This is a genomic window from Actinacidiphila guanduensis, assembly GCF_900103985.1.
GTDB lineage: Bacteria > Actinomycetota > Actinomycetes > Streptomycetales > Streptomycetaceae > Actinacidiphila > Actinacidiphila guanduensis.
On record NZ_FNIE01000001.1, the window covers coordinates 110755 to 167155 of the forward strand.

A 56401-nucleotide genomic window follows, 5' to 3' on the forward strand; every position below is an offset into this window, starting at 1 on the left:
GCCCGAGCCGTCGGTGGCCGACACCCTGGAGATCCTGCGCGGGCTGCGCGACCGCTACGAGGCCCACCACCAGGTCCGCTACACCGACGAGGCGCTGGCGGCGGCCGTGGAGCTGTCCGACCGCTACCTGACCGACCGCCGGCTGCCCGACAAGGCGATCGACCTGATCGACTAGGCCGGCGCCCGGGTGAAGCTGCAGGCCCGTACCAAGGGCACCGATGTGCGCGCCTTGGAGCGCGAGGCGAAGCAGCTGTCGGTCGACAAGGACCAGGCCGTCGCCGACGAGCGGTACGAGCAGGCCACGCAGCTGCGCGACCGCGTCGCCGAGCTGCGGCGGCGCATCGCCGAGGCGGGCGGGGACGGCGAGGCCGACGAGGGGCAGCACCTGGAGGTCACCGCCGAGGCGATCGCCGAGGTGGTCTCGCGGCAGACCGGCATCCCCGTCAGCAGCCTGACCCAGGAGGAGCGCGAGCGGCTGCTCGGCCTGGAGGAGCACCTGCACCAGCGGGTGGTGGGGCAGGACGAGGCGGTGTCGGTGGTCGCCGACGCGGTGCTGCGCTCGCGGGCGGGGCTGGCCAGCCCGGACCGGCCGATCGGCAGCTTCCTGTTCCTCGGCCCGACCGGCGTGGGCAAGACGGAGCTGGCCCGCGCGCTGGCCGAGGCGCTGTTTGGCAGCGAGGACCGCATGGTCCGCCTCGACATGAGCGAGTACCAGGAGCGGCACACCGTCAGCCGCCTGGTGGGCGCGCCGCCCGGGTACGTCGGGCACGAGGAGGCCGGCCAGCTCACCGAGGTGGTGCGCAGGCACCCGTACTCGCTGCTGCTGCTCGACGAGGTGGAAAAGGCGCACCCCGACGTCTTCAACATCCTGCTGCAGGTGCTGGACGACGGGCGGCTGACGGACTCCCAGGGCCGCACGGTGGACTTCACCAACGCGGTCGTGGTGATGACCAGCAACCTCGGCTCGGAGGCGATCACCCGGCGCGGGGCCGGCATCGGCTTCGGTTCGGGCGGCGCGGAGGCGGACGAGGAGGCGCGGCGCGAGCAGATCCTGCGGCCGCTGCGCGAGCACTTCCGGCCGGAGTTCCTCAACCGCATCGACGAGGTCGTGGTGTTCCGGCAGCTCAGCACCGAGCAGCTGCGGCAGATCACCGACCTGCTGCTGGAGCAGACCCGGCGGCTGCTGCACGCCCAGGGCGTGGCCGTGGAGTTCACCGAGGCGGCGGTGGACTGGCTCGCGCAGCGCGGCTACCAGCCGGAGTACGGCGCCCGGCCGCTGCGCCGCACCATCCAGCGCGAGGTGGACAACCAGCTGTCCCGGATGCTGCTGGACGGTCAGGTCGGCGAGGGCAGCCGGGTGACGGTGGACGTCGCCGACGGGCAGCTGGCGTTCCTGCGCGGCGGCGGGCAGCCGGCGCCCGCGGAGTGACAGGCGGGAGCCGAACCGGCCCGGCGCGGGCCCCGGGCGGGCACGCGCCGGCGGCCGGGCGGGAGGCCGCGGGGTGACGGGCCGGGGCCGAACGGGCCGCGCGCGGGCCCGGGTCGGGCCCGGACGGGAGGCCGCGGTGCCCGCCGACGGGCCCGGTTCCTTCGGCAGGATTGCGGGCGTGTGTCGTTTGTGACGGCCTCATGTCACGTTGCGTATCGGGCTGTTCGCGCCCTGTCCGGCTGTGCTTACCTCGTCGCACGTCAGCGCGCCGCCCTCCCGCACGAGGAGCACCATGAGCAGCCAGCCCGTCGACTCCGTCACCGCCGGTCACACCCCAGAGGAGCCGGCCGCGGGGCCGGACACCTCGGCGTGGTCGTTCGAGACCAAGCAGATCCACGCCGGGGCCGCACCGGACCCCGTGACCGGGGCCCGGGCCACACCGATCTACCAGACCACCTCCTTCGTCTTCCGCGACACCCAGCACGCGGCCGACCTGTTCTCGCTGGCCGAGCCGGGCAACATTTACACCCGCATCCACAACCCGACCCAGGACGTCTTCGAGCAGCGGATCGCCGCGCTGGAGGGCGGGGTCGCGGCGGTGGCGCTCTCCTCGGGGCAGGCAGCCGAGACGCTGGCGATCCTGACCCTGGCGGGCGCCGGCGACCACATCGTCTCCAGCACCTCGCTGTACGGCGGCACGTACAACCTGTTCCGGCACACGCTGCCGCGCCTGGGCATCGAGGTGTCCTTCGTCGACGACCCCGACGACGCCGAGGCATGGCGGGTGGCGATCCGGCCGACGACCAAGGCGCTGTTCGCCGAGACGCTGGGCAACCCGCGGGGCAACGTGCTCGACGTGCGGGCCGTGGCCGACGTGGCCCACGCGGCGGGCGTGCCGCTGATCGTGGACAACACGGTGCCGACCCCGTACCTGCTGCGACCGCTGGAGCACGGCGCGGACATCGTGGTGCACTCGGCGACGAAGTTCCTCGGCGGGCACGGCACCGCGATCGCGGGCGTGGTCGTGGACGGCGGCACCTTCGACTTCGGGGCGCACGCCGAGCGGTTCCCGGACTTCACCGCGCCCGACCCGAGCTACCACGGGCTGCAGTACTGGCCCGCGCTCGGCCCGGGCGCCTTCGCGGTGAAGCTGCGGGTGCAGCTGCTGCGCGACCTCGGGCCCGCGCTCTCGCCGCACTCGGCCTTCCTGCTGCTGCAGGGCGTGGAGACCCTGAGCCTGCGGATCGAGCGGCACACGGCCAACGCGCAGGCCCTGGCCGAGTGGCTGGAGCAGCGCGACGAGGTTGCGGCCGTGCACTACCCGGGGCTGGAGTCCAGCCGCTGGTACGCGGCAGGGCAGCGGTACCTGCCGCGCGGCGCAGGCGCGATCGTCTCCTTCGAGCTGCGCGGAGGTGTCGAGGCGGGCAAGCGGTTCGTGGACGCCGTGGAGCTGTTCAGCCACCTGGCCAACATCGGCGACGTGCGCAGCCTGATCATCCACCCGGCGTCCACCACGCACAGCCAGCTGGACGAGGCGCAGCTTGCCGCCACTGGCACCGCGCCCGGTCTGGTGCGGCTGTCCGTGGGCATCGAGAACCTGGCCGACCTCAAGGCGGACCTGGAGGCCGGCTTCCGCGCGGCGAAGGGCGCGTAGGTGAGCGCGGCCGCCGCCGCAGAGGTCCCCCTCCCCCGGGCCGGCGGGGCCTGGCGGGAGGGGGACCCGCCCGGGCGGCGCCGCTGGTATGCCGCGCCGGAGCCGCTGGCGCTGGAGGGCGGGGGGCACCTGCCGGGGGTGCGGCTGGCCTTCGAGACCTGGGGGCGGCTCGCGCCCGACGCGTCCAACGCGGTGCTGGTGCTGCACGCGCTCACCGGTGACAGCCACCTCAGCGGCCCGGCAGGGCCCGGGCACCCGACGCCGGGCTGGTGGGACGCGCTGGTGGGGCCGGGCCGGGCGCTGGACACCGACCGGTGGTTCGTCGTGGCGCCCAATGTCCTCGGCGGCTGCCAGGGCAGCACGGGACCGTCCTCCCCGCGCCCCGGCGGCCGCCGGGCCTGGGGCGGCGCTTTCCCGTTCCTGACCCAGCGCGACCAGGTGGCGGCCGAGGCCGGGCTCGCCGACGCCCTCGGCATCGGGCGGTGGGCGCTGGTCGTCGGCGGGTCGATGGGCGGGATGCGGGCGCTGGAGTGGGCGGTGACGCACCCGGCGCGCATCGGCGCGCTGCTGCTGCTCGCCACCACCGCGGCCGCGAGCGCCGAGCAGATCGCGTGGGCGGCGGTGCAGGTGGGGGCGATCCGGGCGGACCCGCACTGGCAGGGCGGCGACTACCACGGCACCGGGCGGGTCCCCTCGGCCGGGCTGGGCCTGGCCCGGCGGCTGGCCCACATCACCTACCGCAGCGAGCCGGAGCTGGACGCCCGCTTCGGCCGGCTCGCACAAGGGGCGGAGGACCCGTGGCACGGCGGCCGCTACCAGGTGGAGTCCTATCTCGACCACCACGCCGGCAAGCTGGCCGGCCGGTTCGACGCGGGCAGCTACGTCACGCTGACACAGGCGATGAACGCGCACGAGGTGGGCCGCGGCCGCGGCGGCACCCGGGCCGCCCTCGCCCGGGTGACGGCTCCCGCGCTGGTCGCGGGTGTGGACTCCGACCGTCTCTACCCGCTCGCCCAGCAGGCCGAGTTGGCGGCGCTGATCCCGCACGCGGACCGCGTGCGCGTGGTCGAATCGCGTCACGGCCACGACGGTTTCCTGATCGAGACGGACCAGGTGGCCGCCCTCGTAAGGGAATTGCTGCCCTGAGCGGTGGGCGGCCGCGCCGGTTCAACGGCGGTGCTGGATCAGGTCCCAGCGGTTGCCGTACAGGTCGTGGAAGACGGCGACGGTGCCGTACGGCTCCTCCCGGGGCTGCTCCTCGAACGCGACGCCTGCTGCCCGCATCCGCGCGAGGTCCCGGGCGAAGTCCTCGGTGACCAGGAACCATCCGACCCGCCCGCCGGTCTGGTCCCCGACGCGCGCCTGCTGCCGCCCGGTCGCGGCCCGCGCGAGCAGCAGCCCGCTCTCCGCCGCGCCGGGCGGCGCGACCACCACCCACCGCTTCCCGCCGCCCACGGGGGTGTCCTCCCGCAGCTCGAACCCGAGCGCACCCGTGTAGTACGCGATCGCCTCGTCGTAGTCCCGCACGACCACGGTCGCCAACCCGAGATACGCCATCCGCCGAGCCTGCCGGGCGGGCGCCGCGGACACCACCGGATTTCGGCCGTGGCCGACCCGGTTCCCGGGCGACCGCGAGCACACGGACCCGTTCACCAACACCGTCGCGGTCACCGTCGGCCGGCTGCGCCGCAAGCTGGGCGCCCCGCCGGTCATCACCACCGTGCCGACGGTCGGCTACCGGATCGCCGGGCCGGAGCGGTGAGCCGAGCCGTGAGCCGAAGCGTGAGCCGCGGCCGTGAGCCGCACTGGCGGCCAGAGTCCGTGAGCAGCACCGGCGGCCGGGACCCGTGAGCGGAACCGGAAGGCGGGACCGCCGACGGCCGGCTCTCCGGCTGGGAGAACGGAACTCCGGCGCTGCGCACGCTGATTGCATGCAACATCGTTGTCCGAAACGGCACAAGATCCCCGAAATCCGCGCCCGCTCTTAAAGGTCCGTTTAAGGAACGCTGCATCCGTTCCCTTTTCGATCACTTGGCGTGCACACTGCAGCAGGGTGCCCCCACCGCCCGTCGCACGGTTCGTCCCTTCCGTACGCACGCACATGGGAGTCGTCATCTCCGAGATACTCCGTTCCCCCGCCTGCGCGGCAATCGCCCGAAATCCCCTCGCCCACAGCCCCGTGAAGAGCCCGGAGAGCGGCGCGCAGACGGGCGGGGGCCGATGAGACGCACCCGGCTCGCCCTCGCCGCGACAGCGTTCGCCGCCGGCCTCTCGCTCACCGTCGCCGGCGGTGCGGGCGCCTACGCCGCCCCGGCGCCCGCGGCCTCCCTGGCCCCGGCGGAGTACGGCGCCGACGCGGGCGGCGCCGTCATCGTGGTCCTGGCCGACCAGCACAGCGACCTGAAGCTCAAGGCCCAGGGAGCCGCCCGTACCTCGGCCACCCGGGCCGACCAGCGCTCGATCGTCGCCGACATCAAGGCCCAAGGCGGCTCCGACATCCGGCAGTTGGTGAGCGTCAACGCGGTGGCCGCCCACCTGTCGGCCGCCGCGGTGAAGCAACTGCGGGCCGACCCCGCCGTGTCGGAGATCCTGCCCGACGCGACGATCACGGTGCAGCCCGGCTCCACCACCCCCAAGGCGAAGCCGGCCAAGCTCGACCCGGCGCTGTGCCCGGCCGATCCGGCCAAGCCGTTCACCGAGCCGGAGGCGCTGTCGGTCGTGCGCGCCTCCTCCGACGACCCGAAGGCGGGCCCGGAGGGCAACGACATCGCCACCGGCAAGGGCGTCATCGTCGCCAACGACGGCATCAACGAACTGGCGGGCAACCCGAACTTCATCCGCAAGGACGGCACGCCCGTCGTCCTGGACGCCCCCGACCCGACCGCGGACGACAGCGACGGCGAGTACTACGGCGACGCCTCCTCGATCGCCGGGCAGGGCACGGTCGTCTACGACTACTCCAAGGAACTCCCGTACTCCGGGCTGCCGTCGGGCTGCACCTTCACCATCAAGGGCGTGGCTCCGGACGCCTCGCTGGTGGACAGCTCGGTGATCGACACCCCGCCGAGCGGCTCGGCCGGCGCCGTGCAGCAGTCGGAGTCCGAGGTCGTCGCGGGGATCGACAACGCTGTCGTGAACGAGCACGCCGACATCATTTCCGAGTCCTACGGCTACACCCCGCGGCCGGGCCGCTACGCGGTCTTCTACGCCGCCAACGACGCGGCGATCGCCGCGGGCGTGACCGTCGTGGTCTCCTCCGGCGACAGCGGCGTGTCCGGTACGGTCTCCTCACCGGCCACCGACCCGCTGGCCATCGCGGTGGGCGCCACCAACACGCTGCGGCTGAACGCCCAGGCCACCGGCTACACGAAGTGGACCAACAACAACATCACCCCGCTGTCCTCGGGCGGCACCGCGCCGAACAACCGGGTGGTCGACCTGGTCGCCCCGGGCTACGGCGGCGAGGCCGCGTGCAACCCCAACGGCAGCGACTGCCCGGCGAACACCCAGACCGAGGCGTTCGGCGGCACCAGCGAGTCCTGCCCGATCGTGGCGGGCGCCGCGGCCGACGTGATCCAGGCCTACGCCGACAGCCACCACGGCACCAAGCCGACGCCGGCGCTGGTCAAGCAGATCCTCACCAGCACCGCCACCGACATCGGCGCCCCTGCCGACGAGCAGGGCGCGGGGCTGCTGAACGTCGCCGCGGCCGTGCGGGCCGCGCAGCAGGAGCCCGGCACCACGGCCGTCCAGCACGGCAAGGGCAAGCCGGCCGACGCCCGCAGCCTGGTCGTCCACTCCCCGACCCAGTTGGACGTGACCGCTCCGGCGGGCACCAGCGCGCAGTCGGTGACGCTGTTCAACACCAGCGCCAAGGACACCGAGGTCAGCGCCGCCTACCGGTCGCTGAGCACGCCGGCGCAGTTCGGCCGGACCGTCACCGAGCCGGTGAGCGCCCCCGACCCGAGCCTGCCGGTCCCGGCACAGGGCGCCCAGGCGGCGGCCCCGATCAGCTTCACCGTGCCCAAGGGGCTGGACCGGCTCGACGCCGACATGCTCATCCCGGACCCGGCGAACTCCACGATCCTGTCGTTCACCCTGGTCGACCCCAAGGGCGCTCTGACGCAGATCTCCTACGACTACGGCACCCCGCCGACCCGGGCCGGCCGCACCGGCACCGTGTCGAACATCCAGCACGTCGAGGTCACCGCCCCGGTGCCGGGCCGCTGGAAGGCGCTGGTGCTGTGGGCCAACGGCCGCGCCCACCTGCAGGAGCCGCCGAACGTGCCGGGCACCTTCACCGGTGACATCTCCTTCCGCACCACCGGCCAGCACTACGTCACCTCGCCGGCCGCGCACCCGGTGCGGATCAAGGCGCACTCCAGCGCCGTGGTCCCGCTGAAGGTCGCCATGCCGGCGGCCCCGGGCGACCACCCGGAGTCCGTGCAGTTCACCGCGGCGAACGGGGCGAGCACCTCGCTGCCGGTGGCCCGCCGGACCCTGATCCCCTCCCAGGGCGGCCCGTTCGACACCACGATCACCAGCAGCGTCGGCCGGCAGGTCGGCCAGATCAGCACGTACGACCTGGACGTGCCGGCCGGCAAGCAGGACCTGGACGTCGACTTCACGACGCCGGACGCCAGCCCCGACAACCCGATGACGTTCTGGCTGCTCGACCCGAGCGGCACCGTCGTGCAGCAGGTGGCGGCGACCCCGGCCACCGACGCCTCGGGCGCCACGATCGCCGCGGCGCACCTCGTCGCGCCGAGCCCGGCCGCGGGCCGCTGGGAGATCGACGTGGAGCTCAACCTGACGACGAGCGGCAAGGAGTTCACCCAACTGGTGCACGGCGTGGTCGGCTACGACCGGCCACCGGCCGGCTGAGGCTCCCCCCGTCCCTCGTACGTCCCGGTGCCCGGGGAGCCTCGCGCTCCCCGGGCACCGCCCGTCCGGCCGCCGCACACCCGCCGCCGGGCCCGCCACCGGAAAGCGGCCGTCGCGGTGAATGCGCTCGGCTCCCGGTAATTGCGCCCCGGGAATTACCGGGGAGGGCCGCAAAGTCAGGCGACGCATAAACGCTCAATATTTCCCCCCGGACGCATCCTGCCTGCTCGCGGAGGAAATCCGCTCCGATTCTTCGCGGCCCACCCCGGGTACTAGGCTTATGTGGGGGAATGGATTGCCGCCAGTCAGGAGCCCGTTCTCGTGAGCACTGGATGTGAGGGGCCGGGCGACCAGGGCTTCGTCTTTCCCGCCCTGGGTGCTGCCGTGGTGGACGGCCGCGGCACGGTCACCGCGTGGTCCCCGGCCGCCGAGCGGCTGACGGGGGTGGCGGGGGATGCCGCGTGCGGGCGACCGTTCGCCGAGCTTTTCCCGGGAACGGGCGGCGGTCCGGCGCCGTCGGGCCGGACGGTTCCCGCGGGGGGCCGGACGCTGGATGTGCACGCCCTGCCCCTGACCGGGGCCGGCGGCCACAGCGTCGTGCTGTTCGCGGACGAGCGGCAGGCGCGGACGTGGGGCTACGGGGTGTCCCTGCTGGAGGCGTTCCTGCGGCAGCACCGGATGGGTTTGGTGCTGCACGGCGGCAACCTGGACGTGGCGCTGACGAACTTCACCCCCGGAATGTTCGGCGGCCCCGGCTTCGGCCCCGGCGACCGCCTGTCGGACGTCGCGGTCGCCGACGAGGCGCACGACGTCGAGAAGGTGCTCGGCCAGGTGCTGCTGTCGGGGGAGCCGGAGATCTCGCGCGAGGAGCGACTGAGCTCGGCGCAGCGCCCCGGCAAGCAGTGGCTGCTCTCCTGGTCGGCGCTGCGGCTGGAGGACGCCGAGGGGCGGCCCACCGGCGTGGCGGCGGTCGTCAACGACGTGTCGGACCAGGAGCGGGTACGGCGCCACCGCGACCTGCTGCACCGCGCGGCGACCGCGATCGGCTTCTCCCTGGACATGCGCCGTACCGCGCAGCACCTGGCCGACGTGACCGTGGAGGGCCTGGCGGACCTGGCCACAGTGGACATCGCGCAGCCGGTGCTGGCGGGTGACGAGCCCGCCACGGCCCCGCTGGGCAATGTGCCGCTGATCCGGCTCGCCGTCGCCTCGGCGGACGGCACCTGGCCGCAGGACGTGCTCGGCCCCGGCGGGTCGTACAAGGACCTGCCCGAGAGCGCCGAGGTGCTGCGCATCCAGCAGGGGCATGCCTTCGCGCTCAGGCGCCAGGACACGGTGGACGCCCTGGGCAGCGAGGAACTGGTGCGATTGCTGGTGCCGCCGGGCGCCCACTCGCTCGTCGTCGTCCCGCTGTTCGCGCGGGGCCGGCTGCTGGGCTCGGTGACGGGCTGGCGGACCCGGCAGCCGGAGCCCTACGACGACAGCGAGGTGGAGCTGCTCACCGAGATCGGCTCCCGGGCGGCGCTCGGCATCGACAACGCTCGCCGCTACGCGCGCGAGCACCGCGCCGCGGCCGCCCTGCAGCAGCGGCTGCTGCCGCGGGCCGGCACCGACACCCCGGCCGCGCGGACCGCGGGTGTCTACCAGGCGGCGGGCGGGACCGCGGGGATCAGCGGCGACTGGTTCGACGCGATCAGCCTGCCCTCGCTGCGGGCCGCCTTCGTCGTCGGCGACGTCATCGGGCATGGGCTGCCCGCCGCCGCCGCCATGGGACGGCTGCGCACGGCGATCCAGACGTACGCGGACCTGGAGATGGAGCCCTCCGAGGTGCTGGCCCGGGTGGAGGACCTGGTGCAGCGCCTGGCCGCCGAGGCGCCGCAGGACCAGCAGGACACCATCGGCGCCACCTGCCTGTACGCGGTCTACGACCCGACGACGCACGAGTGCACGCTGGCCAGCGCGGGGCATCCGCCGCCAGTGCTGGTGGAGCCCGGCGGCGCGCGGGTGGTCGACGTGGTCCCCGGCCCGCCGCTCGGCGTCGGGGGCGCGCCCTTCCAGTCGGTGACCTTCCCCGTGGCGCCCGGCAGCGTGCTCGCGCTCTACACCGACGGGCTGTTCGAGCTGCGGGGCTACGACGGTCCCGACGGCATCGGGCGGCTGCGGGACGACCTGGCCGCCGCCTGCTCGGCGGGGACCCCGCTGGAGCAGATCGGGCGGACGATCGTGGAGCGCCCGCACGCGCGCCCGCCGCGCGACGACATCGCGCTGCTGCTGGCCCGGACCCGTGCGGTCGATCCGCGCAACGTACGGGCCTGGCGGTTCCCGGCCCGGGGCGAGTCGGTCGCCGAGGCGAGGGCGGCGGCCGTGCGGCAGCTGCAGGAGTGGGGGCAGGACGGGCCGGCCTTCAGCGCGGAGCTGGTCGTCAGCGAGCTGGTCACCAACGCGATCCGGCACGGCAGCGGCCCGGTCACCTTGCGACTGATCCTGGACCGCACACTGATCTGCGAGGTCGCCGACGCCAGCAACACCCAGCCGCGGCTGCTGCGGGCGGCCGACACCGACGAGGGCGGGCGCGGCCTGTTCATCGTGGCCCAGTGCACGACCCGCTGGGGCTGCCGCTACGGCCGCCAGGGCAAGACGATCTGGACCGAGCAGCCGCTGGAGCCGGCGGGCTGATCCGCGGGAGCGGGCCCCCTGCCGGAGGCGGGAGCTCAGCCGGGGACGGGCGTCCGGCGCGGCGCTCCGAAGGGCGGCGGCCGCTGTGCTCAGGCGGGCGGCAGGTGCCACCGCGGGTCGCGTACGGGCTCGCGCGACTCCTCCGACTCGTCGGCGCTGCCCGCGGCGATCGTGGCGAGCCGGGCGAGCGCACGGGCGGAGGGTGTGCCGGGCTCCGCGTGGTAGACGACGAGCACCTGGTCGTCGGTGCCGGCGACCACCAGCTTCTCGCGGTGCAGCTCCAGCGCGCCGACCTCGAGGTGGTGCAGCCGGGCCGGGCCGCCGGCCCGGCGGACGACGTCGTGCCGCGCCCACAGCTTCCTGAACCGCTCGCTCTTCAGGGCGAGTTCGCCGACCAGCGCGGCCATCCGCGGGTCGTCGGCGTGCGCGCCCGTCACGGCGCGCAGCTGGCCGACCGCGGCGGCGGTGGCCTGCTCCCAGTCCTCGAACAGCTCCCGCTCGCCCGGGTCGAGGAAGGCCGCGAGCAGCCGGTTGGTGCCGGGGCGCAGGTTGGGCGAGAGGGCTCTGGCGACGGGGTTGGCGGCGAGCACGTCCAGGTAGCGGTCCTCGACGAAGGCGGGCATCGGCAGGGAGTCCACCAGCAGCCGGGTGCCGGCGGGGACCTGCTGCGGGCGGGATCGGCCGGGGCGGGGCCGGGGGCGGACCAGGCCGTGCAGGTAGGCGGTCTGGTCGGGGTCCAGCCGCAGGGCGCGGGCGAGGGCGGCGGTGACCTGCGCGGAGGGGGTGCGGTCGCGGCCCTGCTCCAGGCGCAGGTAGTAGTCGGTGCTGATGCCGGCGAGCAGGGCGACCTCCTCGCGGCGCAGCCCCGGGGTGCGCCGCTGCCCGATGGCGCGCAGCCCCACGTCCTGCGGGTGCACCTGCTCGCGGCGCGCCCGCAGGAACTCCCCCAGCGTGTTGGGCGTCTGCATGTCTTCCACGGTAGGCGGCCGGCCGGGCACCAGCCTGGTCCTGCTTCTCCCAGGAAGTTTCCGGCACTGCCGGGGCGCGGCCGCGCGGGCGAGGGTGGAGGGGCGGGAGGGTCCCGCAGTCACCCGATGGAGGAGCGCAACGATGGAGCAGGTGGAACTGGGCGGCCTGGCCGTGTCCGCGGAGGGCCTGGGCTGCATGGGCATGAGCTCGGTGTACGGGGCGGCGGACTGGGACGAGTCGGTCGCGGTGGTCCGGCGCGCCCTGGACCTCGGCGTCACCCTGATCGACACGGCCGACGCCTACGGGCTCGGCCACAACGAGGTGCTGGTCGGCCGGGCGCTGGCCGGCCGGCGCGACGAGGCGCAGATCGCCACCAAGACCGGCATGGACTTCACCACCGGCCGCGGCCGGCTCGTGGTCAGGAACGACCCGGAGCGCATCAAGGCCGCCGCCGACGCCTCCCTGCTGCGGCTGGGCACGGACCGGATCGACCTGTACTACCTGCACCGGGTGGACCCCGAGGTGCCGCTGGAGGAGTCGGTGGGCGCGCTCGCCGAGCTGGTCGCCGAGGGCAAGGTGCGCGCCATCGGCCTGTCGGAGGTCACCGGAGAGCAGTTGCGGGCCGCGTACGCCGTCCACCCGATCGCGGCGGTGCAGAGCGAGTACTCGCTGTGGACCCGCGACCCGGAGACCACGGTGGCCGACGCCGCCCGGGAGCTGGGTGTCGGCCTGGTGGCGTACTCCCCGCTGGGGCGCGGCTTCCTCACCGGCACGGTGGAGGCGGGCGCCCTCGCGGCCGGCGACGCGCGGCGCCGGCTGGCCCGGTTCGCCGAGGACGCGGCAGCGGCGAACCGCTCGATCGCCCAGGCGGCCGCCCGGATCGCCGAGGCCAGGGGTGCCACCGCGGGCCAGGTCGCCCTGGCCTGGGTCGCCGCGCAGGCGCCGCGGCTCGGCGTGCCGGTCGTGCCGATCCCGGGCACCAAGCGGCTGCGCTGGGTGGAGGAGAACGCCGCCGCCCTGGGGGTGCGGCTGACCGATGAGGACCTGGCGGTGCTGGACGGGCTGGCCGGGCAGGTGGTGGGCGCCCGGTACTGAACCTCCCGGGGCCGGGACCGGTTCTCGCCCGGTCTCCCTGCCCGGTCCGTGCCGGGTCCTTGCTCAGTGCTTGCTCAGTTCTTGGATGCGGCCACCCGCACGGCGAGGACGGCGACGTCGTCCTCGTTGTGGGGCGGGCGGGAGCGGGCGAGCAGCTGGTCGGTGAACATGTCCAGCGGGCGGCGGGCCAGTTCGGTGGCGTGCCGGCGCAGGGTCTCCATCCCGTCGTCCAGGGTCTGCCCGCGGGACTCGATCAGCCCGTCGGTGTAGAGCACGAGGGTGGAGCCGGGTGGCAGGACCACGGCGGCGTCGGTACGCCGGCGCCGGTCGTCCACGCCCAGCAGGAGGTCGTGGGCGTCGGTGAGATAGCGGGCGGGCCCGTCGGCGGCCACCAGCAGCGGCGGCGGGTGGCCGGCGTTCGTCCAGCAGACCTCGCAGCTGCCGTCGGCGGCGGGCCTGACATGCGCGAGCACCAAAGTGGCCATGGTGACCTCGACGATGTGCCGGCAGGCGTGGTCCAGCCATTCGACCGCCCGGCTGGGCAGCTCGGGGTGGACCCAGGCGAAGGCGCGCAGCATGTTGCGCATCTGCGCCATCCCGGCCGCCGCCTCCAGGTCGTGCCCGACGACGTCGCCGACGGCGACGGCGGTCGCGTCCTCGGAGAGGATGAAGGCGTCGTACCAGTCGCCGCCGACCTGCGAGGCGTCGGGCGCCGGCAGGTAGCGGGCGGTCATCCGCAGGCCCGGGATGCGCGGCATCTGCGGCAGCAGGTGGCGCTGCATGGTCTCGGCGACCTTGCGCTGCCGCTGGTAGAGGCGGGCGTTGTCCAGGGCCAGGCCGGTACGGCGGGCGATGTCCTCCAGCAGCGCGAGGTCGTCCTCGGTGAACGGGTCGGGCCGCTCGGAGCGGCCCAGGGTGAGGGCGCCCATGGCCTCGCGCAGCCGGTGGATGGGGACGATGACGGCCGAGTGCATGCCGCTGGCGTCGAACAACCGCCGCTGCTCGACCGCCACGTCGGAGTCCGGCGGGCCCTGGTAGGCCTGCGGTCCGGTGAGGGAGGAGGCGACCCCGCGCAGCGCCCGCGACAGCGGCATCGGCGATTCCGCGGGCACCGGCGGCATGGGGCCCTGCAGCTCCTCGCGCACCTGCACGGCGCCGTCCTCGACATGGGCGACGACCGCGCGCCTGACCTCGTCGTGCTCGGTGATCAGGTCGACCACGGCCCAGTCGGCCAGGCGGGGCAGGACCAGGTGGACCAGGCGGCTCAGCGTCTCGTCGACGTCCAGGGTGGAGGTCAGCTGCTGAGTGGTCTCGGCGAGCAGGGCCAGTCGCTCCAGTTGCGAGAGCGGGGCCGTAACCCCCTGCCGTAGCGGGGCCGGGTCGACGGGGTGGAAGACCGTGAGCGCGCTCGCCCCACGGCCGCCCTCCCAGGGGGTGACGAGCCAGAAGATCCGCAGCAGCGAGCCGTCACCGCGCTCCAGCCACTCGTCCTCGCCCTGCGCGGTGGTGCGGGCGCGGGCGGACTGCCGCAGCGCGCACCGGGTCCTGGGCACCCGTTCGCCGCGGCCGCTGCGGTGGAGCAGGTCGTGCGCGTCCTGGCCGACGACCGCGGCGGCGGCGCGGCCGAGCAGCTTTTCCGCCCGGTTGTTCAGCGCGGTGACCACGCCCTGTTCGTCGGTGGTGTAGGCACCGGCGCCCAAGGCGTGCAGCAGTCCCGATATGTCCTCCGGGACCTGCCCGGAGGCTTTACTCGTCATACCGTCACCATACCCAGCAGGGCTGCCCCCACCGTTCCCGCCGATCGCACGCGCCTCTGCCGCCTCCTGCGGGCGGCGGGCGCGGCCGGCGGCTTTTCCGCCCCGCGCGGGCCCCGGATCAGGCCTCCAGCGCGGCCAGCACCGCCCCGAGCTGGCCGCGCGGGTCCGCACCGACCGGGCGCAGGACGACGGTGTCGGCGCCGGCCGCCCACAGGGCCCGCACGCGGGCGGCGGCCTCGGCCGGGGTGCCCGCGGTGAAGTGCACGTCGGGGGCTGGGATGCCGAGCCAGGCGGCGTACTCCGCCCGGATCGGGGCGAGGGCGGCTTCCACCCGCGCGGGGTCGTCGGAGACGGCCAGGTGGCTGAAGACGATCAGCTCGTGCGGCCCGGTGGCGCCGGCCGCGGCGCGCCCCGAGGCGATGCGGGCGAGCGCGGCCGCGACCCGCTCGGGGCCCTGGCCCTCCGCCATGACGGTGCCGTCGGCCACCCGTCCGGACAGTTCCAGGGAGCGCGGCCGCACCACGCCGGCCACGAGCGGGGGCACCTCGGCCGGCGGGTGGACCAGGGCGGTGTCCTCGATCCGGACCGCCTTGCCGCGCAGGTCGGCCCGCTCGCCGCGGAGCAGGGTCCGCACCGCGACGACGGTCTCCTCCAGCAGGGCGAGCTTGTCGGGGTGGGTGGCGCCCACCCGCTCCATCCACTCGGGGACGCCGTGCCCGATGCCGGCCACCAGGCGGCCGGGGAAGAGCCGGGCGAGCGTGCCGAGTTCCATGGCGAGCAGTGCGGGGTTGCGCAGCGGCGCGGGCGCGATGCCGATGCCGACCCGCAGGCCGCCGGTGGCGGACAGGGCGAGCGCCGCGGAGGAGATCGAGCCGGCCCAGCCGAGGTCCTCCACGACCCACAGGTCGTCGGCGCCGTCGGCCTCGACGTCCCGGGCGAAGCCGGTCAGCTCCTCGGGCGGACGGCTCCTGTCGAAGACCACACCGATCCGGCCGCGCGGCACGGGGCTGTTCGTCATGCGCACAACTTAGCGGTTGGTTCCGGAAGTCCTGTCGTAGGCGGCCAAGTAGGCCAGGGCGCCGCCTCGGCCGTAGGTGTGGTTCACGCGCATCGCCCGGGCCTGCCCGGGCGCGAGCGTGGGGTGGCAACGGCAGCGGACCTGGATGGAGGTCTTGAGCCGGCGGCGCTCCGAGGCGGTCAGTACCACGGGCACGGCGCGGGTGACTGGCACGGGAAGAGGTCGATCCACGGGCGCGATCAGCTCTGTGCGGAGGTGAGGCGCATGGCACGGGCGGTGAGATGACGTCGTTCCGGCGCGCTGGTAGTGCGTCGGGCGGCGTCGAAGTAGGCGTCCGCCGCAGCCTGGTGCTCGCCCAGCAGCTCGAGGAAGTGGGCGCGGGTGGCGAGGAGCCGGTGATGGCGCGCCATCCGCCGGTCGGACTCCAGGGCGGCGAGCAACTCCAACCCGGCGGCGGGGCCGTGCACCATGGCGACGGCGACCGCGCGGTTGAGGGTGACCATCGGGTTCGGCGTGACCTGCTCCAAAAGTCCGTACAGTGCGAGGATCTGCGGCCAGTCCGTGGAGTCGACATGCTCGGCCTCGTCATGGACGGCGGCAATCGCGGCCTGCAATTGATACGGGCCGACCCCACCCCGGGGCAGGGTCCGGCTGATCAGGTCGACTCCCTCGGCGATGAGCCGACGATCCCACTGGCCGCGGTCCTGTTCGGTCAGCGGCACCAGGTCGCCGCCGGCCCCGGTGCGGGCGGGGCGGCGCGCTTCGGTGAGCAGCATCAGCGCCAGCAGACCGGCCGCTTCGCCGTCGTCGGGCAGCAGGCGGTGCAGCAGCCGGGTGAGCCGGAGCGCCTCGGCCGACAGGGCCGGCGCGGTGAGGTCGGCGCCGTCCGTAGTCGTGTACCCCTCGTTGAAGATCAAGTACAGCACGTGCATCACCGCCCCAAGGCGTTCGGCGTGGTCGGCCGGCTCCGGCATGCGGAGCTGCATACCGGAGGCCTTGATGGTCTGCTTGGCCCGGCTGATGCGCTGGGCCATCGTCGCCTCGGGAACCAGGAAGGCCCTCGCGATCTGGGCGGTCGTCAGCCCGCCGACCACGCGCAGCGTCAGCGCGATCCGGCTGGGCTCGGACAGCGCCGGGTGGCAGCAGAGGAACAGCAGCGCGAGGGAGTCGTCCCGATCCGTGCCCGATGCGGCATCCGCGGCATGGCTGAGCAGCTCCGCCTGAGGGGTGGCCAGGGCAATCCGGTCCTCGCGACGCCGCCGGGCACGCTCGCTTCGCACCTGGTCGACCAACCTGCGGGAGGCGACGGTGACCAGCCAGCCCCGCGGGTTGTCGGGCAGGCCCTCGACCGGCCATCGGAGGGCGGCGGCGAGCAGCGCCTCCTGCACCGCGTCCTCACACGCGTCGAAGACGCCGTACCGGTGCACCAGCGCGCCGAGGACCTGCGGCGCCAACTCGCGCAGCAGGTCCTCCGCGCGGTGATCCACGCTCACACGTCCGCCGCGGCCTCGTGCAGGACGGGCCACAGCTCGACCGGTTCCACGTCGGCGAAGGGCATGTCCGCCGCGATCTGCTGTGCCCGCTCCAGGCTCTCGCAGTCGAGCAAGTAGAAGCTCGCGAGGTACTCCTTGGTCTCCAGATAGGGGCCGTCGGTCACCATCGCGGCCCCGTCCTTGCGGCGCACGAGCTGGGCGAGGGCCGCGTCCGCCAGACCGTAGGCACCGATGAGCTCCCCGGTCCCCTGGTACTTCTTGTTGAACGCGTCCTGCCTGGCGATCGCCTCCGGCCATGCTTCGGCCGGAAACGAGTCCCACTTGGCCTGATTGCCATAGATCATCGCGACGTACTTCATCTCGGGCGTTCCCCCGGTTCTGCGTGCCCCGTTGGCGCGCTGTCACCCCTCAGTCGGAGCAGGAAGCAGGTCCTCGACATCCGGCGACAAACTTCTTCGACTTTTTCTCCGCGCCGCCGACGGCAGGCCTGGGCACTCCCGTGCGGCTACGGAAGATCAACATACGGCCCTCGGCCCCCACAGGACGCACCGGCTGGGCATGCCACGCGCCGAGCGGACAACCGGCATCTCACACAGGCCCTGCCGCTACGTCAACCCCCGAAGGACTTCCGGAGCCGACCACTTAGCGCCTGCGCTCGCCACTCCCCCATGGCGGCCAGGAGCGGCCCGTGGCATTCTAGAGGGCGTTGCATGCAAGAATGCATGCATGCGGTACGGTCGTCGGGTGACCGAGACCTATGAAGGGTCCGCGGTGGCGCCGCTCCCGGCGGCCGACCGCGCGTACCTGCACACCAAGCGGGCAATCCTGCGCGGCGACCTGGTGGGCGGCCAGGTCGTCAGCGAGGGGCAGATCTGCGACGCCCTGGGGATCAGCCGGACCCCCGTGCACGAGGCGTTCCTGCGGCTGGACGCCGAGCGCCTGCTGGCGCTGGCGCCCCGGCGCGGGGCCGTCGTGGTGCCGATGGAGCCGCAGGAGGCGCGCAACGTGCTGGAGATGCGCGAGGCGGTCGAGGGCGCGGCGGCGGCTCGGCTCGTCGCGGACGGGCCCGCGCCCGCGCCGCTGCTGGAGCGGCTGCGGGCCAACCTCGACCGGCAGCGGGACTTCGCCGACGCGGCCGACACCGACGGCTTCATCGGCTGCGACGAGGACTTCCACGCGGCCGTGGTGACCGGTTCGGGCAACGCCACCGCCGTGCACTTCTTCGCCCTGCTGCGCGACCGGCAGCAGCGGCTGCGCCACCAGCTCCTGGGCCTGCGCCCGGGCGAGCTGGGTGTGGTCCTCGCCGACCACCACCGCCTCCTCGCCCGCCTCGCGGCCGGCGACGCGGACGGCTACCGCACCGAACTGGCCGCGCACGTGGCCCGCCACCGGGGTGCGCTGTGACCGCGAACGGGACGGCGGGCCGCACCCGCAGCCCCGCCCTGCCGGGTGCGGCCGCCGCCCCCGGCGCCTGGCGGGCGGTGTTCGGCGCGATCTTCGCGAGCACCTGGTGCGGCAACCAGTTCAGCCCGCTGCTGCTGATGTACGAGCAGCACCAGCACTACTCGACGGCGCTGGTGAACATGTTCCTCGGCGTGTACGTCCTGGGCCTGGCGCCCACACTGCTGCTCGCCGGCGCCCTGTCCGACCGCTACGGACGGCGCCCGCTGATGTGCGCCGGCATCGTGGCCTCGCTGGCGGCCGGCGGCGCGCTCGCCTTCGGGCCGCTCGGCCCGGCCCCGGTCTTCGCCGGGCGGCTGCTGTCCGGGGTGACGGTGGGGGTGTCGATGGCGGTGGGCAACAGCTGGCTCAAGGAGCTGTCCCAGCCGCCCCACGACCCGGCGGCCGACGCCGGGACCGGTGCCCGCCGCGCCTCCCTGGCCTTCACCCTCGGCTCGGGCTGCGGCGCCCTGGTCGCGGGGGCGCTCGCCCAGTGGGGACCGTGGCCCGAGGTGCTGCCCTTCCTGGTGCAGATCGCTGTCGCCGCTCCGTTCACGCTGCTCGTCGCCCGGGTCCCGGAGACCGGCCGGGGCGGCCTGCCGGGGCCGCTGCGGGCGCAGTTGCGTGTTCCCGCGGCGGGGCACCGGCGGTTCGTCCGCGTCGTGGCGGTCGCCGCGCCCTGGCTGTTCGCCTCGGCCGCCCTCGCCTACGGCTACCTGCCGGTCCTGCTGCGGGGCGCGACGGGGCACTGGGGCCTGGCGTACGCCACCGCGCTGACCGGTGTCACCCTCGGTGTCGCGGCTCTCGTACAGCCGTGGGCCAAGCGGCTCGACAGCCCGGACAGCGCGCACGGCCTGGTGGTCTCGCTGGTGCTCACCGCGGCCGGGCTCGGCCTGTTCACGCTCGCCCAGTGGCAGCGCTCGCCGCTGCTCGGCGTGGCGACCGCCGCCGTCCTGGGCTGCGGCATCGGCGTCGGCCTGGTGAGCGGGCTGATGGAGGTGCAGCGGATCGCGGGCCCGCGCGACCTGGCCGGGCTGACCGGCGTGTTCTACGCGCTGGCCTACGCCGGGTTCCTCACCCCCACCGTGCTCGCCTCCGTCACCCCGCCGCTGCGCACCACCTGGCTGATGCTCGCCCTGTGCGCGCTCGCCGCGCTCAGCGCGGCCACGGTGCGGCGCCGCACGGGCGACCACCTCCCGGCGCACGCCCACCGGCCGGACCGCATGCTGTCCCGGGCCGCGGAACCGCAGGAGTCGCCGGCCGAGTGACGTGCCGGGCCGGCGTCCAGCGGGGGGTCGGGCGGCGGCCGTCCGTCACCCGCCCGGGGTCAGCACGATCCGCTGCTCGGGCGGCACGGGTGCGGTCCACGCCTTCTCCACCTCGGCGAGCGGCACCTGCAACGGGTCGGCGCTCAGCGTGCCGGCGGTGAACTGCTCGGCCAGCTCCGGCAGTTCGGCGAGGATGTCGCTGACGCCCACCGAGCCCTGCCCGCTGCCCACCAGCTGCACGTTCGCCGCCCGCAGGTAGGCGGAGGGCAGGGTGATGTCGGGGCCGGCGACGGACCCGATCTGGATCCAGGCGAGCGGCCGGGCCCGGTCGGCGCGGGCGGTGAGCACTGCGCGCAGCGCCTGCTCGGTGGGCCGCCCCCACAGGTAGTCCACGACCACGTCGACGTCCGCGGCCGCGTCGGCGAGACCGGCGTCGTCGTCCTCTCCCCCGGTCAGCCGGACGGTCACGTCGGCGCCGCCGGTGTCGCCGAGCACGGCCAGGCGTTCGGGGTCGCGCCCGGCGGCCACCACGTGGGCGGCCCCCAGGTGCTTGGCTATGCGCACGGCGAGCCGGCCCGCGTTGCCGGTGGCGCCCAGGACCAGCACCGAGGCGCCGGGCGGGAGCGGGACGCGGCGGCGCAGCGCGACCCAGGAGGACATGCCCGGGTTCATCGCGGCGGCCACCGCGTAGGGGTCGCTGTCCGCGGGGAGCGGGACGGCGCGGCGGCGGTCGACGACGGCGTACTCGGCCATCGTGCCCGGCACGCCGTCGGGCGCGACGAAGTAGAGCAGCTCGCCCTCGGGGGTGCGGCCCACCCCGTCGATGCCGGGGACCATCGGGAGGGTGCCGTCGCAGGTGTAGTGGGTGCCGTCCGCGGCCGAGCGCACCCGGGGGTGCAGGCCCGCGGCGACGATGTCCACCAGGACCTCGTGCGGGCCGCGGGGCTGCGGCGTGTCGATCGTCCCGTAGCGGGGCGGGGCGTCGAAGGAGTGGACGACGGCGGCGTGCATGGCGGTCTCCTGGGGTCTGCGGACATCCGGGCGGCGGGCAGGGCGGTATCGGGCGCGGGCACCACCGGCGGGTCGCCTATGGTTGGTGCCACGTACCACCCTGACAGTAGTTTGTGCCACGTACTAGGTCAAGTGGAGGCCGCCACCCATGACTCCCCACCGCACCGCACCGGAGGACACCGCGCCGCTCGAGGCGCGTCAGGCCGAGGCGGACGAGACCGTCGACGCCCTGGTGCAGCTGTCCTTCCTCGTGCAGTCCGCCCTCGCGCGGATCGCCGCCGAGCACGACCTGTCGCTGGTGCAGGTGCGGCTGCTGGGCATCCTGCGCGACCGCCGGCCCGCGATGCGCGAACTCGCCGATCACCTCGGCCTGGACAAGTCCTCGATGACGGGGCTGGTGGCCCGCGCCGAGAAGCGCGGCCTCGTGCGGCGTGAGCCCTCCCCGCACGACGGGCGCGGCGTCCTGGTCGCCCTCACCGAGGAGGGTCGGCGGCTGACCGAGCGCAGCACCGCCGAGATGCGCCGCCACATCGCCGGTCTGACCGAGCCGCTCACGGCCGTCGAGCGCGGCCTGTTGCGCGCGCTGGCCGGGAAGCTGCTGCCCGGAGGCGCGAACGCGGCAGGGGAGCCGCCCTCGCGGGTGGCTCCCCTGCCGTGATGCGCCGGTCGGGCCTCAGTCGTTGCCGGCCTCCATGGCGGCGCGGTCCAGGACCAGCTCCTCCTCGTCCGACTCGCCGCGCGAGGCGATGGCCTCCGCGCCGCCCTGCGGCATGGCGCCGATCAGGTCGGTCGGCGTGGCCGGGGGCGCGGGGATCAGGGCCGGGTGGGCCGCGCCGACCATACCCAGGCGCGCGTACTGCTCCAGCTTGGCGCGCGAGTCCGCGATGTCCAGGTTGCGCATGGTGAGCTGGCCGATCCGGTCCACCGGGCCGAACGCGGAGTCCTCGGTGCGCTCCATCGACAGCTTGTCCGGGTGGTAGCTGAAGGCGGGGCCGGAGGTGTCGAGGATCGAGTAGTCCTCGCCGCGGCGCAGCCGCAGCGTCACCTCGCCGGTGACCGCGGTGCCGACCCAGCGCTGGAGCGACTCGCGCACCATCAGCGCCTGCGGGTCCAGCCAGCGGCCCTCGTACATCAGCCGGCCGAGCCGCCGGCCCTCGGTGTGGTAGGCGGCCAGGGTGTCCTCGTTGTGGATGGCGTTGACCAGCCGCTCGTAGGCCGCGTGCAGCAGGGCCATGCCGGGCGCCTCGTAGATGCCGCGGCTCTTGGCCTCGATCACCCGGTTCTCGATCTGGTCGGACATGCCCAGGCCGTGCCGCCCGCCGATGGCGTTGGCCTCCGTCACCAGGTCGACCGCGGAGGGGAACTCCTTGCCGTTGATCGTCACCGGGCGGCCCTGCTCGAAGCCGATCGTGACGTCCTCGGGGAGGATCTCCACCTCGGGGTCCCAGAACCGCACGCCCATGATCGGGTCCACGGTCTCGATCCCGGTGTCCAGGTGCTCCAGGGTCTTCGCCTCATGGGTGGCGCCCCAGATGTTGGCGTCCGTGGAGTACGCCTTCTCCGTGCTGTCCCGGTACGGCAGGCCGTGCGCGACCAGCCACTCCGACATCTCCTTGCGCCCGCCCAGCTCGCTGACGAAGTCCGCGTCCAGCCAGGGCTTGTAGATGCGCAGGTGCGGGTTGGCGAGCAGGCCGTAGCGGTAGAAGCGCTCGATGTCGTTGCCCTTGAACGTCGAGCCGTCGCCCCAGATCTGCACGCCGTCCTCGAGCATGGCCCGCACCAGCAGGGTGCCGGTCACCGCGCGGCCCAGCGGAGTGGTGTTGAAGTAGGCCCGGCCGCCGCTGCGGATGTGGAACGCGCCGCAGGTCAGCGCCGCCAGGCCCTCCTCGACGAGCGCCGCGCGGCAGTCGACCAGGCGGGCCAGCTCCGCGCCGTAGGAGGTGGCGCGGCCGGGCACCGAGGCGATGTCGGGCTCGTCGTACTGGCCGATGTCGGCGGTGTAGGTGCAGGGCACGGCACCCTTGTCGCGCATCCACGCGACGGCGACCGAGGTGTCGAGACCGCCGGAGAAGGCGATGCCGACTCGCTCGCCGGCGGGCAGGGAGGTGAGGACCTTGGACATAGGAAGAGTATGCACTGCAATGCATGCTCATGCAAGGTCCTCACGGCGAGTCGCCGTCCCAGTCCCAGCGGGCGGGATCGGCCGGGCGCGCCCGGTACCAGGCGTGGCCGCCGGCCCCGAAGGCGCCTATCTCCGTGGCCAACGCGACCCCGCCCGCCCTGGCCTGCCGGGACCAGCCGGTGACGTCGAGCAGCAGCCCGTCCAGCGGGCCGCCGACGAGGTCCGCGTACTCGCGCCCGGGCTCGGGACCGGGGTCCGGGTCGTCGTGTTCGGCGCCGTACACGCGCCGCAGCATCCACCGCGCATCCATACCGGCAGCCTGCCACCCACCACCGACAACGCCCCTGCCCGAACGGCGGCTGCCGGCTCCCGCCACTACCGGCACGAGGGCCCGGCCCGGTGCGGGCGCCGCTGCGGGCTCAGGCCCGCCCGGCCCCGTCCAGCCACGCCCGGCACAGCACGCCGACGCCGCCGTCGAACTCCACGCCCGGGTAGCTGAAGTCGCGCGTCACCTCGGTGAAGCCGAGCCCTTGGTGCAGCCGCAGTGAGGCGGTGTTGCGGGCGTTGGCGAAGTACCAGACGCACGGGGCCCGCCCGGTGACCCATGCCGTCCTCACCCGTACCAGGGCCGTGCCCACTCCGCGGTGCCGGTGGTCGGGGGCGACGGCGAGCCCGGAGAGGTAGAAGCCCTCGGGCGCGGTGTCGGGCGGCCCGCCGAGCGGGGGCGTGAAGCGGTGGACCTTGCCGTAGCCGACGACGCGGCCGGTCCCGCCGTCCTCGGCGGCCGTGAAGAGCGCGTGCGGGCCCGGGACAAGGAGCGACCCGAAGGCGCGCGCCCATGTCCCCGCGGACCCGCCGCTGTGGTCGGCCGCCAGGCTTCCGCACGCGGCGAGGTCGCCCGCCCGCGCCGGCCTGACCTCCACATCGCTGTCCACGGCCCCATTCTCCCCGCCCGGGGCGCCCTTGCGGCAGGCAGGCCACACATGGGGAAGGGCGCGGGCCGTGCGGCCCGCGCCCTTCCCCGGATCCCGCTACGGGGTCACGAGCGGTGGTACTGCACCGGCACGTACGGCTCCGCGCCCAGCGCCTCGGCGGCGTGCCGCGGCCAGTACGGGTCGCGCAGCAGCTCGCGGCCGAGCAGCACCGCGTCGGCCCGGCCGTCGGCCAGGATCGCCTCGGCCTGCTCGGGTTCGGTGATCAGCCCGACCGCGGCGACGGGCAGTCCGGCCTCGCCGCGGACCCGCTCGGCGAAGGGCACCTGGTAGCCGGGGCCGAGGGGGATCACCGCGCCGGGCACGTTGCCGCCGGTGGAGACGTCCAGCAGGTCCACGCCGCGGGCCTGCAGCTCCTTGGCGATGGCCACCGTGTCGTCGCCGGTCCAGCCCTCACGGCTGTCCTCGGCGTTCTCGGCGTTCTCGGCGAGCCAGTCGGTGGCCGAGATCCGGAAGAAGACCGGCAGGTCGTCGGGCCACACCGCGCGCACGGCGTCCACGACCTCCAGCGGGAAGCGGGTGCGGCCGGCGAAGGAGCCGCCGTACTCGTCGGTGCGGTGGTTGGTGTACGGCGAGAGGAACTGGTGGAGCAGGTAGCCGTGGGCGCCGTGGATCTCGGCGACCTGGAATCCGGCGTCCAGCGCGCGGCGGGCGGCCGCCGCGAACTCGCCGACGATGGCGCGGATCTCCTCAGCGGTCAGCTCGTGCGGCACGTTCGACACCTCGGTGAAGGGCTCGATGCCGGGGCCGACCGGGGTCCAGCCGAGCGGCGTATCGGGCCGCACGGGCGCGCCGCGGTCCACCCAGGTGCGCTCGGTGGACGCCTTGCGCCCGGCGTGGGCGAGCTGAATGCCGGGCACGGCGCCCTGCTCCTTGAGGAAGCCGGTGATGCGGCGGAAGGCGGCGGCCTGCCGGTCGTTCCATATGCCCAGGTCGTACGGGCTGATCCGGCCCTCGGGGCTGACCGCGGTGGCCTCGGTGATGATCAGCCCGGCGCCGCCGACGGCCCGCGCCGCCAGGTGCGCGAAGTGCCAGTCGTTCGGCGTGCCCGCGTCCTCCCCGTCCGGGGTGGCGCTGTACTGGCACATCGCGGCCATCCAGGCCCGGTTGCGCACGGTCAGCGAACGCAGCGTGTACGGCTCGAACAGCTTGGGCATGAAGCGCCTTCTCCCTGGTCATGGCAGACGCCCGGCCGTCGCCGGACGCCCGGGCCGCCCCCGCGGGCGACTCCCGTTGCTTCCACGGAGATAATACTTGCACACGCGGGCTACAGGCGCCGCCATGGAGTGCGGTCCATCACCGCCACGGAGTGCCGCCCACCGACCTGGGCGCGGTGGCAGGCTTCGATCCAGATGGCGGGCTTCGCCCTTCACCCTAGGAGCCGGACCGCCCGTCGGAGGGAGCCGCCGGCAGGCCGCCTCCGCGCGCCGGCTCCTCGTCGCAGTGCAGGAACACCACCCGGCAGCCCGGCGCGGCCTTCGGCTCGCCGACCGCGGCGTGCAGCAGGATGTCGCGGCGGGCGCGGGCGTGCCGCATGGGCCGCTGGTCGCCGTCCGGGTGCACGTAGGGGCGGGCGCGGCGGGCCTGCCACAGGCGCCGCACCTGCTCGTCGCCCAGCGCCCGCTCGCGCATCTCCAGCAGCCGCGGGTGCGCGGGGTGCTCGTGCAGCGCGTTGGCGAGCTGGGCGACGGCCGCCGGGGCCCAGTGGGTGGCCCACTGGCGCATCACGCTGCCGCGGGCGGCGGTGTCGAAGAGGATCCACGCCAGGATGTTGCGCGGCACGGCGCCCCACAGCGCCTCGGCGGCCTCGTTGTGGTAGACGACGTCCCAGCCGAGGTCGCTGACGTACGCGGGCAGCGGACTGCTCATCACCACCGTGTGCCACACCGCCGGGACCGCCGTGCGGTCGCCGGGCCGCAGCGCCACCGACGGGCTGGGCTGCTGGCCGAAGACGGCGATCCACAGCGCGGCCCACTCCTGCTCGCTCAGCTGCAGCAGTTCGGCGACGCGGCGCATCGTGCCGGGCGGCGGTTCGGCGATCAGGCCGCGCTCGAAGCGGCTGTAGAAGGCGCCGGGCGGGCGGCCGAGCAGCACGTCCATGTCCTGCTGGGTCAGCCCGCGGTCGCGCGGCCCGGTCCTGGGCACGGGCGACAGGCCCGCCGCCATCCGCAGCCCCGGCAGTTCGGCGTACTCCTCCCGGCGTGCGCGGCGGCGACAGGCGCGCAGCAGTCCGATCAGCCCCCTCGGGTCGACGACTCCTGCCACGCCCGCTCCGCCCCTCGCTCGGAAGTGTCACAGCCACTCGGATAGTTCGGATTTCAACATTGAACTCCGGAGCACCTGTACGAGCCTGGCCGCAGGAGGCAGAATCCGCCACCGGAGCCGGACGCATCCCCGTGAGCTGCCGGTCTGCCGTCCGTACGGGGGTGGGACGGCGGGCCGGTGCACCGGCCCGCGGCGCGCCGGAGGGGGGCGCGCCCGCGCCGTTCCCTGCGCCCTGCCCTCCCGCACGGCGCCGGACACCGCCCGGTCCACCTGCCGGAACCGCCCCGCGGTGTCCGCATGCGCCGTGCGGCGGGCGTGTCTAGGCTGGAGTTCGGCCGATCGGCACAGACTCCGGCGGGTTCCTCGCGAGGGTGCCGCGACCAAGGCGGCGGACGGCCGGCAGCGGACGGGTCCTGCCCGCGAGGAGCCGCGCGGTTGAAGCACCGCCGCAGCAGTCGAACGGCGCCGCGGCACGGTGTACCCCGCGTACCGCTCCTTCCTGGACGGGCCGGCGGCGGCCCCGGCCTGTGGGGCCCGAGCCGCCGGCGTACGAAGCCGCCTGTGCCGTACGAAATGGAAGGCACGCCCATGGACATGAAACTCGAGGTCGTCGTGCTGCCGGTGTCCGACGTCGACCGGGCCAAGGACTTCTACACCGGCCTCGGCTGGCGGCTGGACGCCGACGTATCCACCGGTGCGGGCTTCCGCGTGGTGCAGGTGACACCGCCGGGCTCGCCCGCCTCGGTCATCTTCGGCGAATCCGTCTCCGACCAGCCACCGGGCTCGGCCCGCGGGCTGCACCTGGTCGTGGACGACATCGACGCCGCCCGCACGGAACTCAAGCGGCAGGGCGCCGACCCGAGCGAGGTGTTCCACGACGCCGGCGGCGTCTTCCACCACGCCGGCACCGACGCCCGCGTACCCGGCCGGGACCCGCAGGGCACCAGTTACTCCTCCTTCGTCTCCTTCGCCGACCCGGACGGCAACGGCTGGGTGCTGCAGGAGATCACCACCCGGCTCCCCGGCCGGCTGGACCCGGCCACCACCGCCTTCACCTCGGCCGGCGACCTGGCGAGCGCCATGCGTCGCGCCTCGGCCGCCCACGGCGAGCACGAGGCCCGCACGGGCGCGGAGGACCAGGACTGGCCGGACTGGTACGCCCGTTACATGGTCGGCGAGCAGGCAGGTACGGAACTGCCGACGTGACGGCGGGGGCGGTACCCGACCACCGCCCCGAACACCCGCCGCCCGGTGGCCGGTTGGCAACCGGAGCGCGTCCACGGCCCGGGCGCCGGGGGGTTGGACGCCCGGGCCGCGAACAGGCCTGCCCGCGTGGCGCGTTGCCCGCGCGAGGCGGCGCCGGCACCGGTCGGCGCCGCGTCACCCCTTGGCCGGGCCCGGGTCGTTGGGGTGCGGGTCGAGCGCGGTGACGTCGAAGCTCATCCACGGGCTCAGCGGCAGCGTCCCGAGTACCTTCTCGCGCAACTCGGCCTCGTCCGCGGCCCGCCAGACGCCGATGCTGCGCGACTCCCCCACCGGGCGCCACAGCCGCGCGAGGTTGCCCGTCGCGGCCAACTCCCGTGCCCGCACGGCCTCGTCGGCCCGCCGCCGGTCCACCTCCTCCTGCGCGGTCCCCTCGGGGACCGTCGTGGTGATCTGCACCAGGAACTCTCGCATCGCGACTCCTCGGCTCGTCGGTGCTGTCCACCCTAGGTACGCGCGCGGCCCGTCGCATGCGGGCGGCCCGCCTGCCGGTGGGAGGGGTACGGGGTAGGGTGAAAGGACGTTGCCGCGCGCCAGGGCCGCCCGTCGTGGGCCGATGCGCGAGAGGCACCGGGGCGGCCCCGCAGGGGCGTCGCGCGGCGGCTTTCTCCGGCGACACCCGCAAGGCCGATCGCCGCAAGGGAGGTCGGGACGTGGCGACCTTGGAAGCCGTGAATGTCGGAATGCCTCAGGACGTTCCCTGGCACGGCAGGACCGTGCACACCGGCGTCTGGAAGCAGACCGTCACCGGGCCGCGGATGGTGCGGCGGCTGAACATCGACGGCGACGGGCAGGGCGACCTGGCCGGGCACGGCGGCGAGCACCGCGCGGTGCTGGTCTACCAGGCTGACTCGTACCGTTTCTGGGCCCGCGAGTTGGGCCGCGACGACCTCGAACCCGGCGGTTTCGGCGAGAACTTCACCGTGGACGGGCTGCCGGACGACGAGGTCTGCATCGGCGACCGCTACCGCATCGGCGGCGCCCTGTTCGAGGTCAGCCAGCCGCGCGTGACCTGCTACCGGGTCGGCCTGCGGATGGCGGAGCCGCGGATGGCCGCGCTGCTGGTGGCGCACCACCGCCCCGGGTTCTACCTGCGGGTGCTCGAGGAGGGCGAGGTCGAGGCGGGCCAGGAGATCACCAAGGTCGCCACCGGGCCGGAGGCGATGACGGTCGAGGAGATCGACCGCGTGCTCTACCTGCCGGGGCACACCCGTGAGCAGGTCGAAAGGGCGCTGCGCATCCCCGAACTCAGCCCGGGCTGGCAGGAGTCGATGCGGGCGCTGCTGGTGCAGGAGGACAGCGGGGCGGGGCCGGCCACCGGCAGCGCGGGGCTCAACACGGCGGCTGCCGCACCCCGCCCGGCCTGGCCCGGCTTCCGCCCGCTGGTGGTCACCGATGTCCGGCGCGAGAGCCGCAGCGTCTTCTCCCTGTCGCTGGCCGCCGAAGACGGCTCCGACCTGCCCGCCGCCCGGCCGGGCCAGTTCCTGACCGTGAAGGTCCCCTCCGGGGAGGGCGGCCCCCCGCTGATCCGCAGCTACTCCCTTTCCGGCGAGCCCGGCACCGCCGCGTACCGCATCAGTGTGAAGGCCGAGCCGCACGGCGCGGCCAGCCGCCGGCTGCGCGACCACGTGCGGACCGGGGACCGGCTGGAAGTGGCCGCGCCCCGCGGCACCTTCCTGCTGGCGCCGGGCGACGGCCCGGTGGTGCTGGTGTCGGCGGGCGTGGGTGTCACCCCGGTGCTCGCCATGCTGCACGAGCTGGCCCACGAGCGCTCGGGGCGCGAGGTGTGGTGGCTGCACGCGGCCCGCGACGGCAGCGAGCACGCCTTCGCCCAGGAGAGCCGCGACCTGCTGGCCGCGCTGCCGCGGACCCGCTCCCGTGTCTTCTACAGCCGCCCGGCCGCGGGCGACCGCCAGGGCACCGACTACACGGACGCCGGGCACCTGTCCGCGGCGAGCGTCGCCGACCTCGGCCTGCCCGAGGACGCCGACGCCTACCTGTGCGGGCCCGACGCCTTCATGCAGGCCGCCGAGGCCGCCCTGGTGGATGCGGGCCTGGCCGCCTCCCATGTGCACACCGAGGTCTTCGGCGCGGGTCCGTCCACCACGCCCGGCATCACCGCGCCCGCCACCGGGACGGCGCCCCACCAGCCGCCGGGCCCGCCCGGCACCGGCCCCACGGTCTCCTTCGCCCGCAGCGGCCTGGACGTCCCCTGGAGCGACGCCCAGGGGTCCCTGCTCGACCTCGCCGAGGCCTGCGACGTGCCCGTGCGGTGGTCGTGCCGCACGGGCGTCTGCCACACCTGCGAACTCGCCCTGCTGTCCGGCTCGGTGGCCTACGACCCTGACCCGGTCGAGCCGCCCGCCGAGGGCAACGTGCTGATCTGCTGCTCCAAGCCCGCCGAGGACACCGTCCTCGACCTGTGAGCCCACCCCACCGGGAAGGGCTCGCGGCCCGTACGACGAATCCGGCCGGGACGGTGCACGCCGCCGGTACGACGAATCCGGCCCGTACGGTCGGCTCGCGGCCCGTACGGTGATCGATCCCGGACGGTGAGCCCCCATCCGCGCTCACCAGGTGGGGATCAGCCCGCCGTCGATCACCATGTCACTGCCCGTGATGTTCCCGGCGCCCTCGCCGAGCAGGAACAGGACGAGGGCCGCGACCTCCTCGGGGCGGGAGAACCGGCCGGTCGGGCTCTGCTGGGCCGCCTGGTCGATCACCTCCTGGGGTGACAGGCCCGCGGCGCCGGAGACGGTCGCCGCGACCCCCTCCCCGCCCAGCCACAGATCCGTCCGCACGGGGCCGGGGCTGACCGTGTTGACCCGGATGCCGCGCGGCCCGACCTCCTTGGACAGGGCCTTGGAGAAGGCGACCAGGGCGGCCTTGCCCGCGCTGTAGTCGATGACCAGCGGGTCGGGCAGGGTGGCGTTCACGGAGGCGACGGTGACGATCGCCCCACGGCCCGCGTCCAGCATCCGCGGCAGCACCGCCCGGGTGGCCCGTACCGCGCTGAGCAGGTTGAGGTCGAGGGCGCGCCGCCAGTCGGCGTCCGTGACCGACAGGAAACCGCCGGTGCGGGCGGGGGCGGCGCCCACGTTGTTGACCAGGATGTCCACCCGGTCGCCCGCGGCAGCCGCCAGCCGTTCGGCGTCCTCGGTCCGCGTCAGGTCCGCCTCCACCCAGGTCAGCGCGCCCCCGCCGGCCAGTGCCTCCAGCTCGGGCGTGGCGGTCCGCGAGCCCGCGAGCACCCGGGCCCCGGCCTGGACGAGCGCCGTGGCGACGGCCAGCCCGATCCCCTTGCTGGCACCCGTCACGATCGCGGTCTGCCCCCGCAGCGGTGTCTCCATGGCGGCCTGCTTTCTGGCAACGGCACCCCGCTGCACGGCTGGGTCGAATCGTCGCTGCCATGATCCCGTACGCGGTGGCCGCGGGCATCATCGCGCGCACCCGGCTGCCGCGCCGCCTCGGTATCGGCCGGGCCGATCTGCTGCCTGCGGACGGTGATCCCATGGGGGCACATCCGATGCGCTCTACCCGTCCGCGGTATCCGGCGGCGTGGCGAACGCGCCCGCAGTACCGCCTACCTGAATCCTGGACCCGGTGATCAGCCGGGGGGCGGCCACGGCTCCCCCGGCTCAACGGCGTTCATCGCGGCCCGGGCTGGGCCACCGCCACCGGCCGCACAGCCGAGTTCTGCAGCGCATCTTGTGGAGGCAAGTGTGACGACCGACCGCCCCTACGCGGAAAAGAAGTTCGCGGAGATCAACGGGGTCCGGATGGCCTACATCGACGAGGGGGAAGGCGCGCCCATCGTCTTCCAGCACGGTAATCCCACCTCGTCCTACCTGTGGCGCAACGTGATGCCCCATCTGGAGGGACTGGGAAGGCTGATCGCCTGCGACCTCGTGGGCATGGGCGACTCCGGCCGGCTCTCCCCGTCCGGCCCGGACCGCTACTCCTACCAGGAGCAGCGCGATTACCTGTTCGCGCTCTGGGACCACCTGGACCTGGGCGACGAGGTGGTGCTCGTCGTGCACGACTGGGGTTCCGCCCTCGGCTTCGACTGGGCCCACCAGCACCAGGACCGGATCGCCGGGATCGCCTACATGGAAGCCATCGTGGCTCCGCGGACGTGGGAACAGTTCGAGGAGCAAGGCCGCGAGATCTTCCAGGGGTTCCGCTCCCCGGCAGGTGAGGCGATGGTGCTCACCGACAACGTGTTCGTCGAAAGGGTGCTTCCCGCGGGTGTTCTGCGGACTCTGACCGACGAGGAGATGGCCGTCTACCGGGCGCCCTACCTCACCCCGGGCGAGAGCCGCCGGCCCACGCTCAGCTGGCCGCGTCACCTGCCGATCGAGGGAGAGCCCGCCGACGTGGTCCGGATGGTCGAGGACTACGGCCGCTGGCTGGCCGGATCGGCGGTGCCCAAGCTGTTCATCAACGCGGAGCCCGGCGCGATCCTGACCGGAAGCCTTCGCGAGTTCTGCCGGTCGTGGCCGAAGCAGACCGAGGTGACCGTGTCCGGGCGGCACTACGTCCAGGAGGACAGCCCGGATGAGATCGGCACCGCTGTCGCGGACTTCGTCCGGACCGTCCGCGGCGTCTGAGGAGCGGGCTCGGCGCCATGCCCCGGCCGCAGTCCGGCCGCCTTGAACTCCGCGATCCTGCCCGTGATCACGTCCACAGCCCGGTGCGGCCGCCGGCGCGCGCGTCGAGGAGACCCTGCGGGCGGCCGCTTCCTGACGGGGCCCGCGCGCGGGAGCCCGGCGCGCCTTGCCTTCCTCGGCCGCGAATGTAAGCATACGAGCATGAGCCAGCACACTGATGATGCAGGTCGCGAGCCGGCCCGCGAGGCCGCGGAGCCGGCCGAGGCCGCCGAACCCGACATCCGCGTCGGCCCGGACGACCTGTTCCGGCGCCGCGTCGGCTACGTCGTGCGCCGCTTCAACCAGGCCGTGCGCACCCTCGTGGAGGAGGGACTGCGACCGCTCGGGCTGACCACGAGCCAGTACGCGGTGCTGGCGATGCTCCAGCGCTACAGCGGCAGCACCAACGCGCAGCTGGCCCGGGTGCTCTCGGTCACGCCGCAGACCATGACCCGCATCCTTTCCGGCCTCATCGACTCCGGACTGGTCGAGCGGTACGCCAGCGCGCACCACGCCCGGGTCCGCCCGGCCCGGCTCACCGCGGCCGGTGAGGAACTGGTCGCCCGCGCCCACCCCGTCGTGGACGCGGCCGAGGACCGGCTGTTCGCCCCGCTCGACCCGCAGGCGAGGGCCCAGCTGCTCGACCATCTGTGGACATGCGCGGACGCCGTGCCCACCGACACCGTCTACGAGAACTTCTGACGGCCCGCCGCCAGCCCCCTGCCGCGCCTGCTCGCACCCCACCCGAAAGACACCCATGTCCGTGACCGGAACACCCACGCCGCATGCCGCCCCGCGGCGCAGCCCCTTCGCCGCCTCCCGGCCCGTCGCACGGTCCGCCGTGCTGCGGCCCCTGGCGACCGGCCTCGCGGTGGCGGCCGCCTTCGTCGCCGTCTTCCTGGCCGCCCTCCACCACCCCACCCCGCACGGACTGCCGGTGGCCGTCACCGGTCCTTCGTCCTCCGTCACCGCCGTGGAACGCGGCCTGGACGCCGCCCAGCCCGGCGCCTTCCGCTTCACCTCCTACGGCGGGCCGGTCGCCGCGGCGCACGCCGTGGCCGCGCGCGACGTCTACGGCGCGCTCGACCTGGGCCCGGCCGGGACCGCCCGGGTCACCCTCGCGGGCGCCAACGGCCCGGGCGTCACCCAGACCCTGACCGCCGCCTTCACCGGTGCCGCGGCCCACCTCGGCGACCGCGTGACCGTCAGTGACGTCGCCCCGCTGCCCGCGGGCGACAGCCGCGGACTCGCCGTCTTCTCCTACGTCTTCGGCCTCGCGCTCAGCTCCTTCCTGTTCGCCATGGCCTTCCACCGCAGTGCGTCGGGCGCCTCCCTGCTGGTGCGCCTGACGGTCCCGCTGCTCTTCGCCGTCGTCAGCGGCACGATGCTCACTGCCGTCGCCGACGCCGGGTTCGGCGCGGTGACCGGGCATCCGTGGGCGGTGGCCGCGATATCGGCGGCGATCTCGTACGCGGTGGCCGCGAGCACCATCGCGCTCACCCGGCTCCTGCACGGCGCCGGCATCGGCGTGGCCGGGCTGCTCTTCATCGTCATCGGCAACGCCACCAGCGGCGGCGCCCTCAACTGGCACTATCTGCCCGGCGGTTGGCGCTGGATCAGCCAGATGCTGCCGACCGGCGCGGGCGTCAGCGGCCTGCTCGACGTGCAGTACTTCGGCTCGCGCCATCTCGGCCCGCTGCTGCTCGCGCTCGGCTTCTGGACCGCGGCGGCCCTCCTGCTGCTGGTCACGCTCCCGGCGCTGCGACTGGACATGGTCCACCGCCGCCACGCCGCCGAGGACGCCGCGCACGCGAGAGCGGTGGCCCCGGCGGCCTGAGTCGCAACCCGCCGGTCGGGGCCCCGAGCTGCGCAGAGGCCCAGCCCTCGGATCCAGCGGGCGGTGCTCCGCTCCGGCCCCGGGGCCAGGCGATGGCCGGGCCGGTCAGGCGGGCTCACCCCATGACGGATTTCGCGGAGTTCCACAGGACGCCGCGGTTGATCCGGTTCGGATGGAGGGCCACCATGCGCGCGTACAGGTCCTGATGCCCTGTGGCCTTCTCCGCGGCGGCGTCGAAGTCCTGGATGTAGCGGCGGGTGCGGGCGATGTCCTCGGGGCTGTCCGGGTCGCCGTCGCGCTTGTGCCCCGAGACGACGTGGGTGGGAGCGAGCCGTTCGACCGTGTCGAGGGCGTCGAGCCACTGCCTCCGGCCGGTGCCCTTGGACTCGGCGAGGTACATGTGCACGTCGCCGTAGACGACATCGCCGGCGACGACAAGGCCGACCGAGGGGACGTGCAGGACGCTGGAGCCGTCGGTGTCGGTGTGGCCCAACTCGATCGCCTGCAGCCGCTCCCCCTCCAACTCGATCACGTTGTCGTCGCCGAGCGGCTCGGCGAGCACGTGGTGGGGGGAGATCTGGCCGGGGAAGCGGGGGTCCCAGAACCCGTCGAACCAGCGCGGGCCGTATTGGGCGGCCATGGACTCCACGACGCCGGCGGTGGCCACGAGCTTCGCGGCCGGGAAGCGTTCGAGCAGGGCGGGGGCACCGAAGAAGTGGTCGCCGTGCGCGTGGGTGACGAAGATCGTGGTGAGGTTCTTGCCGGTGGCAGCCACCCGCTCGGCCAAGGCGCGGGACTCCTCCATGGTCATCAGCGGGTCCACCAGCACGGCGTCGCGCTCGCCGTGGATGAGGGTCGAGGCGGTCGGGGACCACATGCGGCGCGCCTCGCCCGGCGGCAGGTCGTCGGAGACGGCCGGCTTCGACGGCGCCACGTGCACGGTGTAGTCGAGAGTGGTCATGTGCTGCTCCTTGGCTCGATGCGCGGTCCCGGCGGGTGCGGGCGCGCTTCTGGATGTAACTTCAACTGTTACGACAATGGGCATATAACGGCAGCGGGAGGGGCTCCGGCACGGTCAGAGGACACCCAGAGGACGGTCAGGGGACCGCCAGGGAATCCCGCACCACGTCGGCCACACTGGTGCGGGCCAATTGCGCGCGCAGCGCCTCCTCCGCGTCACCGTAGACGGGGGCGAGCGCTGAGCGGATGCCGTGGCCCACCGGGCATTCCTGGTTCGGTTCGGCGGGATGCAGCGCGAACAGCGGGGCCTCCTCGACCGCCCGGTACACCTCGGCCAGACTGATCGACTCCGCCGGCCGCGCCAGACGCCAGCCGGCCCCGGCGCCGCGCCGGGATTCGACCAGGCCCGCCTCGCGCAACTCGCCGAGCAGACGGCGGATCACCACCGCGTTGGTGTTGACGCTGTTCGCGATCTGCTCGGACGTTGCCACCTCGCCGCCCATCCGCCGGTTCAGCTCGATCCAGGCCAGCGCATGCGCGGCAACGGTGAGCCTGCTGTTCGCTCCCATCCCCACCTCCTGATGTAACTGTAGCAGTTACGACAGGCTTTCCGCGCGGGTTCCCCGCATCGAATCCGTCGTGCCGACGCCGGTCGGCGCTCCTGCCGGCGGTGGCACCGGCCGCCCACGACGTCGCACAGGTGACCCCAGCGGAAGGACGCCGCTCGACGGGAAAAGGCCGGCCCGGCCGCAGGGCCCCCTTCGAGCGGGCCGACCCACCCCGCTCAGATCCAGCCGCGGCGGGCGGCCGCCAGGGCGGCCTGGAAGCGCGTGGTGGCGCCCAGCTCCGTCAGGAGGCGGTGGATGCGGCGCTGGGTGGTGCGCGCGCTCCAGCCCTGGGTGCGGGCGATGGCCGCGTCGGTCAGGCCGGAGGTGAGCAGGGTGAGCAGGGCCCGCGTCTCGGAATCGGGGCCGCCCTCCGGCGCGGCGGCGTCGTCCTGGCCGCCCCCGGGCCGGGCGGCCAGGACGACGGCCCGCTCCCACTCGGCCTCGAAGAGCGCCTCCAGCGCGGTGAGCATCGGCGAGCGGTGCACGAGGTAGGCGGCGGCGTGGCCGCCCGGCGCGAGGCTGAACGGGATCAGCGCGGCCTGGTCGTCGCAGATGACGAGCTTGAGCGGCAGCTCGCCGCGGACCCTGGCCTGCTCCCCCGCGCGCACGCTCGGCAGGATGTCGCCGGCCAGCCGCCCCGGCCAGGCCACGGCCTCGCGCGAGTAGATGACGCGGTGGACGACGCCGCCGCGCTGCCGGGCCACCTGCTGCTCCAGGTTCGCGCCCGGCCGGTTGACGTACGGGGGGCGATCGAAGGCGCGGACCTCGCCGCGGGCCTGGGCGGTGAGCCGGTGCGCGGCCTGGCTGATCTCCTCGATGTCGCTGAGGAGTTCGACGGCGATGTCCGGGCGGCTGATCCGGGTGGCCTCGCGGTGGGCGTCGGCGAGCCGCTGCACCAGCGAGCGGGCCGCGTCCAGGCGGTGCTCGTGCTCCTGGATGAGGGCGGTGACGGCGGCCTCGGGCGGGTTGGCGGTGTAGCGGACCGGGCGGGTGCCGCTGCGGGTGGCCAGGCCGCGGCCGACGAGGTCGGCGAGCGCGCGGGTGGCCGCGGCGGTGGAGATCCCGCGGCCGCGGGCGAGTTCGGCGGCGGCGGACCGGGGGCGGCCGACGAGCGCGAGGTAGACGTGCTGTGTTTCGTCCGCGAGTCCCAGGACGTTGAGTTCCATCGATTCTCCGAACTCCCCGTGGCGGCCCGCCGCCACCTGGCAGATTCCGGCCAGGCGGACCATCTTGCCTGCTCACGCCGGACGTTGGCATCTTCCCTCATCAGGGTGTGGTGCGGCGGGCCGTCAGCGGGCCGTCGCCTGCGCGCCATCTCCTCGCCGAAAGGTGTTCGATGCACCGGTTGTCCCTCCCGGGCCGGACCTCCGCCGCCGTCGCCGCTGTCCTCGCGGCCGCCGCCACGGTCGCCGCCGGTCTCGCCGTGCCGTCGCCAGCCGCGGCCGCCGGCCCGCCGCCCAAGCCCCGCCTGGCGCAGACGGCGCCGAAACCGCCGAAGCCGCCCGCGCAGCACTCCGGGCAGGTGCCGGGGCAGGTGCTGGTGACCCTGGACCCGGGTACCACGGTGACCGGCGGCCGGATCGCGAGCAGCCGCGCGGCCGCGCTCGCCCCCGACACCAGCAGCAGCGCCCTGGACGCCAGGCTCAAGGCGGTCGGCGCAGTCTCGCTGCGACCGCTGCTGCCCGGCGCGTCCGCCGCCGACACGAGCGCGCTCACCGGCGCCGCCCGCTCCCGCCTGGGCGCCGGCGCGGCCGACCTGGGCCGTACGTACGTGGTGCAGACCCGGCAGAAGGACGCCGCCGCGGTGGCCGGGGAACTCGCCGGTATCTCCGGTGTCGAAGCGGTGGAGCCCGACCGCTACGTCAACACCATGACGAGCGGCGGGTCACCGCTCTCCCCGACAACGCTGTCAGCCGCCCGCACCCAAGCCTCGCGGAAGCCCGCCGCCCCCACCTCGTCATCCGCCGTGCCGGACAACTACGCGCTGTCGTCCTCCGCCCAGCCGTTCCTGAACGCGGGCGGGGTGGACGCGGTGGGCGCCTTCGGCCTGCTGCAGGACGGGTACGGGCAGCAGCCAGGGGCCGGCGAGACGATCACCAACGTCTCCATCGGCGACCTCACCGACCAGTCGATGGCCGACGCGGGCGACTCCTACGTGCAGACCAACGGGCCGACCACGGTGCTCCGGGACGGCCACCGCTACCTCGACCTGCCCTCCATGCCGCTGATCCCCACCTACGTGGCCACGGACGCCGGCGGCCTGGACGCCTCGGCCGCCACCGAGGACCAGGACCCCTCGCTCGACGAGGTGATGCTCGACTTCGGCGTCATGGCCCCGCTGCCGCACGACCGGCAGCGCGCGGACGCGACCGGCTCGGGCTACACCGACCTGCTGGGCATCGCGCCCGGCGCCAACTACCGCCTGGTGGTGCCGCAGCAGCCCACGACCGACCGGATCGCCGGGGCGCTGCTGGCCGCCGCGAACCAGTCGCCCAGGCCCGACGTGATCACCGCGAGCCTCGGCTTCGGCACCGACGCCCAGGGGCTGCCCGGCCGGTACCTGGAGGACGACCCGGTGATCCGCTCGGTGGTCGCCTCGATCGTGCAGCGCGACCACATCGTGGTCGCCATCTCCTCCAACGACGGCACTCGCCTCTACACGCCCGCGCCGGTCGGCCCCGACGGCGGCAGCACGCCCACCGACCTGGCCGGCCACGGCGCCGCCACCACGATCGACGACGACGCGGCCACCACCGCGCCCACCGAGGTGCCCGACTCCGGCGCGATAGCCGCCGGCGGCACCACCCTGGACGACACCCTCGCCCAGGGCACCGACGGCCCGGCGACCGTGGCCGAGACCCGGATCAGCGGCTTCGGCTCCTTCTCCTCCGGGTTCGGCAGCCGGATCGACCTGTCGGCGCCGAGCGACAACATCGTCGCCTTCTCGCACACCCCCGGCGGCGCCCCGCAGGACGTCTCGCTCGCCCTCAACGGCGGCACCTCGGCCTCCGCGCCCGAGATCGCCGCGGCCGCCGCGGTGGTGCTGCAGGCCGGGCGGCTCGGCGGGCACCGGCTGACGCCCGAGCAGGTCCGCCAGGTGCTGGAGCACACCGGCCGCGCGGTCCCCACCCCGCCGCAGATCGACCGGCAGCTCCAGGTCGGCCCGCAGATCGACGTGACGGCTGCGGCCGAACAGGCCCTCGACGCCCACGGGCCCGCCCGCCCGCAGCTGCTGCGGGTCTCGGTCGCCCACCGGGTGATCCAGGGCGGCCTGGGCGGCGAATTCCTGGAGACCACCGACCCGGACCGGATCGACCTGGGCGACATGGCCTCGGGCGGCACCGGCGAGGGCCTGGTCGGCCCGGTCACCTTCGCCGGCGACGTCACCGGCCTCGGCGCGGGCAACACCACCTACCGCCTCACCGTCGGCAGCACCGTCTTCACCTCCACCACCCCCGCGATCCGGGTGACGCCCCGTCAACTCCTCGCCGCGGCAGGACTTTCCGTGATCTCCGGCAGCGACCGGCAGCTGACCTACACCTACGCGGTGGTCACCGCGGGGCGGACGGTCGCCAGTCAGAAGCGCACCCTGACGGTGGGCCCGAGCGACGGCACCTACGCCGAAGCGGCGGCCCCGAAGGCGCCCGCGACGGTGGCCGCCGGGCACGCGGTCACGGTCTCCTACGACCTGACCGGCGTGGCCGGCACCAGCTCGCCCGAGCTGGTCGTCTCCGGCGTCGGGCACTGGAACCCGGTGCTCGGCCCGGTCTTCTCCGCCGCCTGGCACCAGGACCTGACCGACACCAAGGGCACGGTGACGATCCCCGCGTCGGCCTTCGACGGCGGGGGCGGCCTGTACGGCATCGGCATCGCGCAGTCCGGCTTCGGCGGCAGCCCGCAGTTCGTGCAGTGGAGCGAGTTCGCCCCCGTGCGGGTGGCCGGCGCCACCGGGCAGCGGGCGGCCGCGCCGCGGCTGACCGGGCACGACGGCGCCACCGGGTACACCGCCGAGGTCACCCGCGGCGCCCCCGGCTTCACCCTGCACTACGACGCCACGGCCGTGCCCGGCGCCCGCTACGCCGAGGTGGAGTTCTCCGCACCCGGGCCCACGACGTCCGGCTCCGTCAACACCTTCACCAACACCAACGGCACGCAGCTCGACTCCGACGGCATCGACACGCCCTCCACCGCCCACCAGGTGCTCCCTGCCGCCTCGGGCAGCGTCAAGCTGGACGCGCTGAAGGCGGGCCTGGCCACCTCTGAGGTGTACGGGGTGCGGGTGCTGGCGCTGGACCGCGACCACAAGGTGATCGGCCAGGCGTCGCCGCTGGCGAGCCTGTCCGTGGACGACGGCCCCGCCCCGCCCGGCGACACCGTGCTCAGCTTCGCCACCGCCGGCGCCCACTCGGTGGCGGCCCTGCGCACGGCCACCGGCGGCACCGAGGTCCGGCACTACGACCCGGCGACCGGGGTCTACGGCGCGGTGATCGCCGCCGATCCGGCGGACGGCTCGGAGTACGAGGTGCTGGGCGCGACCGCCGACCGGGCGCTGCTCATCCACCGCGGCGCCGACGGCGGCGACGTGCGGGTGGAGACCTGGAACACCGCGACCGGCACGCTCGCGGGCTCGGGGACGCTGGCCGCGGACGCCTACACCTTCGTCGTCGGCCGGGTGGACCCGGTGCACGGGCGCGGCGCGCTGCTGGTGCGCACCGCGGACAACGCGGACGCGGTGGTGCCGGTGGACCTGGCCGACGGTCACGTGGGCGCGGCCATCGCGGCCGACCCGGCGAACGTGCCGGCGGGCACCTACAGCCTGCTGGACTTCGACACCTCCACCGGTGACGTCTACCTGGCCAAGGGCGCCCCGGCGTTCCTGTGCCTGGGCGGGGTGACCGTGGCGCGGGTGGACCTGGTCGCGGGCACGGTCGCCGCGGCGGGCTCCTCCTCCGGCTGCAGCCACGGCTTCGCCTCGGACGACGCGGGCACCGTCTACAACGCCTCGGCGACGGCGATCAGCACCAAGATCGTGCCGAACAGCGTGCTCACCGGGCTGGACACCCGTACCGGCACGCAGGGCGACGCGGTGTCGCTGCGCCAGGGCGCGCCCGCCGCGCTCGCCGTCGACGGCGTCCACAAGGTGGCGGTGCTGCTCTACCCCGGCCCGGTCGGAACCGCGTACTTCGGCTCGCAGCAGCCGCTGGTGGCCGACAACAACGCCACCGGGCAGCTGCTGGTGGTGGACCTGGCCTCGGGCCAGGTGGTGCGCACCCTGCCGGGCTTCGCGGTGGACTCCCACGGCGGGCCGCTGGTGCACGGCGGGCTGATGAACTCGCTGCAGCTGGACCCGGCGACGCGTACGGGCTTCACGTACGCGGCGTACGACGGGCAGGTGCAGCAGTTCTCCTACTGAGTCCCGGCTGACCTGTACAAGGGGGCGCCCTCCGCCGGGGGGCGCCCCCTTCCCATGCCCGCCCTCGGGCGTCCGCGGCGCAGTGCCGGGGAAATCCGGCCGCCGGTGAGGGAAGATGGCCGTCCAGGCACGTGACGCCCGACGTGGAGCCCGCGATGACGACACCCCAGGACCTCATGATCACCGCCATGGACGTGGCGCCGAGCCGTCCGGTGGAGCGCGGGGAGGTGTCGCTCGCCCTGGCCGGGGCCGAGGTGGTGGACCTCAGGGACGCGGGTGTGCTCAGGCTCGACGGGGAGCGGCTGGTGCCCGCCGGGGTCGCGGCGGTGGAGGACCCGCTGCTGGGCGAGGCCGCGGCCGCCCTCGTCCGCGAGTCCCCGTACGAGACGGTCGAGGACTGGCTGTGGCGGCGCGGACAGGGCCTGTCCGCCCGCTATCTCGCCGCGCTGGAGGCCGGCGGGAGCGCCGCCCGGCAGCGCGGCCGGTGGATCCCGGTGCGCACGGGCCGCACGGTGCTGGTCGACTCCCCCGCCCGCCGGTCCGCCGCCGAGCGCTGGGAGCGCGGCGAGCCGGTCCTCACCCACCTGGCGGCGGCCCTGGGCATCTACCGCGACGGCGCGGAGGGCCTGGAGGCCGGGGCCGAGGACCTGGACGACTTCCTGACGACGGTGCTCGCGGCGGTCCACGGCGCGGTGACCGAGCTGGAGGCGGTCCGGCAGCGCCGCAGCGTGGAGGACGCGGCCTTCGACAACATCTGGCGCGCGCCCTGAGGATTCCCGCCGGGACCGGGGGCACAAGTGGGAAGGCGGATTCCGGCTCCGTACGGGGGGTCGCGCCGATAATCGGGGCATGGGAAAGAGCTATGAGCGGATCGACGGCAGGCTGCGGTCCTTCATCGAGGCCCAGCACATCTTCTTCACCGCGACGGCGCCGCTCGACGGCGACGGCACCGTCAACCTGTCGCCCAAGGGCCTGACCGGCTCGTTCGCCGTCATCGACGAACGCACGGTGGCCTACCTGGACTTCGCGGGCAGCAACGCCGAGACCATCGCCCACCTGCGGGAGAACGGGCGCATCACCCTGATGTGGTGCGCCTTCGACGGCCCGCCCAACATCGTCCGCGTGCACGGCCGGGGTGTGCCCGTCTTCCGCGACGACCCGCGCTGGGCCGGGCTGCTGGCGCACTTCCCGGCGATCGACCCGACGCTGCACGGCCTGCGGGCCGTGATCGTGGTCACCGCCGAGAAGATCCGCGACACATGCGGCTACGCGGTGCCGTTCATGACCTACGACGAGGACCGCTCCCTGCACGCCTCGCGGTTCGCGCGCGAGGACGACGAGTCGCTGGACGCGTACTTCCGCAAGAAGGAGCACGTGGCCACGAGCATCGACGGGCTGCCGGGGCTGCCCCTGCCGCTGCCGCCGCTGCCCTCGTCGGCTGCGCGGCCGCAGGGCGCCTCCCTGGCGGCGGTACCCCCCGAGGGGTGACGGGCAGGGCCGACCGGGTGAAAGGGCTGCATAGCCGGTGCGGGGCCGGGCAGCCGCAGAGTGTGAGCCGGGCCCGGCCCCTTTGGGTGGCGGGCCCCCGAACAGACCGCACGGCCCGCGGGGCGCCCGCGGGCCGGTCCAGGAAGGCAGGCGCCATGCCCAGGGGAGCGAACGCGAAGCGCGAGCGGCAGTACGAGCACATCAAGGACAGCGCGAAGGACCGCGGCGAGTCGGAGCGGCGGGCAGAGGAGATCGCCGCGCGCACGGTGAACAAGGAGCGGGCCCGCTCCGGTGAGGCGCGCCAGAAGAGCCGCACCTCGACGAAGGACATGTCCTCCTCGAAGCGCGGTGGGCAGCGCTCGCACTCGGGCTCGCAGGGCCCGACCCGCGACCAGCTCTACAACGAGGCCAAGCAGCGCGGCATCAAGGGCCGCTCGCAGATGACGAAGTCGGAGCTGAGCCACGCGCTCGGCCGCTGACCGCGGCGGAACCACCGTCACGGCCGCGACGGGCGGGTCTCCGTCCAGTCGACCATCAGGCGGCGCTCGGCGAACAGCCAGCGGCCCTCGTGCCGGGCGAAGGTGTCGAGGTAGCGGATGGAGGCGACCATCAGGGTCCGCTCTCCGTCCGCGCCCGCCGACAGGTGGTGCGCCAGGCAGTAGCTCTCCCCGGTGGCGCGGTCGCCGTCGAGGTCGACCGTGCTCTGGCCGTTGAAGTGCGTCGTGGCCGTGTAGCCGTTGAGGTTGTCGAAGACGGGGGCGAGGGCGTCACGCCCGTGCAGCTCCTGGGTGGGCTCGGCGGAGGTGGCGTCCATGAAGACCAGGAAGCGGCTGTCCGGGGTGAACAGGGCCATCTGGCCCTCGGCGTCGCGGCGGTCCGCGCAGTGGGCGTAGGCGTCGACCAGTTCGCGGATGGCGAGCCGGTCGGCGGCCTCCTGCGGGGAGAGCGTGGCGGGGGCGGGCACGGCGGGGTCCTCTCGTAGACTGTTTGACATGTGTATAAGAACATCGGTGGGGCCGTGCGGCAAAACCGGGACCCGCGGCGGCGGGGCCGGGCGGTGAGCGGGCGGACCGACCCGCGGGTCGTACGGACGGCTCGGGCGTTCGAGCGGGCCGTGGTGGAGCTGGCGGGGCGGCGGCCGATCTCCCGGATCACCGTCGCCGAGCTGGCCGCGCACGCGGGTGCCACCCGCGCCACCTTCTACAACCGCTACAGCACCCCGCTGGACCTCCTCCTGCAGGTGCTCCAGGACGACCTGGACCGCGGCCACCGCCGCGAGGAGCTGCTGCTGGCCGGCCCCTCCGCCCCGGGCCTCCTGCGGGTGGCCACCACGGAGGTCGCGGCCCACGTCGAGCGCTTCGCCGCGGTCTACCGCCAGTCCCTGTCCGACCCGGCCGACCGCGGCGTCCACGACGCCCTGGTCCGCCACTTCGCCGAATACACCCTCGCTGTCCTGTCCCACGCCGCCCCGCCCGGCCTCACCCCGGTCCGCCGCCGCCTGGCCGCCCGCTTCCTCTCCCACGGCTTCGCGGGCGTCATCCAGGCCTGGCTGGGCGAGGAGTCCGCCACGACGGAGGACCTGGTGGAAGCCGCGATCGCCTGCGCCCCGCCCTGGTGGCCCGCCACGTGACCCCGGCCGGCGCGGACCGGGCGGACACCGGGCGGATAGGATCGCGTTCGGCCGCGACTGGCGAGGGTGGACGACCACCGGGGAGCGGCCGTTGACCCGCGTGAGCGTCGACCGCCTGGGCGCCTTGCGTCAGTGACCCGCCGCTGACCGAGGAGGCCCCGCGATGGACCTGCGGTACGGAACGAACCCCCAGCAGCACGGCAGCGCCGTGCCGTCCGCCGCCGGCAGGAGCCCGCTCCGGGTGCTGCACGGCAGCCCGTCGTACATCAACCTGCTGGACGCGCTGAACGCCTGGCAGCTGGTCCGGGAGGCCGCCGAGGTCCTGCACCGCCCGGCCGCCGCCTCCTTCAAGCACGTCTCGCCCGCCGGGGCGGCCGTGGCCGGGCCGCTGGACGAGGTGGCCGCCGGCCTGTACGGCGTCGCCCCGGCTGGTGTCGGCCCGCTCACCAGCGCCTACCTGCGGGCCCGCGACGGCGACCCGAGGTCCTCCTACGGCGACTTCGCCGCGGTCTCGCATCCGGTCGATGCCGAACTCGCCGACCTGCTGGCCCGTGTGGTCTGCGACGGCATCGTCGCCCCCGGCTACGCCCCCGGCACCGCGGCGGTGCTCGCCCGCAAGAAGAGCGGCCGCTTCCTGGTCATGGAGGCCGACCCGGAGTTCGTGCCGCCGCGGGACGAGGCGCGCGAGGTGTTCGGCCTGCGGCTCTCGCAGCGCCGCGACCCGGTGCGGCTGGGCCCCGGACTGCTCGCCGCCGCCGTGGGCGGGGAGCCGCCAGCGGCAGCGGCGCAGGACCTGCTGCTGGGGCTGGCCGTCGTCCGGTACACGCAGTCGAACTCGGTCTGCTACGTGCGCGGTGGGGCGACGCTCGGGATCGGCGCCGGGCAGCAGTCGCGGGTGGACTGCACGCGCCTGGCGGGGGCGAAGGCCGACACCTGGTGGCTGCGGCGGCATCCGGCGGTGCGCTCGCTCGCCTTCCGGCCGCAGGTGCGGCGGCAGGACCGGGTCAACTGGCAGATCCGCCACATCGAGGGCGACCTCACCCCCGACGAGGCCGCCCGCCTGGCCGAGGCGCTGTCCGAGCCGGCGCCCGCCTTCTCCCGGGAGCAGCGCAGGCGGTGGCTCGACCGGCTGGAGGGGGTGGCCTTCGTGTCGGACGGAGCCCTGCCGTTCCGGGACAACGTGGACCACGCGCGCCGGCACGGTGTGGGCTGGATCGCCGAGCCGGGCGGTTCGGTGCGGTCGGGGGAGGTCGAGGCGGCGTGCCGGGAGCACGGGATCGGGCTGGTGCGCACCGGGGTGCGGCTCTTCCACCACTGAGCGCCGCCGGGCGGCGTCCCGGCTGATCGCCCGCGGGCCCGGCCCCGGCCGGGGGTAAGGTGCCCGGGGACGAAGGGAAGGGGACGGAATGGGTGCGGGGACGCGTCGGAACGTGCTGATCGACACCGTCGCCTGGGTGCGGGTCGAGGGCGGGCGGGTGCTGTGCGCGCGGCCGCGGGGCAAGGACGTGTTCTACGTTCCCGGCGGGAAGCGGGAGGGGTCCGAGAGCGACCTGGAGACCCTGGTCCGTGAGATCCGCGAGGAGCTGTCGGTCCGGATCGACCCGGCGACGGCCGTGCACGCGGGCACGTACGAGGCCGCGGTGCCGGAGCTGCCGGCCGGCGCCGTGGTCCGGATGGCCTGCTACACCGCCGAGTACGCGGGCGAGTTGGCGCCGAGCAGCGAGATCGAGGAGACGGCGTGGTTCTCCTACGCCGACCGCCCGCGCGTCCCCCCGGTCGACCGGCTCCTGTTCGACCACCTCAAGCGCTGCGGCGACCTGGCCTGACGCTGCCGCTCCTGCTGACCCGACGCGCCCGGCCTGTCCGGGGAGGCCGTCCCACCGCTCCCCGGGCCTCAGGGCGGCGGCCAACACCGCCGCAACGGCCGTCCGTTGACTGCCCCCATGTGCGGACCGAAGGGGCCCGGTGCGGCGGCGTCCCCGTACGGACGGGACCGATCGGCCGTATCCCGGACGCATCCCTCGCCCCAACGCCCCCGATTTGCCCAGGCGTTGGTCGCGCGGCCAGAATGCGCCGGCAACACCCCGGCGGCCGGGAGCACTTGGCGCCGGTGAACTGCAGAGACGAGGTCACCATGGCGACGCCAGGATTCCCGCCCCACACGCTCGACGCGAGCGGCGCCCCCGTGTGGATCAGCGGACTGGCGGGCGACGATCCCAACCACACCGTGCACGTGGTGCGCGGCCTGGCGCCGGCCGCGGCCCTGGAGATCCTGGGCGCGCGGCCGGAGACCTTCCGGGAGTGCGCGCTGCCGCAGGACAAGCCGGACCGCTGGATGTCCCTGCCGGCCGCCGCGCTCGGCCTGGAACCGGAGGACGGCTGCCTGCTCGCGGGCTCGATCGCCGACTGGACCTTCGTCTACGACGACCTGGCCTGCACCTCGCACGACGACACGCCGCCGCTGTCGGCCGCCGGGCGCACGGCGGCCACCAGCATGTTCTCCGTCAACGCCGACGCGAGCCTGACGTACGCGGTCGACGGCGAGCCGCTGGCCTGGATCAGCGCCGACGACCTCGACCTGGCCGCGGACCTGCCGGCCCTGCCGGCCGAGCTGCGCGCGGCCTTCGAGGCGGCCGGCACGGTGGCCCACGACTACCTGCCCGAGGGCGCGGTCGACTACGACATCTGCATGCGCGCAGTCTGCGCGCTCGCCGGGCTCCGCTGCACCCTGGAGGACCTGCGCGGCATGCCGCTGGTGCTCGCGCCCTTCGCGTGAGGAGGCGGCCTCAGGCCGGGATGAGCCGCAGGGTGGCCGAGCGGGCGGGCTCGGCCACCATCGGGTCCACGTAGGTGGAGCTGTAGCTGCGGTACTTGTCGCGGTAGGCCGCGTCCAGGCGGTCGTTGAGGTCGGTGTCGGTCACGTCGGTGAAGGTGACGTCCTTGGTGACACCGCCGGCCTCGACCTGGCCGGCCTTGCTCTCCTCCGCCGCCCGCCACCAGGCCCCGTTGTGCCCGCGGTAGGAGCGCACGTACAGGTCGTCGCCCTCGCGCACCACCCAGATGGTCGTCTTGCGCGCCAGCTCGCCGCCCGCCGTGCGCGGTGCGATCCGCAGTTCGTCCGCGCCGCCGATGCGGGCGAGTTCGTCGTCGGTCCAGGACGTCATGATCAGTGCTCCTTCTGCGTGGCCGGGCCGGTCCCCTCCATCCGTTCCCCGCCGACCGCGCCTACCCGGCCCGCCGCATCCGAACGGCCCAACCGGGACGGGGACGGCCCTGCCCGGACGGCGGCCCCGCCCGGTGAGCCGGCCCGCGACCGGCAGGTCGCGCGGGCGCGGGGTGCCAGGAATTCGTTGTCGGGCCCGTGGTCCCGCGTGCCACAATCCCGCGCATGACTGTGCGTTATCCGCGGCCGTTGCAGCCGGGCGACCGGATCGGGATCACCTCGCCGTCGAGCGGGGTCCGCAAGGCGATGCGGGGGCGGCTGGAGGTGGCCGTGCGGGCGGTGGAGGCGCGCGGGTACGAGGTCGTCCTCGGGCAGTGCATGGACGGCAGCGGCCATGTGAGCGCGCCCGCCGCCGAGCGGGCCGCGGAGCTGACGGCGATGCTCACCGACCCGGCCGTGCGAGCCGTGGTGCCGCCCTGGGGCGGGGAGACGGCGATCGACCTGCTCCCGCTGCTCGACTGGGACCTGCTGGCCGCGGCCGAGCCCACCTGGTTCGTCGGCTTCTCCGACATCTCCACGCTGCTCACCCCGGTGACCCTGCTCACGGGCACGGCGACCGTGCACGGCAACAACCTGATGGACACCCCCTACGAGGTGCCCGACGGGCTGCTCTCGTGGCTGGACATCGCCGCGGCCCCGCGCGGCCACCGGTTCACGCAGGTGCCGCCGGGCCGCTACCGCTCGACCGGCCGGGACGACTACCGCGCGCACCCCGAGGTGCGCACCCTCACCCTCGACGCGCCGGGCCGCTGGCGGCGGCTGGGCGGCGGGGGCGACGTGGTGGCGGAGGGACGGCTGATCGGCGGCTGCGTCGAGACGCTGTGCAACCTGGCGGGCACCCGCTACCTCGACGCCTCCGCCTTCGCCCGCGCGAACTCCCCGCAGGGCCTGCTGGTCTACGTGGAGGCGTGCGAGGACAACGCGTTCACCATCTGCCGCAACCTGCACGGCATGCGGCTGGCCGGCTTCTTCGACGCGGCGAACGCGGTGCTGGTCGGGCGGACCTCGGCGCCCGGCAACGACTCGCTCACCCAGGACAAGGCCGTGATGGACGCGCTCGGACCGCTCGGCGTGCCGGTGGTCGCCGACGTCGAGATCGGCCACGTGGCCCCCTTCATGCCGGTGGTGAACGGCGCGCTGGGCCGGCTGGTGCACACCGCGGCCCGCAGCGAGCTGACCCAGGTACTGGACTGAGCCCGCGCCAGGACCGCACAGCGGAGGGGTACCTGCCTGCCGGCACTGCCGCCGGGCCCCGCCTTCCTGATCCCGTCCGCGAATTCCTGCCGGAAGGGCCCTTCCGGCACGCCGCGGGCCCGAGCGGGGAGAGGGCGCGGCCTCTACCGGGGCAGGGCCCTCATCCGCGCAGCTGCGTGGCGATGTCCGTCAGGTGCCGCCCCTGGTAGTCGGCTGCGTCGAGCGTCGCCTGGTCCGGGCCCTCGCCGCCGCCGCTCGGCCAGCTGGTGCCGTACGGGTTGCCGCCGGCGGCGAAGAGCAGCGGGTCGGTGTAGCCGGGCGGCACGATGATGCAGCCCCAGTGGTAGAAGACGTTGTTCAGCGCCAGCAGCGTCGACTCCTGGCCGCCGTGCCGGTTCATCGCGGAGGTGAAGCTGGTGACGGGCTTGTTGTGGAAGACGCCGGCCTGCCACTGGGCGCCCGCGGAGTCGATGAACTGCTTGAGCTGCGCGCTGGGGTTGCCGAACCGGGTCGGTGTCCCGAACGCGTAGGCGGTGGCCCACTCCAGGTCCTCCAGCGTGGCCTCGGCGACGGAGTCCTTGGTGGCGTCGACGTGCGCGCGCCAGGCGGGGTTGGCGTCGATCGCGGTGTCGGGCGCCAGCTCGGCGGCCCGGCGCAGGCGCACCTCGGCCCCGCGGCTCTGCGCGCCCTTGGCGACGGCCTGGGCCAGCTGGTGCACGTTTCCCGTGGCGCTGTAGTAGATGACGGCAACTCGGACAGCCATGTGCGGTAACTCCCGCCGCTCGACGATGGTGCGCCCCCACTGTCCCCGGGTACCCCTCCCGCGGGATCGAATCACCCGCTCGTGCCGCCCGCCTTCACCCGTACAGCGGGTAGTGCCGCGGCCCGGGCTCAGGGGCGCCAGCGGTGCAGCGCGGTGAAGCCCAGCAGGTCGCGGCTGCGGCGCAGGCAGAAGGGCACGGCGAAGCCGTCCAGCGGCTGCTCGACCTCGGTGCCCGGGTGGTAGCGGCGCAGCAGGTCGGCGGTGGGCTGCAGGGCGGTGGTGTCCGGGGCAGCGACGTTGACCACGGTGTGGCCGCTCACCGGCGCGGTCAGGGCAGCGCCCACCGCGCGGGCGGCGTCGCGGCTGTCGAGCCAGCCCCACAGCCCGCCGCTGTCGTGGCCGGGGTCGGCGTGCACGCGGGCGAGGTGGTCGGCGAGCCGCCGGCCGGTGCCGAGGAAGGGGAAGCGCAGCGAGACCACGGTGGTGCCCCAGCGCCGGGCGGCGGTCGCCGCGACGGTCTCGCCGACGTACTTCGACAGCCCGTACACGTCGTCGCCGAGGTAGGGGTGGTCCTCGGAGACGGGGGCGGTCAGCGGCGAGGTGCCGTGGGCGGAGAAGGCCAGGCCGAGGGCGGACAGGCTGGAGATGTGGACGGCGCGGCGGACGCCCGCGGCGCCGGCGGCGTCCAGGACGAGCCGGGCGGCCAGGACGTTGTTGGCGAAGACCTCGTCCTGCGGGGCCGCGTGGGGCGAGGGAAGGGCGGCCGCGTGCACGACGGCGTCCATCCCGGCCACGAGCGCCTCGACGGCCGGCCGCTCGCGCAGGTCGCCCGCGGCGGTCTGCCAGGCGGCGCCGGGGTCGAGGGCCACGCGGTCGTGCGCGCGCACCTGCATGCCGCGCCCGGACAGGTGCGCGACGACTTCGCGGCCGAGCGTGCCGGCCGCCCCGGTGACCAGGACCTTCACGTGGACTCCCCCTCGGTGTGGCGCGAAACGGCCGTGGTGCGACCCCCGCACTCGTGTCGATATTTTGCGGATTCCTGCACGAGAAGCGTCATGCGGATGATGAAAACGTAACATGATCTCGCCGGCGACCCGCCGCAACCCAGCGACCAGGAACAGGGGTTCACCCATGACCGGCTCAGGACCCGACCGACTGCTCGACGCCTCGGGCGCGCTCCCCGAGGCCCGTCCGCCCTGGCAGCCGCGCGACTCCCTGCGCATCACCCGGGTCCGGGCCGTCGTCACCGCGCCCGAGGGCCTGCCGCTGGTGGTGGTCCGCGTCGACACCTCCGACGACGGCCTGTACGGGCTCGGCTGCGCCACCTTCACCCAGCGGTACGCGGCCGTGGCCGCCGCCGTGGACGAGCACGCGGGCCCCCTCGCCGTCGGCCGCCACCCCGCCGACATCGAGGACATCACCCGCATGATCCACTACTCGTCCTACTGGCGCGGCGGGCCCGTCCTCGGCAACGCCCTGTCGGGCATCGACCAGGCGCTGTGGGACATCGCGGGCAAGCGCGCCGGGCTGCCGGTCCACGAGCTGCTCGGGGGCCGCAGCCGCGCGGCCGTGGAGGTGTACTCGCACGCGGCCGGGCCCACCGTGGGCGACACCCTCGACGCCGCCGAGCAGTTGCTCGCCGAGGGCTACCGGCACATCCGGCTCCAGGTCGGCGGCCCCGGCACCGGCACCTACGGCGCCCCCGGCACCCCGGGCGGCTACCCGCGCTCGCCGCACCCGGACGGCTGGGACGTCGCGCAGTACCTGCGGGCCGTCCCGGAGCTGTTCGCCGCCGCGCGCGAGCGGCTGGGGCCGGAGGTGAGCCTGATGCACGACGTGCACAGCCGGCTGACGCCCAAGCAGGCGGTGGTGCTGGCCCGGTCGCTGGAGCCCTACCGGCTGTCGTTCCTGGAGGACGTCATCGCGCCCGAGCACTACGACCGGCTGCCGGAGGTGCGCGCGGCCTCCCCGGTGCCGATCGCGGTCGGCGAGCAGATCGGCTCGGTGACCGACGCGGTGCGGCTGATCCGCGACGGCGGCATCGACCTGCTGCGGCTGCACACCTCGGCGGTCGGCGGCCTGACCCCCACCCGCAAGCTCGTCGCGCTGGCCGAACTCCTGGGCGTGCGCACGGCGTTCCACTCCCCCGGCGACATCTCGCCGGTCGGCGTGGCGGCGAACCTCGCCGTCGACATCTCCACCCCGGCCTTCGGCTACCAGGAGGCGCACACCTACGGCGACGCCGTGCACGAGGTGTTCCCCGGCACCCCCGTGGTGCGCGAGGGACACCTGTACCCCTCGGACGCGCCCGGGTGGGGTGTGGACCTGGACGAGAAGGCGGCCGCCGCGTACCCGCCGGTGAAGTTCCTGCACGAGCGGTGGGCCACTCGGGTCCGCCGCCCCGACGGCGGGCTCGAGGCGCCCTGACCGGTGCCCGGCCCCCTACTGCCCTGCCGCGGCGGCCAGTTCGTAGACCCCGTAGGAGAACGGGTCGGCGACCGCCTCGCCTTCGGCCAGGCGCACCCCGTGCACGGCCAGCGGGCGGGGTGCGCCCGCCAGGGCGGGCAGGGGTGCGCGGGCCTGGCTGCCGCGGGCGTTGACGACCACCAGGTGGGTGCCGCCGCGGGTGTAGACGAAGGGGTAGTCGCGGTGCAGCACCTCGACGGGGCCCGAGCTGCCCAGCGCCGGGGTGCTGCGGCGCAGCGCGATCAGCCGGCGCACATGGTGCAGCAGCGAGGCGGGGTCGGCCCGCGACCCGGCGACGGTGGGGCGGCCGGGGTCCGGGTCCACGGGCAGGTAGAGGGCGTCGGCAGGGGCGGTGGAGAAGCCGGCGTTGGGCCCGTCGTCCCACTGCATCGGGGTGCGCGAGCCCTGCCGGGCCTCGGTGCCGAGCTGGCTGCCCTCGGTGTCGGGCAGGCCGGGCACATAGCGCATGCCGATCTCGTCGCCGTAGTAGATCACCGGCAGGGAGGGCCAGGTGAGTTGGAGGGCGAAGCCGGGGGCGACCATGTCGCGGGTGCGCGGGCCGCAGGTGAGCCGGGAGAAGTCGTGGTTGGCGGTGGGCAATGCGATGTGGCCGTGGCCGTCCGCGGCGGCCTCGGCCTGCCGCCAGGCGTCCAGGAAGGGCGTCAGGCTGCCGCGGCCCTCGGCGTCGAGCCAGCAGGGTTTGCCGTCGGCCCACACACCCTGGCTGCCGGTGCCGTTGTCCCACAGGGAGCGCAGCGCGGGGCCGTTGAAGTGCAGGAAGAAGTCGGAGTGGAAGCCTGCCGGGATGGAGACGGCCGGGTCGCCCCACTCGGCGAGCAGGGCGCAGTCGGGGTGCGCGCGGTCGATCCAGGAACGCACCTCGCCCCACAGCCGCCCGGTCTCCACGTGCCCCGGGTCGTCCTTCACCAGGGAGTAGGCCATGTCGACGCGGAAGCCGGAGACGCCCAGGCCGAACCAGTGGTCCATGATCTCGCGCAGGGCGGCCCGGTTGGCGCGCGGCCCTTCGGCGTCCACCGGCTGGCGCCAGGGCTGGTCCGGGTGCGGGCGGGCGTAGCCGAAGTTCAGCGCGGGCTGGATGGGATAGAAGTTGGCGAGGTAGAAGCCGCCGCGCGCGCCCTGGTTGGGGATCCAGTCGCGGGCCGGGGAGGCGATCGTCTCGGACCAGATGTAGCGGTGGTCGCCGGGGGTGTGCGCGGACTCGCGGAACCAGGGGTGGCGGTGCGAGGTGTGCCCGGGCACGAGGTCGAGCATGACGCGGATGCCGCGTGAGCGGGCGGCGTCGATCAGGACGGCGGCGTCCTCGTTGGTGCCGTAGCGCGGGGCGATGGTCAGGTAGTCGGCCACGTCGTAGCCGGCGTCGCCGAACTCCGAGGCGAAGCACGGGCTCAGCCAGACCGCGGTGACGCCGAGCCAGGCGAGGTGGTCCAGGTGCTCGGTGATGCCGGCGAGGTCGCCGATGCCGTCGCCATTGGAGTCCGCGAAGCTCTGCGGATAGATCTGGTAGAGGACGGCGTCGGAGAGCCAGGCGGGGATGTGGCGGCGTTCGGTCATGGCGGGCCGGGGTGCTCCTTGCGTACCGGGGGCGGGGCGCGGGCGCCGCGGCCGGGCGCCTCGGGCAACGTACGCCCGCACCCCGAGCGGGCACCACGGGGCATGGGACGACGGCTTCGCGCGGCACCCGGCTCGCAACCGGCCCGAGGCGGGCCCGGTGGGGGCTCGGAACGGGCCCGGTACGTCCTGGGCACGGCCCCGATAAAGGGCCCGGTGCGGCCTCAGTGCACCTCCGTCGCCCCCGACGCGCCCTCGGCCTCGGGATACTCGCGGCCGCGGCTGACCAGCAGGGCCGCGATGTCGTCGTCCAGGCCGCCGTGGCTGAAGGCGAGCAGCTGCTCGTGGAGCATCGCCAGCAGCCGCGGGTCGCTCACGCCCTCCTTGCCCGCCGCCCAGTCGCCCACCCGGAAGAAGGCGCCGGTGAGGTCGCGGGTCTCGCTGACGCCGTCGGTGTAGAGCAGCAGCCGGTCGCCGGGCCCGATCCGCACGGTCTCCACGAGGTAGTCGGCGCCCATCAGCGCCGCCATGTTCAGCGGCGGCGAGGCCGCGGCCGGCACCAGCGAGCGGGCGCCGCCGCGGTGCAGCAGCAGCGGCGGCGGGTGGCCGCAGTTGAGCAGCTCGACCAGGTCGCTGCCGTGCCGGAGCTGGGCGAGCACGGCGGTGGCGAAGCCCTCGCCGGCGTCGGGGGTGGTGAGCGTGCGGCTGTAGCGGACCATGCTGGTGTCGAGCCGGCGGGCCAGCCGGGCCAGGTCGGCCTCGTCGTAGGCGGCCTCGCGGAAGCAGTTGGTCACCGCGCTGGCCACGCCGACCGCGGACAGGCCCTTGCCGCGGACGTCGCCGATCAGCACCCGCACCCCGTGCGGGGTGTCCACCGCCTCGAAGAAGTCCCCGCCGATCCGGGCCTCCTCGGCCGCCGCGAGGTAGAGGGTCTCGATGCCGATGTCGCCGAACCGGTGCGGCACCGGCCGCAGCACGACGGCCTGGGCCGCGTCGGCGACCGAGCGGACCCGGGACAGGGTCCGCTCGCGCTGGATGCGCACGTGGGCCGCGTACGCGGCGGCGGCCGTGACGGCGGCGAGCGCGCCCGCGGTGAAGGCGGCGGCCCGCTCGTCGTAGGCGACCTGGAGGCCGATCTCCACGCAGAGCGTGACGACGCCGAGCGCCACGGTGCCGCCCACCGACCACATCGACGCCGCCAGCGCGGGCGCGGCCGGCAGCAGCCGGCTGACCGAGAAGTCCCGCGGGGTGGAGACGGCCAGCCCGCCGATGACGAGCGTCAGCAGCAGCGGGGACCACATCGCGGGTCCGCGCGGGCGGTCCGGGGGCCGTCGGGGGTGGCGTCGGTGATTCATCGTCACCAGTATGGGGTGATATTCGCATTCCTCCGGTATTGCGGCGTGGCTCGGAGTCCGGACCGGACGGCCGGGCGCCCGTCCGGATGCCGCCCGGGGTGTGTCGGCACGGCCCCGGCGGCACGGGCGCGGCGGTGGCTGCGATGCTGGCGGGCGGCTCTTCGGGAAGCAGGCCCCGGAGAAGCGACGGAAGGCGGTGCGGCCCGTGCGGGCTGTGGTGTTCGAGGAGTTCGGTGAGCTGCCCCTGGTGCGGGAGGTGGCGGACCCGCTCGTGCCGGAGGACGGCGCGCTGGTGCGGGTGGCCGCCACCGGGCTGTGCCGCAGCGACTGGCACGGGTGGCAGGGCCACGACGACGCCATCGCGCTGCCGCACGTGCCCGGGCACGAGTTCGCCGGGCAGGTGGTGGCCGTGGGCCCGGGCGTGACCCGGTGGCACGGCGGGGAGCGGGTGACGGCGCCCTTCGTGTGCGCGTGCGGCCGGTGCGCGGCCTGCCTGCGCGGCGACCAGCAGGTGTGCGAGCGGCAGCAGCAGCCCGGCTTCACGCACTGGGGCTCCTTCGCCGACCTCGTCGCCGTCCACCACGCCGACGTCAACCTCGTCGCCCTGCCCGAGGCGATGCCCTACACCGCGGCGGCCGCGCTCGGCTGCCGCTTCGCCACCGCCTACCGGGCGGTCGTCGCGCAGGGCCGCATCCGCCCCGGCGAGTGGGTGGCCGTGCACGGCTGCGGGGGCCTCGGGCTGTCGGCGGTGATGGTGGCGGTATCGTGCGGGGCCCGGGTGGTCGCGGTCGACCCCTCACCCGAGGCGCTGGGGCTCGCGGCCACGCTGGGCGCGCAGGTGTGCCTGGCGCCGGGCGGCTCGGTGCAGGACACCGCCCGGGAGGTCCGCGAGGCGACGGAGGGCGGCGCGCACGTCTCGCTGGACGCCCTGGGTGCGGCCGACATCTGCGCGGCCTCCGTCCTCGGCCTGCGCGCCCGCGGCCGCCACGTCCAGGTCGGCCTGCTCGCCACCGGCACCGTCCAGGTGCCGATGGGCCGGGTGATCGCCCTCGAACTGGAGCTGCTGGGCAGCCACGGGATGGCCGCGCACGCCTACCCCGAGATGATGGGCCAGATCGCGGCGGGCACGCTGCGCCCCGGCGACCTCGTCGGCGAGGTGATCCCCCTGGACGCGGCCCCGGCCGCCCTGGCAGCGATGAGCACCGCCTCCCCCGCCGGCATCACGGTGATCACCCCCCACGACACCCCGTCCCAACCGGCCTGAGATGCCCCGCACCACGAGCGCAACCAGACGCACAGCGGTTGTTGGGGGCGCTGGGGATACCTCCCAGGCGGAGCTCTGGGGGAGGAACGGCGCGACAAGCCACGACGGCGCGGCACCCGGCACCGTAGAGGAACCCCCGCGGCGGGGAGCCGCACCCGCACAAGCGCAAGCACACGCAGGGAGCGGGAACCCCCGCGGTCAGAAGCCACCCCCGTAGAAGGGATACGGTGACCCCGGGAGGAAAACGATGGCCGAGAACGGGGTGGGCCCCCTCGAACGCGGCCTCGCCGTCCTCACGGAACTCGCGCACACCCCCGAGGGGCGGATGCGGGCCGGCGACCTCGCCCGCCGTACGGGCCTCGCCCGCTCCCCTGTCGACCGCATCGCCACCACTCTGGAACGCCTCGGCTACCTCCGCGTCGAGGACCGCGAACTCGTCCTCGCCCCGCGGCTGATGGAGCTGGGCGCCGCCTACCTGCGCGGCAGCGCCGTGGCCGGCCCGCTCGCCCCGCTCGCCGAGCGGCTGGCCGACACGCTCGACGAGTCCGTCTCCCTCGCGGTCCCCGACGGCGACGCGGTCCGCTTCGTCGTCCAGACGGTCCGCCGCCGCGCCCTGTCCGTGGCGTTCCGGATCGGCGACGCGGTG

Annotated in this window: 49 protein-coding genes, 2 pseudogenes and 1 riboswitch (2 of these 52 running past the window's edge); of the genes and pseudogenes, 27 read left to right on the top strand and 24 right to left on the bottom strand. The window is 74.7% G+C overall.

The genetic code is table 11. From position 1 onward, the window contains the following. From BLR33_RS00555 to metX, 3 genes and pseudogenes are all read left to right on the top strand, one after another. Window positions 1–1429: pseudogene (locus BLR33_RS00555) on the top strand (ATP-dependent Clp protease ATP-binding subunit); it begins 1109 nt to the left of the window's first position. Between the two features lie 292 nt (window positions 1430–1721). After that, window positions 1722–3083 carry a bifunctional o-acetylhomoserine/o-acetylserine sulfhydrylase gene (locus tag BLR33_RS00560; RefSeq protein WP_093782219.1) on the top strand — a complete coding sequence of 454 codons (1362 nt, stop codon included), beginning with the start codon at window positions 1722–1724 and terminating at the stop codon, window positions 3081–3083. Then, window positions 3084–4229: a homoserine O-acetyltransferase MetX gene (metX, locus tag BLR33_RS00565; protein WP_093782220.1), complete on the top strand. Its 1146-nt coding sequence runs from the start codon at window positions 3084–3086 to the stop codon at window positions 4227–4229. Between the two features lie 21 nt (window positions 4230–4250). On the opposite strand, the gene BLR33_RS00570 is transcribed toward metX, so the two are convergent. Continuing rightward, complete coding sequence (locus BLR33_RS00570; RefSeq protein WP_093782686.1) at window positions 4251–4640, bottom strand: VOC family protein; 390 nt, start codon at window positions 4638–4640, stop codon at window positions 4251–4253. Window positions 4641–4716: 76 nt separating this feature from the next. On the opposite strand from BLR33_RS00570, the pseudogene BLR33_RS00575 reads away from it, so the two are divergent. The 3 genes and pseudogenes from BLR33_RS00575 to BLR33_RS00585 form a co-directional block, all read left to right on the top strand. Continuing rightward, window positions 4717–4845: pseudogene (locus BLR33_RS00575) on the top strand (helix-turn-helix domain-containing protein); the annotation flags it as partial. A 458-nt stretch (window positions 4846–5303) separates the two neighbouring features. Next, complete coding sequence (locus tag BLR33_RS00580; protein ID WP_093782221.1) at window positions 5304–7967, top strand: S8 family peptidase; 2664 nt, start codon at window positions 5304–5306, stop codon at window positions 7965–7967. A 321-nt stretch (window positions 7968–8288) separates the two neighbouring features. Beyond that, the gene (locus BLR33_RS00585) at window positions 8289–10643 is read left to right on the top strand and encodes a SpoIIE family protein phosphatase (RefSeq protein ID WP_093782222.1); all 2355 of its coding nucleotides are present in this window, start codon (window positions 8289–8291) and stop codon (window positions 10641–10643) included. A gap of 89 nt (window positions 10644–10732) precedes the next feature. On the opposite strand, the gene BLR33_RS00590 is transcribed toward BLR33_RS00585, so the two are convergent. Next, window positions 10733–11611 carry a helix-turn-helix domain-containing protein gene (locus BLR33_RS00590; RefSeq protein ID WP_093782223.1) on the bottom strand — a complete coding sequence of 293 codons (879 nt, stop codon included), beginning with the start codon at window positions 11609–11611 and terminating at the stop codon, window positions 10733–10735. A 142-nt stretch (window positions 11612–11753) separates the two neighbouring features. Between BLR33_RS00590 and BLR33_RS00595 the strand changes: the two genes are divergently transcribed. Beyond that, entirely contained in the window at window positions 11754–12707 is a 954-nt protein-coding gene (locus tag BLR33_RS00595; protein ID WP_093782224.1) for an aldo/keto reductase, read from the top strand. 74 nt (window positions 12708–12781) lie between these two features. On the opposite strand, the gene BLR33_RS00600 is transcribed toward BLR33_RS00595, so the two are convergent. From BLR33_RS00600 to BLR33_RS00620, 5 genes are all read right to left on the bottom strand, one after another. After that, entirely contained in the window at window positions 12782–14464 is a 1683-nt protein-coding gene (locus BLR33_RS00600; RefSeq protein WP_093782225.1) for a SpoIIE family protein phosphatase, read from the bottom strand. Window positions 14465–14582: 118 nt separating this feature from the next. Further along, window positions 14583–15482, bottom strand: coding sequence for an LLM class flavin-dependent oxidoreductase (locus BLR33_RS00605; protein ID WP_093782226.1), 900 nt, complete (start codon window positions 15480–15482; stop codon window positions 14583–14585). 9 nt (window positions 15483–15491) lie between these two features. Beyond that, complete coding sequence (locus BLR33_RS00610) at window positions 15492–15695, bottom strand: hypothetical protein (protein WP_245771053.1); 204 nt, start codon at window positions 15693–15695, stop codon at window positions 15492–15494. 26 nt (window positions 15696–15721) lie between these two features. Further along, window positions 15722–16975 (bottom strand): RNA polymerase sigma factor, encoded by a 1254-nt coding sequence (locus BLR33_RS00615; RefSeq protein ID WP_093782227.1) that lies wholly within the window; start codon window positions 16973–16975, stop codon window positions 15722–15724. Continuing rightward, entirely contained in the window at window positions 16972–17334 is a 363-nt protein-coding gene (locus BLR33_RS00620) for a YciI family protein (protein ID WP_093782228.1), read from the bottom strand. The genes BLR33_RS00615 and BLR33_RS00620 overlap by 4 nt, the downstream gene beginning before the upstream one ends. A gap of 385 nt (window positions 17335–17719) precedes the next feature. On the opposite strand from BLR33_RS00620, the gene BLR33_RS00625 reads away from it, so the two are divergent. Together BLR33_RS00625 and BLR33_RS00630 are read left to right on the top strand one after the other, a co-directional pair. Then, window positions 17720–18379 (top strand): GntR family transcriptional regulator, encoded by a 660-nt coding sequence (locus tag BLR33_RS00625; protein ID WP_176930057.1) that lies wholly within the window; start codon window positions 17720–17722, stop codon window positions 18377–18379. Beyond that, window positions 18376–19683, top strand: coding sequence for an MFS transporter (locus tag BLR33_RS00630; protein WP_218136582.1), 1308 nt, complete (start codon window positions 18376–18378; stop codon window positions 19681–19683). The genes BLR33_RS00625 and BLR33_RS00630 overlap by 4 nt, the downstream gene beginning before the upstream one ends. 45 nt (window positions 19684–19728) lie before the next feature. Here the strand turns inward: BLR33_RS00630 and BLR33_RS00635 are convergent, their stop codons facing one another. Next, on the bottom strand, window positions 19729–20694 hold the full coding sequence (locus tag BLR33_RS00635) for a quinone oxidoreductase family protein (RefSeq protein WP_093782230.1): 966 nt from the start codon (window positions 20692–20694) through the stop codon (window positions 19729–19731). 148 nt (window positions 20695–20842) lie between these two features. Between BLR33_RS00635 and BLR33_RS00640 the strand changes: the two genes are divergently transcribed. Next, the gene (locus BLR33_RS00640; protein ID WP_093782231.1) at window positions 20843–21352 is read left to right on the top strand and encodes a MarR family winged helix-turn-helix transcriptional regulator; all 510 of its coding nucleotides are present in this window, start codon (window positions 20843–20845) and stop codon (window positions 21350–21352) included. Window positions 21353–21367: 15 nt separating this feature from the next. On the opposite strand, the gene argG is transcribed toward BLR33_RS00640, so the two are convergent. The 5 genes from argG to BLR33_RS00665 all read right to left on the bottom strand — a co-directional run bounded on the left by argG (window position 21368) and on the right by BLR33_RS00665 (window position 26073). Next, window positions 21368–22816 carry an argininosuccinate synthase gene (gene argG / locus BLR33_RS00645; protein WP_093782232.1) on the bottom strand — a complete coding sequence of 483 codons (1449 nt, stop codon included), beginning with the start codon at window positions 22814–22816 and terminating at the stop codon, window positions 21368–21370. A 40-nt stretch (window positions 22817–22856) separates the two neighbouring features. Then, window positions 22857–23126 carry a hypothetical protein gene (locus tag BLR33_RS00650; RefSeq protein WP_093782233.1) on the bottom strand — a complete coding sequence of 90 codons (270 nt, stop codon included), beginning with the start codon at window positions 23124–23126 and terminating at the stop codon, window positions 22857–22859. A gap of 109 nt (window positions 23127–23235) precedes the next feature. Next, window positions 23236–23751, bottom strand: coding sequence for a GNAT family N-acetyltransferase (locus BLR33_RS00655; protein ID WP_093782234.1), 516 nt, complete (start codon window positions 23749–23751; stop codon window positions 23236–23238). 104 nt (window positions 23752–23855) lie between these two features. Then, window positions 23856–24965 (bottom strand): NADH:flavin oxidoreductase/NADH oxidase, encoded by a 1110-nt coding sequence (locus tag BLR33_RS00660; RefSeq protein WP_093782235.1) that lies wholly within the window; start codon window positions 24963–24965, stop codon window positions 23856–23858. Between the two features lie 217 nt (window positions 24966–25182). Further along, window positions 25183–26073 (bottom strand): MmyB family transcriptional regulator, encoded by an 891-nt coding sequence (locus tag BLR33_RS00665; RefSeq protein ID WP_093782236.1) that lies wholly within the window; start codon window positions 26071–26073, stop codon window positions 25183–25185. A 588-nt stretch (window positions 26074–26661) separates the two neighbouring features. Between BLR33_RS00665 and BLR33_RS00670 the strand changes: the two genes are divergently transcribed. Continuing rightward, window positions 26662–27279 (top strand): VOC family protein, encoded by a 618-nt coding sequence (locus tag BLR33_RS00670; RefSeq protein WP_093782237.1) that lies wholly within the window; start codon window positions 26662–26664, stop codon window positions 27277–27279. Window positions 27280–27453: 174 nt separating this feature from the next. On the opposite strand, the gene BLR33_RS00675 is transcribed toward BLR33_RS00670, so the two are convergent. Next, complete coding sequence (locus tag BLR33_RS00675) at window positions 27454–27750, bottom strand: muconolactone Delta-isomerase family protein (RefSeq protein WP_093782238.1); 297 nt, start codon at window positions 27748–27750, stop codon at window positions 27454–27456. A 269-nt stretch (window positions 27751–28019) separates the two neighbouring features. Here BLR33_RS00675 and BLR33_RS00680 point away from each other — a divergent pair, with 269 nt between their 5' ends. Further along, complete coding sequence (locus tag BLR33_RS00680) at window positions 28020–29762, top strand: MOSC and FAD-binding oxidoreductase domain-containing protein (RefSeq protein WP_093782239.1); 1743 nt, start codon at window positions 28020–28022, stop codon at window positions 29760–29762. Between the two features lie 144 nt (window positions 29763–29906). On the opposite strand, the gene BLR33_RS00685 is transcribed toward BLR33_RS00680, so the two are convergent. Beyond that, complete coding sequence (locus tag BLR33_RS00685) at window positions 29907–30686, bottom strand: SDR family NAD(P)-dependent oxidoreductase (RefSeq protein WP_093782240.1); 780 nt, start codon at window positions 30684–30686, stop codon at window positions 29907–29909. Window positions 30687–31058: 372 nt separating this feature from the next. On the opposite strand from BLR33_RS00685, the gene BLR33_RS00690 reads away from it, so the two are divergent. From BLR33_RS00690 to BLR33_RS00700, 3 genes are all read left to right on the top strand, one after another. Continuing rightward, window positions 31059–31946 carry a haloalkane dehalogenase gene (locus tag BLR33_RS00690; protein ID WP_093782241.1) on the top strand — a complete coding sequence of 296 codons (888 nt, stop codon included), beginning with the start codon at window positions 31059–31061 and terminating at the stop codon, window positions 31944–31946. Between the two features lie 201 nt (window positions 31947–32147). Further along, complete coding sequence (locus tag BLR33_RS00695) at window positions 32148–32687, top strand: MarR family winged helix-turn-helix transcriptional regulator (RefSeq protein WP_093782242.1); 540 nt, start codon at window positions 32148–32150, stop codon at window positions 32685–32687. Window positions 32688–32748: 61 nt separating this feature from the next. Further along, window positions 32749–33822 (top strand): hypothetical protein, encoded by a 1074-nt coding sequence (locus tag BLR33_RS00700; protein WP_143031601.1) that lies wholly within the window; start codon window positions 32749–32751, stop codon window positions 33820–33822. A gap of 115 nt (window positions 33823–33937) precedes the next feature. Here BLR33_RS00700 and BLR33_RS00705 read toward each other — a convergent pair whose 3' ends face one another. From BLR33_RS00705 to BLR33_RS00715, 3 genes are all read right to left on the bottom strand, one after another. Continuing rightward, window positions 33938–34783, bottom strand: coding sequence for an MBL fold metallo-hydrolase (locus tag BLR33_RS00705; RefSeq protein WP_093782244.1), 846 nt, complete (start codon window positions 34781–34783; stop codon window positions 33938–33940). A 136-nt stretch (window positions 34784–34919) separates the two neighbouring features. Further along, window positions 34920–35351: an Rrf2 family transcriptional regulator gene (locus tag BLR33_RS00710; protein ID WP_093782245.1), complete on the bottom strand. Its 432-nt coding sequence runs from the start codon at window positions 35349–35351 to the stop codon at window positions 34920–34922. Window positions 35352–35566: 215 nt separating this feature from the next. Beyond that, window positions 35567–36556: a TrmB family transcriptional regulator gene (locus BLR33_RS00715; protein ID WP_093782688.1), complete on the bottom strand. Its 990-nt coding sequence runs from the start codon at window positions 36554–36556 to the stop codon at window positions 35567–35569. A gap of 170 nt (window positions 36557–36726) precedes the next feature. On the opposite strand from BLR33_RS00715, the gene BLR33_RS00720 reads away from it, so the two are divergent. The 4 genes from BLR33_RS00720 to BLR33_RS00735 all read left to right on the top strand — a co-directional run bounded on the left by BLR33_RS00720 (window position 36727) and on the right by BLR33_RS00735 (window position 42770). Continuing rightward, on the top strand, window positions 36727–40803 hold the full coding sequence (locus tag BLR33_RS00720) for a S8 family serine peptidase (RefSeq protein WP_093782246.1): 4077 nt from the start codon (window positions 36727–36729) through the stop codon (window positions 40801–40803). A 155-nt stretch (window positions 40804–40958) separates the two neighbouring features. Then, window positions 40959–41573: a GOLPH3/VPS74 family protein gene (locus BLR33_RS00725; RefSeq protein WP_093782689.1), complete on the top strand. Its 615-nt coding sequence runs from the start codon at window positions 40959–40961 to the stop codon at window positions 41571–41573. A gap of 79 nt (window positions 41574–41652) precedes the next feature. Beyond that, entirely contained in the window at window positions 41653–42291 is a 639-nt protein-coding gene (locus BLR33_RS00730) for a pyridoxamine 5'-phosphate oxidase family protein (RefSeq protein WP_093782247.1), read from the top strand. A 155-nt stretch (window positions 42292–42446) separates the two neighbouring features. After that, window positions 42447–42770, top strand: a complete 324-nt coding sequence (locus BLR33_RS00735) for a plasmid stabilization protein (protein WP_093782248.1) — start codon at window positions 42447–42449, stop codon at window positions 42768–42770. A gap of 17 nt (window positions 42771–42787) precedes the next feature. Here BLR33_RS00735 and BLR33_RS00740 read toward each other — a convergent pair whose 3' ends face one another. Continuing rightward, entirely contained in the window at window positions 42788–43255 is a 468-nt protein-coding gene (locus BLR33_RS00740) for a nuclear transport factor 2 family protein (protein WP_245771055.1), read from the bottom strand. Between the two features lie 93 nt (window positions 43256–43348). Here BLR33_RS00740 and BLR33_RS00745 point away from each other — a divergent pair, with 93 nt between their 5' ends. From BLR33_RS00745 to BLR33_RS00760, 4 genes are all read left to right on the top strand, one after another. After that, window positions 43349–43921 (top strand): TetR family transcriptional regulator, encoded by a 573-nt coding sequence (locus BLR33_RS00745; protein ID WP_245771056.1) that lies wholly within the window; start codon window positions 43349–43351, stop codon window positions 43919–43921. A gap of 43 nt (window positions 43922–43964) precedes the next feature. Then, window positions 43965–44049, top strand: a riboswitch (ZMP/ZTP riboswitch). A gap of 35 nt (window positions 44050–44084) precedes the next feature. Beyond that, a complete protein-coding gene (locus tag BLR33_RS00750) occupies window positions 44085–45239 on the top strand; it encodes a phosphoribosylaminoimidazolecarboxamide formyltransferase (RefSeq protein ID WP_093782251.1) in 1155 nt (384 codons plus the stop codon). Between the two features lie 88 nt (window positions 45240–45327). Further along, window positions 45328–45747, top strand: coding sequence for an NUDIX hydrolase (locus BLR33_RS00755; RefSeq protein ID WP_093782252.1), 420 nt, complete (start codon window positions 45328–45330; stop codon window positions 45745–45747). 308 nt (window positions 45748–46055) lie between these two features. Beyond that, on the top strand, window positions 46056–46697 hold the full coding sequence (locus BLR33_RS00760) for a hypothetical protein (RefSeq protein WP_093782690.1): 642 nt from the start codon (window positions 46056–46058) through the stop codon (window positions 46695–46697). Between the two features lie 10 nt (window positions 46698–46707). On the opposite strand, the gene BLR33_RS00765 is transcribed toward BLR33_RS00760, so the two are convergent. Next, window positions 46708–47085, bottom strand: a complete 378-nt coding sequence (locus tag BLR33_RS00765) for a DUF2255 family protein (RefSeq protein ID WP_093782253.1) — start codon at window positions 47083–47085, stop codon at window positions 46708–46710. A 224-nt stretch (window positions 47086–47309) separates the two neighbouring features. Between BLR33_RS00765 and BLR33_RS00770 the strand changes: the two genes are divergently transcribed. Beyond that, window positions 47310–48338: a S66 family peptidase gene (locus BLR33_RS00770; RefSeq protein WP_093782691.1), complete on the top strand. Its 1029-nt coding sequence runs from the start codon at window positions 47310–47312 to the stop codon at window positions 48336–48338. A 160-nt stretch (window positions 48339–48498) separates the two neighbouring features. Here the strand turns inward: BLR33_RS00770 and wrbA are convergent, their stop codons facing one another. After that, on the bottom strand, window positions 48499–49101 hold the full coding sequence (gene wrbA, locus BLR33_RS00775) for an NAD(P)H:quinone oxidoreductase (RefSeq protein ID WP_093782254.1): 603 nt from the start codon (window positions 49099–49101) through the stop codon (window positions 48499–48501). A gap of 128 nt (window positions 49102–49229) precedes the next feature. After that, window positions 49230–50066, bottom strand: a complete 837-nt coding sequence (locus tag BLR33_RS00780) for an NAD-dependent epimerase/dehydratase family protein (RefSeq protein ID WP_176930058.1) — start codon at window positions 50064–50066, stop codon at window positions 49230–49232. Window positions 50067–50232: 166 nt separating this feature from the next. Here BLR33_RS00780 and BLR33_RS00785 point away from each other — a divergent pair, with 166 nt between their 5' ends. After that, complete coding sequence (locus BLR33_RS00785) at window positions 50233–51528, top strand: enolase C-terminal domain-like protein (RefSeq protein ID WP_093782256.1); 1296 nt, start codon at window positions 50233–50235, stop codon at window positions 51526–51528. A 15-nt stretch (window positions 51529–51543) separates the two neighbouring features. Here BLR33_RS00785 and BLR33_RS00790 read toward each other — a convergent pair whose 3' ends face one another. Together BLR33_RS00790 and BLR33_RS00795 are read right to left on the bottom strand one after the other, a co-directional pair. Next, the gene (locus BLR33_RS00790) at window positions 51544–53139 is read right to left on the bottom strand and encodes an alpha-amylase family glycosyl hydrolase (RefSeq protein WP_093782257.1); all 1596 of its coding nucleotides are present in this window, start codon (window positions 53137–53139) and stop codon (window positions 51544–51546) included. Between the two features lie 221 nt (window positions 53140–53360). Continuing rightward, window positions 53361–54491: a PP2C family protein-serine/threonine phosphatase gene (locus tag BLR33_RS00795; RefSeq protein WP_093782258.1), complete on the bottom strand. Its 1131-nt coding sequence runs from the start codon at window positions 54489–54491 to the stop codon at window positions 53361–53363. 205 nt (window positions 54492–54696) lie between these two features. Between BLR33_RS00795 and BLR33_RS00800 the strand changes: the two genes are divergently transcribed. Together BLR33_RS00800 and BLR33_RS00805 are read left to right on the top strand one after the other, a co-directional pair. After that, window positions 54697–55755 (top strand): zinc-dependent alcohol dehydrogenase family protein, encoded by a 1059-nt coding sequence (locus BLR33_RS00800; protein WP_093782692.1) that lies wholly within the window; start codon window positions 54697–54699, stop codon window positions 55753–55755. A gap of 247 nt (window positions 55756–56002) precedes the next feature. Beyond that, window positions 56003–56401, top strand: partial view of an IclR family transcriptional regulator domain-containing protein gene (locus BLR33_RS00805; RefSeq protein WP_093782259.1) — the start only. It continues 1251 nt past the right edge of the window; only the first 399 of its 1650 coding nucleotides appear in the window; the start codon lies at window positions 56003–56005; its stop codon lies beyond the right edge, outside the window.

What these genes read in the sequence shown, in the direction of transcription:
- BLR33_RS00560 (WP_093782219.1), top strand. Translation starts at nt 1,722, where the DNA reads ATGAGCAGCCAGCCCGTCGACTCCGTCACCGCCGGTCACACCCCAGAG.
- BLR33_RS00570 (WP_093782686.1), bottom strand. Translation starts at nt 4,640, where the DNA reads ATGGCGTATCTCGGGTTGGCGACCGTGGTCGTGCGGGACTACGACGAG.
- BLR33_RS00580 (WP_093782221.1), top strand. Translation starts at nt 5,304, where the DNA reads ATGAGACGCACCCGGCTCGCCCTCGCCGCGACAGCGTTCGCCGCCGGC.
- BLR33_RS00590 (WP_093782223.1), bottom strand. Translation starts at nt 11,611, where the DNA reads ATGCAGACGCCCAACACGCTGGGGGAGTTCCTGCGGGCGCGCCGCGAG.
- BLR33_RS00595 (WP_093782224.1), top strand. Translation starts at nt 11,754, where the DNA reads ATGGAGCAGGTGGAACTGGGCGGCCTGGCCGTGTCCGCGGAGGGCCTG.
- BLR33_RS00600 (WP_093782225.1), bottom strand. Translation starts at nt 14,464, where the DNA reads ATGACGAGTAAAGCCTCCGGGCAGGTCCCGGAGGACATATCGGGACTG.
- BLR33_RS00605 (WP_093782226.1), bottom strand. Translation starts at nt 15,482, where the DNA reads ATGACGAACAGCCCCGTGCCGCGCGGCCGGATCGGTGTGGTCTTCGAC.
- BLR33_RS00620 (WP_093782228.1), bottom strand. Translation starts at nt 17,334, where the DNA reads ATGAAGTACGTCGCGATGATCTATGGCAATCAGGCCAAGTGGGACTCG.
- BLR33_RS00635 (WP_093782230.1), bottom strand. Translation starts at nt 20,694, where the DNA reads ATGCACGCCGCCGTCGTCCACTCCTTCGACGCCCCGCCCCGCTACGGG.
- BLR33_RS00640 (WP_093782231.1), top strand. Translation starts at nt 20,843, where the DNA reads ATGACTCCCCACCGCACCGCACCGGAGGACACCGCGCCGCTCGAGGCG.
- argG (WP_093782232.1), bottom strand. Translation starts at nt 22,816, where the DNA reads ATGTCCAAGGTCCTCACCTCCCTGCCCGCCGGCGAGCGAGTCGGCATC.
- BLR33_RS00650 (WP_093782233.1), bottom strand. Translation starts at nt 23,126, where the DNA reads ATGGATGCGCGGTGGATGCTGCGGCGCGTGTACGGCGCCGAACACGAC.
- BLR33_RS00660 (WP_093782235.1), bottom strand. Translation starts at nt 24,965, where the DNA reads ATGCCCAAGCTGTTCGAGCCGTACACGCTGCGTTCGCTGACCGTGCGC.
- BLR33_RS00670 (WP_093782237.1), top strand. Translation starts at nt 26,662, where the DNA reads ATGGACATGAAACTCGAGGTCGTCGTGCTGCCGGTGTCCGACGTCGAC.
- BLR33_RS00675 (WP_093782238.1), bottom strand. Translation starts at nt 27,750, where the DNA reads ATGCGAGAGTTCCTGGTGCAGATCACCACGACGGTCCCCGAGGGGACC.
- BLR33_RS00680 (WP_093782239.1), top strand. Translation starts at nt 28,020, where the DNA reads ATGCCTCAGGACGTTCCCTGGCACGGCAGGACCGTGCACACCGGCGTC.
- BLR33_RS00685 (WP_093782240.1), bottom strand. Translation starts at nt 30,686, where the DNA reads ATGGAGACACCGCTGCGGGGGCAGACCGCGATCGTGACGGGTGCCAGC.
- BLR33_RS00695 (WP_093782242.1), top strand. Translation starts at nt 32,148, where the DNA reads ATGAGCCAGCACACTGATGATGCAGGTCGCGAGCCGGCCCGCGAGGCC.
- BLR33_RS00705 (WP_093782244.1), bottom strand. Translation starts at nt 34,783, where the DNA reads ATGACCACTCTCGACTACACCGTGCACGTGGCGCCGTCGAAGCCGGCC.
- BLR33_RS00710 (WP_093782245.1), bottom strand. Translation starts at nt 35,351, where the DNA reads ATGGGAGCGAACAGCAGGCTCACCGTTGCCGCGCATGCGCTGGCCTGG.
- BLR33_RS00715 (WP_093782688.1), bottom strand. Translation starts at nt 36,556, where the DNA reads ATGGAACTCAACGTCCTGGGACTCGCGGACGAAACACAGCACGTCTAC.
- BLR33_RS00720 (WP_093782246.1), top strand. Translation starts at nt 36,727, where the DNA reads ATGCACCGGTTGTCCCTCCCGGGCCGGACCTCCGCCGCCGTCGCCGCT.
- BLR33_RS00725 (WP_093782689.1), top strand. Translation starts at nt 40,959, where the DNA reads ATGACGACACCCCAGGACCTCATGATCACCGCCATGGACGTGGCGCCG.
- BLR33_RS00730 (WP_093782247.1), top strand. Translation starts at nt 41,653, where the DNA reads ATGGGAAAGAGCTATGAGCGGATCGACGGCAGGCTGCGGTCCTTCATC.
- BLR33_RS00735 (WP_093782248.1), top strand. Translation starts at nt 42,447, where the DNA reads ATGCCCAGGGGAGCGAACGCGAAGCGCGAGCGGCAGTACGAGCACATC.
- BLR33_RS00750 (WP_093782251.1), top strand. Translation starts at nt 44,085, where the DNA reads ATGGACCTGCGGTACGGAACGAACCCCCAGCAGCACGGCAGCGCCGTG.
- BLR33_RS00755 (WP_093782252.1), top strand. Translation starts at nt 45,328, where the DNA reads ATGGGTGCGGGGACGCGTCGGAACGTGCTGATCGACACCGTCGCCTGG.
- BLR33_RS00760 (WP_093782690.1), top strand. Translation starts at nt 46,056, where the DNA reads ATGGCGACGCCAGGATTCCCGCCCCACACGCTCGACGCGAGCGGCGCC.
- BLR33_RS00765 (WP_093782253.1), bottom strand. Translation starts at nt 47,085, where the DNA reads ATGACGTCCTGGACCGACGACGAACTCGCCCGCATCGGCGGCGCGGAC.
- BLR33_RS00770 (WP_093782691.1), top strand. Translation starts at nt 47,310, where the DNA reads ATGACTGTGCGTTATCCGCGGCCGTTGCAGCCGGGCGACCGGATCGGG.
- wrbA (WP_093782254.1), bottom strand. Translation starts at nt 49,101, where the DNA reads ATGGCTGTCCGAGTTGCCGTCATCTACTACAGCGCCACGGGAAACGTG.
- BLR33_RS00785 (WP_093782256.1), top strand. Translation starts at nt 50,233, where the DNA reads ATGACCGGCTCAGGACCCGACCGACTGCTCGACGCCTCGGGCGCGCTC.
- BLR33_RS00790 (WP_093782257.1), bottom strand. Translation starts at nt 53,139, where the DNA reads ATGACCGAACGCCGCCACATCCCCGCCTGGCTCTCCGACGCCGTCCTC.
- BLR33_RS00795 (WP_093782258.1), bottom strand. Translation starts at nt 54,491, where the DNA reads ATGAATCACCGACGCCACCCCCGACGGCCCCCGGACCGCCCGCGCGGA.